General features: G+C 68.6%; 50 protein-coding genes and 1 tRNA gene (2 of these 51 running past the window's edge). 24 read left to right on the top strand and 27 right to left on the bottom strand.

Going from position 1 to position 56,245, the window contains the following annotated elements:
- Nucleotides 1-57, top strand: partial view of a hypothetical protein gene (locus tag MKD38_RS08915; protein ID WP_165835099.1) — the 3' end only. The gene continues 99 nt to the left of window position 1, outside the view; only the last 57 of its 156 coding nucleotides appear in the window; its start codon lies off the left edge, out of view; it ends in the stop codon at nt 55-57.
- A gap of 109 nt (nt 58-166) precedes the next feature.
- Nucleotides 167-1,369: a DUF2863 family protein gene (locus tag MKD38_RS08910; RefSeq protein ID WP_252675944.1), complete on the top strand. Its 1,203-nt coding sequence runs from the start codon at nt 167-169 to the stop codon at nt 1,367-1,369.
- A gap of 62 nt (nt 1,370-1,431) precedes the next feature.
- Here the strand turns inward: MKD38_RS08910 and trmB are convergent, their stop codons facing one another.
- The gene (gene trmB / locus MKD38_RS08905; protein ID WP_252675988.1) at nt 1,432-2,118 is read right to left on the bottom strand and encodes a tRNA (guanine(46)-N(7))-methyltransferase TrmB; all 687 of its coding nucleotides are present in this window, start codon (nt 2,116-2,118) and stop codon (nt 1,432-1,434) included.
- Nucleotides 2,119-2,236: 118 nt separating this feature from the next.
- Here trmB and MKD38_RS08900 point away from each other — a divergent pair, with 118 nt between their 5' ends.
- A complete protein-coding gene (locus tag MKD38_RS08900; RefSeq protein WP_252675942.1) occupies nt 2,237-3,877 on the top strand; it encodes an ABC transporter substrate-binding protein in 1,641 nt (546 codons plus the stop codon).
- A 55-nt stretch (nt 3,878-3,932) separates the two neighbouring features.
- Here the strand turns inward: MKD38_RS08900 and MKD38_RS08895 are convergent, their stop codons facing one another.
- From MKD38_RS08895 to MKD38_RS08870, 6 genes are all read right to left on the bottom strand, one after another.
- Nucleotides 3,933-4,805: a class I SAM-dependent methyltransferase gene (locus MKD38_RS08895; RefSeq protein WP_252675940.1), complete on the bottom strand. Its 873-nt coding sequence runs from the start codon at nt 4,803-4,805 to the stop codon at nt 3,933-3,935.
- Nucleotides 4,806-4,872: 67 nt separating this feature from the next.
- Complete coding sequence (locus MKD38_RS08890) at nt 4,873-5,625, bottom strand: hypothetical protein (protein ID WP_252675938.1); 753 nt, start codon at nt 5,623-5,625, stop codon at nt 4,873-4,875.
- Nucleotides 5,626-5,847: 222 nt separating this feature from the next.
- On the bottom strand, nt 5,848-6,285 hold the full coding sequence (locus MKD38_RS08885; protein WP_111521449.1) for a universal stress protein: 438 nt from the start codon (nt 6,283-6,285) through the stop codon (nt 5,848-5,850).
- Nucleotides 6,286-6,516: 231 nt separating this feature from the next.
- Nucleotides 6,517-7,020: a DNA-deoxyinosine glycosylase gene (locus tag MKD38_RS08880; RefSeq protein ID WP_252675937.1), complete on the bottom strand. Its 504-nt coding sequence runs from the start codon at nt 7,018-7,020 to the stop codon at nt 6,517-6,519.
- A gap of 88 nt (nt 7,021-7,108) precedes the next feature.
- The gene (htpG, locus tag MKD38_RS08875) at nt 7,109-9,010 is read right to left on the bottom strand and encodes a molecular chaperone HtpG (RefSeq protein WP_252675935.1); all 1,902 of its coding nucleotides are present in this window, start codon (nt 9,008-9,010) and stop codon (nt 7,109-7,111) included.
- A 118-nt stretch (nt 9,011-9,128) separates the two neighbouring features.
- The gene (locus tag MKD38_RS08870) at nt 9,129-10,703 is read right to left on the bottom strand and encodes an aminotransferase-like domain-containing protein (protein WP_252675933.1); all 1,575 of its coding nucleotides are present in this window, start codon (nt 10,701-10,703) and stop codon (nt 9,129-9,131) included.
- A gap of 84 nt (nt 10,704-10,787) precedes the next feature.
- Between MKD38_RS08870 and MKD38_RS08865 the strand changes: the two genes are divergently transcribed.
- The 7 genes from MKD38_RS08865 (at nt 10,788) to MKD38_RS08835 (ending at nt 16,340) form a co-directional block, all read left to right on the top strand.
- Complete coding sequence (locus MKD38_RS08865; protein ID WP_252675931.1) at nt 10,788-11,465, top strand: VOC family protein; 678 nt, start codon at nt 10,788-10,790, stop codon at nt 11,463-11,465.
- A 32-nt stretch (nt 11,466-11,497) separates the two neighbouring features.
- A complete protein-coding gene (locus MKD38_RS08860) occupies nt 11,498-12,211 on the top strand; it encodes an alanyl-tRNA editing protein (protein ID WP_252675930.1) in 714 nt (237 codons plus the stop codon).
- Nucleotides 12,208-12,870: a LysE family translocator gene (locus tag MKD38_RS08855; protein WP_252675927.1), complete on the top strand. Its 663-nt coding sequence runs from the start codon at nt 12,208-12,210 to the stop codon at nt 12,868-12,870. Before MKD38_RS08860 ends, MKD38_RS08855 begins: the two co-directional genes overlap by 4 nt.
- Before the next feature lie 120 nt (nt 12,871-12,990).
- Nucleotides 12,991-13,908: a DMT family transporter gene (locus tag MKD38_RS08850; RefSeq protein WP_252675986.1), complete on the top strand. Its 918-nt coding sequence runs from the start codon at nt 12,991-12,993 to the stop codon at nt 13,906-13,908.
- A gap of 11 nt (nt 13,909-13,919) precedes the next feature.
- On the top strand, nt 13,920-14,387 hold the full coding sequence (locus tag MKD38_RS08845) for a RidA family protein (RefSeq protein ID WP_252675925.1): 468 nt from the start codon (nt 13,920-13,922) through the stop codon (nt 14,385-14,387).
- A 75-nt stretch (nt 14,388-14,462) separates the two neighbouring features.
- On the top strand, nt 14,463-15,647 hold the full coding sequence (locus tag MKD38_RS08840) for an aminotransferase-like domain-containing protein (protein WP_252675923.1): 1,185 nt from the start codon (nt 14,463-14,465) through the stop codon (nt 15,645-15,647).
- 48 nt (nt 15,648-15,695) lie between these two features.
- Nucleotides 15,696-16,340: a glutathione S-transferase family protein gene (locus MKD38_RS08835; RefSeq protein WP_252675920.1), complete on the top strand. Its 645-nt coding sequence runs from the start codon at nt 15,696-15,698 to the stop codon at nt 16,338-16,340.
- A 27-nt stretch (nt 16,341-16,367) separates the two neighbouring features.
- On the opposite strand, the gene MKD38_RS08830 is transcribed toward MKD38_RS08835, so the two are convergent.
- The gene (locus MKD38_RS08830) at nt 16,368-17,021 is read right to left on the bottom strand and encodes a LysE family translocator (protein ID WP_252675918.1); all 654 of its coding nucleotides are present in this window, start codon (nt 17,019-17,021) and stop codon (nt 16,368-16,370) included.
- A 413-nt stretch (nt 17,022-17,434) separates the two neighbouring features.
- On the opposite strand from MKD38_RS08830, the gene MKD38_RS08825 reads away from it, so the two are divergent.
- Nucleotides 17,435-19,117, top strand: a complete 1,683-nt coding sequence (locus MKD38_RS08825) for an L-lactate permease (protein ID WP_252675916.1) — start codon at nt 17,435-17,437, stop codon at nt 19,115-19,117.
- A 182-nt stretch (nt 19,118-19,299) separates the two neighbouring features.
- Entirely contained in the window at nt 19,300-21,129 is a 1,830-nt protein-coding gene (locus tag MKD38_RS08820) for an ABC transporter ATP-binding protein (RefSeq protein ID WP_252675914.1), read from the top strand.
- A gap of 165 nt (nt 21,130-21,294) precedes the next feature.
- On the opposite strand, the gene parC is transcribed toward MKD38_RS08820, so the two are convergent.
- The 3 genes from parC to MKD38_RS08805 all read right to left on the bottom strand — a co-directional run bounded on the left by parC (nt 21,295) and on the right by MKD38_RS08805 (nt 26,614).
- Nucleotides 21,295-23,637, bottom strand: a complete 2,343-nt coding sequence (gene parC / locus MKD38_RS08815) for a DNA topoisomerase IV subunit A (protein ID WP_252675912.1) — start codon at nt 23,635-23,637, stop codon at nt 21,295-21,297.
- 79 nt (nt 23,638-23,716) lie between these two features.
- The gene (locus tag MKD38_RS08810; RefSeq protein ID WP_252675910.1) at nt 23,717-24,526 is read right to left on the bottom strand and encodes a lytic transglycosylase domain-containing protein; all 810 of its coding nucleotides are present in this window, start codon (nt 24,524-24,526) and stop codon (nt 23,717-23,719) included.
- A 96-nt stretch (nt 24,527-24,622) separates the two neighbouring features.
- Nucleotides 24,623-26,614, bottom strand: coding sequence for a DNA topoisomerase IV subunit B (locus tag MKD38_RS08805; protein WP_115680705.1), 1,992 nt, complete (start codon nt 26,612-26,614; stop codon nt 24,623-24,625).
- 347 nt (nt 26,615-26,961) lie between these two features.
- Between MKD38_RS08805 and MKD38_RS08800 the strand changes: the two genes are divergently transcribed.
- Both MKD38_RS08800 and MKD38_RS08795 read left to right on the top strand, forming a co-directional pair.
- Nucleotides 26,962-28,173 (top strand): MFS transporter, encoded by a 1,212-nt coding sequence (locus MKD38_RS08800; protein ID WP_252675908.1) that lies wholly within the window; start codon nt 26,962-26,964, stop codon nt 28,171-28,173.
- Nucleotides 28,173-28,313, top strand: a complete 141-nt coding sequence (locus MKD38_RS08795; protein WP_252675901.1) for a hypothetical protein — start codon at nt 28,173-28,175, stop codon at nt 28,311-28,313. Before MKD38_RS08800 ends, MKD38_RS08795 begins: the two co-directional genes overlap by 1 nt.
- Nucleotides 28,314-28,341: 28 nt before the next feature.
- On the opposite strand, the gene MKD38_RS08790 is transcribed toward MKD38_RS08795, so the two are convergent.
- The gene (locus tag MKD38_RS08790) at nt 28,342-30,276 is read right to left on the bottom strand and encodes an ATP-binding cassette domain-containing protein (RefSeq protein WP_252675899.1); all 1,935 of its coding nucleotides are present in this window, start codon (nt 30,274-30,276) and stop codon (nt 28,342-28,344) included.
- A gap of 353 nt (nt 30,277-30,629) precedes the next feature.
- Here MKD38_RS08790 and MKD38_RS08785 point away from each other — a divergent pair, with 353 nt between their 5' ends.
- Nucleotides 30,630-31,808 carry a benzoate/H(+) symporter BenE family transporter gene (locus tag MKD38_RS08785; RefSeq protein ID WP_252675897.1) on the top strand — a complete coding sequence of 393 codons (1,179 nt, stop codon included), beginning with the start codon at nt 30,630-30,632 and terminating at the stop codon, nt 31,806-31,808.
- Between the two features lie 20 nt (nt 31,809-31,828).
- On the opposite strand, the gene MKD38_RS08780 is transcribed toward MKD38_RS08785, so the two are convergent.
- On the bottom strand, nt 31,829-32,347 hold the full coding sequence (locus tag MKD38_RS08780; RefSeq protein WP_252675895.1) for a hypothetical protein: 519 nt from the start codon (nt 32,345-32,347) through the stop codon (nt 31,829-31,831).
- 258 nt (nt 32,348-32,605) lie between these two features.
- On the opposite strand from MKD38_RS08780, the gene MKD38_RS08775 reads away from it, so the two are divergent.
- Nucleotides 32,606-32,938, top strand: coding sequence for a DMT family transporter (locus tag MKD38_RS08775; RefSeq protein ID WP_115680710.1), 333 nt, complete (start codon nt 32,606-32,608; stop codon nt 32,936-32,938).
- Nucleotides 32,939-33,034: 96 nt separating this feature from the next.
- Here MKD38_RS08775 and MKD38_RS08770 read toward each other — a convergent pair whose 3' ends face one another.
- From MKD38_RS08770 to MKD38_RS08760, 3 genes are all read right to left on the bottom strand, one after another.
- A complete protein-coding gene (locus MKD38_RS08770; RefSeq protein WP_111521460.1) occupies nt 33,035-33,313 on the bottom strand; it encodes a hypothetical protein in 279 nt (92 codons plus the stop codon).
- 124 nt (nt 33,314-33,437) lie between these two features.
- Nucleotides 33,438-33,659, bottom strand: coding sequence for a DUF2188 domain-containing protein (locus tag MKD38_RS08765; protein WP_252675894.1), 222 nt, complete (start codon nt 33,657-33,659; stop codon nt 33,438-33,440).
- 179 nt (nt 33,660-33,838) lie between these two features.
- A tRNA-Arg gene (locus tag MKD38_RS08760) sits at nt 33,839-33,913 on the bottom strand.
- Nucleotides 33,914-34,227: 314 nt separating this feature from the next.
- On the opposite strand from MKD38_RS08760, the gene MKD38_RS08755 reads away from it, so the two are divergent.
- Together MKD38_RS08755 and MKD38_RS08750 are read left to right on the top strand one after the other, a co-directional pair.
- Nucleotides 34,228-34,521: a hypothetical protein gene (locus tag MKD38_RS08755; protein ID WP_252675892.1), complete on the top strand. Its 294-nt coding sequence runs from the start codon at nt 34,228-34,230 to the stop codon at nt 34,519-34,521.
- Between the two features lie 75 nt (nt 34,522-34,596).
- The gene (locus MKD38_RS08750) at nt 34,597-35,373 is read left to right on the top strand and encodes a PP2C family protein-serine/threonine phosphatase (RefSeq protein ID WP_252675890.1); all 777 of its coding nucleotides are present in this window, start codon (nt 34,597-34,599) and stop codon (nt 35,371-35,373) included.
- A gap of 19 nt (nt 35,374-35,392) precedes the next feature.
- Here the strand turns inward: MKD38_RS08750 and MKD38_RS08745 are convergent, their stop codons facing one another.
- From MKD38_RS08745 to MKD38_RS08705, 9 genes are all read right to left on the bottom strand, one after another.
- Nucleotides 35,393-36,736: a sigma-54 interaction domain-containing protein gene (locus MKD38_RS08745; RefSeq protein WP_252675889.1), complete on the bottom strand. Its 1,344-nt coding sequence runs from the start codon at nt 36,734-36,736 to the stop codon at nt 35,393-35,395.
- Nucleotides 36,733-39,846: a peptidase domain-containing ABC transporter gene (locus MKD38_RS08740; protein ID WP_252675887.1), complete on the bottom strand. Its 3,114-nt coding sequence runs from the start codon at nt 39,844-39,846 to the stop codon at nt 36,733-36,735. Before MKD38_RS08740 ends, MKD38_RS08745 begins: the two co-directional genes overlap by 4 nt.
- The gene (locus MKD38_RS08735; protein ID WP_252675885.1) at nt 39,827-40,579 is read right to left on the bottom strand and encodes a peptidylprolyl isomerase; all 753 of its coding nucleotides are present in this window, start codon (nt 40,577-40,579) and stop codon (nt 39,827-39,829) included. Before MKD38_RS08735 ends, MKD38_RS08740 begins: the two co-directional genes overlap by 20 nt.
- Nucleotides 40,580-40,656: 77 nt before the next feature.
- A complete protein-coding gene (locus MKD38_RS08730; protein WP_240072397.1) occupies nt 40,657-42,039 on the bottom strand; it encodes a beta-barrel domain-containing protein in 1,383 nt (460 codons plus the stop codon).
- A complete protein-coding gene (locus tag MKD38_RS08725) occupies nt 42,036-44,708 on the bottom strand; it encodes an FHA domain-containing protein (RefSeq protein ID WP_252675883.1) in 2,673 nt (890 codons plus the stop codon). Before MKD38_RS08725 ends, MKD38_RS08730 begins: the two co-directional genes overlap by 4 nt.
- Before the next feature lie 227 nt (nt 44,709-44,935).
- The gene (locus MKD38_RS08720) at nt 44,936-46,369 is read right to left on the bottom strand and encodes an efflux transporter outer membrane subunit (RefSeq protein WP_252675968.1); all 1,434 of its coding nucleotides are present in this window, start codon (nt 46,367-46,369) and stop codon (nt 44,936-44,938) included.
- 208 nt (nt 46,370-46,577) lie between these two features.
- Complete coding sequence (locus MKD38_RS08715; protein ID WP_252675882.1) at nt 46,578-46,844, bottom strand: hypothetical protein; 267 nt, start codon at nt 46,842-46,844, stop codon at nt 46,578-46,580.
- A 302-nt stretch (nt 46,845-47,146) separates the two neighbouring features.
- Nucleotides 47,147-47,575 (bottom strand): DUF4399 domain-containing protein, encoded by a 429-nt coding sequence (locus MKD38_RS08710; RefSeq protein WP_092307142.1) that lies wholly within the window; start codon nt 47,573-47,575, stop codon nt 47,147-47,149.
- A gap of 58 nt (nt 47,576-47,633) precedes the next feature.
- Nucleotides 47,634-48,059: a DUF4399 domain-containing protein gene (locus tag MKD38_RS08705; RefSeq protein ID WP_252675880.1), complete on the bottom strand. Its 426-nt coding sequence runs from the start codon at nt 48,057-48,059 to the stop codon at nt 47,634-47,636.
- A 257-nt stretch (nt 48,060-48,316) separates the two neighbouring features.
- Between MKD38_RS08705 and MKD38_RS08700 the strand changes: the two genes are divergently transcribed.
- On the top strand, nt 48,317-49,570 hold the full coding sequence (locus tag MKD38_RS08700) for a formylglycine-generating enzyme family protein (protein ID WP_371925658.1): 1,254 nt from the start codon (nt 48,317-48,319) through the stop codon (nt 49,568-49,570).
- A gap of 49 nt (nt 49,571-49,619) precedes the next feature.
- On the opposite strand, the gene MKD38_RS08695 is transcribed toward MKD38_RS08700, so the two are convergent.
- Nucleotides 49,620-51,716 carry a serine/threonine protein kinase gene (locus MKD38_RS08695; RefSeq protein WP_252675876.1) on the bottom strand — a complete coding sequence of 699 codons (2,097 nt, stop codon included), beginning with the start codon at nt 51,714-51,716 and terminating at the stop codon, nt 49,620-49,622.
- Nucleotides 51,717-52,124: 408 nt separating this feature from the next.
- Here MKD38_RS08695 and MKD38_RS08690 point away from each other — a divergent pair, with 408 nt between their 5' ends.
- The 5 genes from MKD38_RS08690 to MKD38_RS08670 all read left to right on the top strand — a co-directional run bounded on the left by MKD38_RS08690 (nt 52,125) and on the right by MKD38_RS08670 (nt 56,128).
- Nucleotides 52,125-52,394, top strand: coding sequence for a hypothetical protein (locus tag MKD38_RS08690; RefSeq protein ID WP_252675874.1), 270 nt, complete (start codon nt 52,125-52,127; stop codon nt 52,392-52,394).
- Nucleotides 52,395-52,447: 53 nt separating this feature from the next.
- Nucleotides 52,448-52,717 carry a hypothetical protein gene (locus tag MKD38_RS08685; protein ID WP_240072402.1) on the top strand — a complete coding sequence of 90 codons (270 nt, stop codon included), beginning with the start codon at nt 52,448-52,450 and terminating at the stop codon, nt 52,715-52,717.
- Nucleotides 52,718-52,803: 86 nt separating this feature from the next.
- On the top strand, nt 52,804-53,076 hold the full coding sequence (locus MKD38_RS08680; RefSeq protein WP_252675872.1) for a hypothetical protein: 273 nt from the start codon (nt 52,804-52,806) through the stop codon (nt 53,074-53,076).
- 103 nt (nt 53,077-53,179) lie between these two features.
- Entirely contained in the window at nt 53,180-53,422 is a 243-nt protein-coding gene (locus MKD38_RS08675; RefSeq protein ID WP_252675870.1) for a hypothetical protein, read from the top strand.
- A gap of 807 nt (nt 53,423-54,229) precedes the next feature.
- Nucleotides 54,230-56,128: a DEAD/DEAH box helicase gene (locus MKD38_RS08670; RefSeq protein ID WP_252675868.1), complete on the top strand. Its 1,899-nt coding sequence runs from the start codon at nt 54,230-54,232 to the stop codon at nt 56,126-56,128.
- Between the two features lie 84 nt (nt 56,129-56,212).
- Here MKD38_RS08670 and MKD38_RS08665 read toward each other — a convergent pair whose 3' ends face one another.
- On the bottom strand, nt 56,213-56,245 hold the final stretch of the coding sequence (locus MKD38_RS08665) for an SUMF1/EgtB/PvdO family nonheme iron enzyme (RefSeq protein ID WP_252675866.1). 1,224 nt of this gene lie beyond the right edge of the window; the window shows 33 of its 1,257 coding nt (coding positions 1,225-1,257); its start codon lies beyond the right edge, outside the window; it ends in the stop codon at nt 56,213-56,215.

Genomic DNA, 56,245 nt, shown 5'->3' with positions numbered 1-56,245 from the left:
AGCGTCGAGAGCCACGCACCCGCAGCCCCCGCGGCGTCCGCCCCGGCCGAAAAATAATCGGCTCGCAGGCAGCAGCGTCGACACCGGCCGCACGCATATAGCGGTCTCCCTGTCAACGCAACGAAGTAGAATACCGTTTTACGCAAAAAACGGACGGTTTCTTTCTATGGCAGGTTTTCGCCCCAAGGCTTCCCCGCGACTCTCTCCCGACGCCGAGCGTCTGGTGGCCGATGCGCTCGCCCTCGACGCATCGGGCAGCCGCATGGAGGACGGATACTGGGAGCGGCGGCTTTCGCAGCGCCTTGGCCGCCTGCTGAAGAACGGTAGCCAGACCGCGCTCGACGCGGCGCTGGAGCACCTGTTCAAGCACAATGCCGACGCCTCCGACGTGCTCGCCGAGCAGGCCGAGACCCTGGCCGAATCCGCTTCGATCGAGGTCGACGGCCAGCACTATGACGCGCTGCTGATCGCCGCGCCGATCCTGGCGCACACCCGCTATGCGATCCCGTCCGGCGCGCTCAAGCCGGAACTGGCGCAGACGCTGGCGGTGCACCTGCAGGCACACGTGCTCGCCAACGCGACCAAGGTCGCACTGTCGCCCTATCTGTACAGCATCGACCAGCTGCCGCGCACGCACAGCGACACCTTCGCGCTGACGCACAAGCTGGCCGCGGCGGCACTGGCCGGCGTGGTGCCCAAGGTCGACCTGCGCGACCTGCCCGAGACCGCGCCGATCCTGGCCGATCCGCGCTACCTGCTGGCGGTGGTGGTGGCGCCGCGCGAACAGGCGCTGTTCCGCTGGCAGGAAGATGCCAAGGACCACCACGCCGAGCGCTCGACCTGCCTGGAACAATGGCGCACCCAGGTGCAGCCCTCGGTGGCGCTGTTGCTGCCGGGCTGCGAGTTCGAGCTGCTGCTGCCGGATGCGTTCTTCCTGTCCTGCCGCGAATCCGACAAGAGCATCCGCCCGCTCACCGTGCGCGCCGCGGTCAACTACCTGTGCGGCACGCTGGACATCTCCGCTGGGCAGCTGGCCGCGGTGGTGGCCGCCTTCGGCGAGGAAGTGGTCGAGGAATACCGCGTCGGCTTCACCATGCGCGGCGAAAAGGATGTGATCTACGGCATCGTCTGGCCGGTCTACGGCCGCGAGGCCGGCGAGGTCGATGCCGATGAAAAAGGCAATCCGCTCGAGCAGATCTGCGAGGAACTGCGCAATGCCGGCGTCGAGGATATCTTCCGCCACGCCGCGCTGTTCGATCCGGAATACTGCGAAGACTGCGGCACGCCGCTGTACGCCGACCGCAACGGCGAGATCGTGCACGCCGAACTGCCCGAGGACGCGCCCACGCAGCAACCGCTGTTCCACTGAGGCGCGCCGGCCGCGCCAGACAGCGAAACGGCCCGCACTGCGGGCCGTTTTTCATTGGGCGTTCAGCCGGGCTGCCGCTCGCTGACGCAGCGCCACAAGCCATGGCCGGAGGCCGCGTACTTGCGCTCGAACGGCGTCATCGGCTGCGCCGGCGCCCAGGCCTCGATCCGCGCCGGCCGTCCCACCAGTTCCAGCGCCTGCGCGAACTCGTCGATATAGATGCGCCAGTTGCTGCGGCACTCGAGATAATCACCACATGCCGCCAGCGCCGGAAACACCGCGTGCCCCTGCCAGCGTCGCCCCAGGTGGCCGATCTTCGGCCACGGGTTAGGGTACAGCACGTAGTGGCGCGCCACCGGCACCGCATCCGCCTGCAGCAGGCGCCAGACATCGACCAGGTCGGCGCGGGCCCAGCAGAAATTGGCCGGCATCGCCGCTTCGCCCCACCAGTCCTTGCCGGCGGCGAGGCGCTTTTCGGACTGGTCGACGCCGATGACGAAATGGTCGGGGAACTGCGTCGCCAGGCGCAGCGTGCTTTCGCCCACGCCGCAGCCGGCATCGAGGATCAGCGGCGCGCCGCCGGCCTGCTGCCAGCGCTGCAACGCCGCGGCCAGCTCGCGCCGGCTGGGCTCCCCGATGGGCTTGCGGAACGGCTCGGCCAAGTGGCGCGCGACGCGCGCGGCCAGGTGTTCATGGACATCGGACTGCGCCGAGACGATGGTGCGGGAATTGGCGAACATGGACGCCATTTTACCGGGCAGCCCTGCCGGCAAGGCTGCATCCATGCCACTTTAGCGGCACAATGCGGGACAAACCCGTCTGAGAACCCGTCCGCGCCGGTGCGGACCCGTACGAGGAGCCTGCCCGATGACCATGACTCACGCCCTGCCGCCGCAACATCCGCCGCGCCGACGTGCCACCCCTGCGCGCCGCGCGGTACTCCGCGCCGCCGCGGCGCTCGTCTTCGGCGGCGCCGCCTTCAGCCTGCTGCCGGCCGGCGCCGCGCATGCCGAAGACCTGCGCATCGGCCTGGCCGCCGACGTCACGTCGATGGATCCGCACTGGAACAATGCCGGCCCCAACAACGCCATCGCCCTGCATGTGTTCGAGTCGCTGGTGTTCATGGACAAGAACGCCCGCTACATCCCCGGCCTGGCGCTGTCGTGGAAGCCGGTCAACGCCATCACCTGGGAGATCAAGCTGCGTCCCAACGTGAAGTGGCACGACGGCTCGCCCTTTACCAGCGAAGACGTGAAGGCCTCGCTGGAGCGCCCGGAGAAGCTGGTCAACAGCCCGGGCTCGTTCACCAGCTACACCAAGCCGATCGCGCGCATCGACACGCCCGACCCGCTGACGGTGCGCCTGACCATGAGCGTGCCCAACTACGCCAACCTGGCCAACGACCTGAACAGCGTGCCGATCATGCCGAAAAAGGTTGCGGCCACGCTGACGCAGAACGATTTCGATTCAGGCAAGGCCATGATCGGCACCGGTCCGTTCAGGTTCGTGCGCTTTGCGCGCGGCCAGGAAATCGTGATGGCGCGCAACCCCGACTACTGGGGCCCCAAGCCCGAATGGGACCGCGCGGTATTCCGCATCATCACCGACAACGGCGCGCGCAGCGCCGCGCTGCTGGCGGGCGATGTCGACGTGATCGAGAGCGTGCCGTCGGCCGACGTCGCCAAGCTCAAACAGAATCCGAAGTTCAGGGTCGAGCAGCAGGTGTCGTGGCGCACCGTGTTCTGGCAGATGGACCAGTCGCGCGACAACCCGCCCTTCGTCACCGACAAGGCCGGCAAGCCGCTGGGAAAAAACCCGTTCAAGGACGCGCGCGTGCGCGCCGCGGTCAGCAAGGCGCTGAACCGCGACGCCATCGTCAGCCGCATCATGGAAGGGCTGGCGGTGCCGGCGTCGTCGATCGTGTCGCCGCAGATCTTCGGCCATCCCGGCACCAAACCCGAAGCCTACGACCCGGAAGGCGCGAAGAAACTGCTGGCCGCGGCCGGCTACCCCGACGGGTTCGGCCTGACGCTGCACGCCACCAACAACCGCTACCTGAACGACGCCGCGGTGGCGCAGGCCACCGCCAGCATGCTGACCCGCATCGGCATCCAGACCAAGGTGGAAACCATGCCGGTGGCGGCCTACTTCACGCGCGCGCGCCAGGGCGAGTTCGCCTTCCAGATGCTGGGCTGGGGCTCGGCCGCGGCCGACGTGGCGCTGCGCTCGATCACCGGCACGCCCAACCCGAAGACCGGCTACGGCACCTGGAACTGGGGCAAGTACAGCAACCCGCAACTGGACCAGCTGATCGAGAAGTCGCTGACCACGGTCAGCAGCGACAAGGCGCGCGAGGAAAATGCCCGCGCCGCGGCAAAATTCGCGCTGGCCGACCACGCGATCATTCCGTCGCACAGCCAGCTGGCGATGTGGGCGATGAAGAAGGGGCTGAAGTACGAGACGCGCACCGACGAGTGGTCGCTGGCGCAGTTCTTTCACAAGGAGTGAAGACGTCCGCGCGCCGAGGGTTTTCTCCTCTCTCCCGCTTGCGGGAGAGAGGCGCTCAAATCCTCAACCGCTCTTCCTGCCGCGCATTCGCCGCGCGCAGCTTCTTGACCCAGTCCCGCGCCGGCAAGCCGGTGGTGTCCTCGACCACGTCGGCGCGCGCGTCCAGCACCGCCCACGACACATCGATTTCCGGCCCGTTGAAGGCCAGCGCGATGATGTTGCCGTCATGCACTTCCGGAAACACCAGCACGCGGTTGTCGAAGGCATCGCAGATGCGTTCGATGTTCTTCGGGAAGCTGTCGTGGTCGCCGAACAGGTTGATCGTCATCACGCCGGGCGCCTTCAGCGTGCGGCGGCAGGCACGGTAGAACGCGGTGGTGTCCAGCACCGGGCCGCGCGCGGTGGCGTCGTACAGGTCGACCTGCAGCACGTCGATGGCGCCGGCGTGGGCGCCGTCCATCACGTAGTCCCAGGCGTCCTGCTCGCGCACGGTCAGGCGCGCGTCGTCCTCGCGCAGGCCGAACATGCTGCGCCCGGCGATGATCACGGCGGGATTCAGCTCCACCGCGGTCACGCGCGCGCGGTTGAACTGGCGATGGCAGAACTTGGTCAGCGCCGCGGCGCCAAGGCCCAGCTGCACCACGTGGAACTCATCGACCGACGGCGACAGGAACAGCAGCCAGGCCATCATCTGCTGCGCGTATTCCAGCTCGATCGCGTCCGGCTTGCGCAGCCGCATCGCGCCCTGCACCCACTCGGTGCCGAAGTGCAGGTAGCGCACGCCTTCCATTTCCGAGAACGTCACCGGCGCGAAGCGCGGCGTCATGCGTTTTTCTTCGCGGGCCGGCGCCTCGCCGCGGGTGCGGGTGCCGCGTGCCGGACGGCGCGAGGCCACGGCTTCAATCGATTTGCGTTTCAGTAGGGTCATGTCGTCGAGAAAGGCGTTCCCCGCCCGCGCCCGGGGGCGATGGGGGCGATTGGGAACGAACGCGGATTTACTTGCCCAGCGCCGCCTGCGCGCGCTGGAGCCAGGCGCGGTTGTGGTCGCGTGCGTGGCGCGGCCAGTGGCGGGCGTCGTGGATGATATCGGCATAGAGCTGCTGCGCGCGCTCGCGGTCGGCCGGGTCGGGCTGGGCCGCCAGCCAGTCGGCGAACAGGCAGCGCGGCGCGGCGTCGCTGGCGCTGGTCAGCGCCTGCTCGAAGGCGGCGCGCGTGCCGGCCGCGCCGGTGGCGGCCAGGGCTTGCGCGTACAGCAGGGCCGGCTCCGGCTGCTGGCGCGCATGCGGCTGGGCCGCGAACAGTTTCTCCAGCGTGGCCAGCGCGCCGGGCGCATCGCTGGTGGCGAACTGCGCCTGCGCCAGGCCCTGCAGCAGCGCGGGATCGGTCGCGAACGGGCCGTTGGCAGCCGCCTGGTAGTGCTGCAGCGCCTCGGCCGGCTCGCCGGCGGCGAGCAGCGCCGCGCCCAGGCGCATGCGGTGCGCCACCGTCGGGGCCCGATCGAAATCCGAACGGGCCTCGCGCACGGCGCGGTTGGGATCGACCAGCTGCGTGATGGCGCGCGTCGCCGCCCGCGCGCCGCGCGACTGGCGCAGCTCGGGCAGGTAGATCGCAAAGAAATAGACCACGCTGCCGAGGCCAGGGAACAGGAACAGGATCAGCAGCCAGTACATGTTCTGGTGCGTGCGCACCGCGTGCACGGCAAAGAACAGTGCAACGATGATATGGATGCTGATGCCGAAGATACGCATAGGGAGATCACCTTTGAAACCATGGCGGGCGCGCCAGCCGCCGGCATTGTGACAGAAAGGCGCGGCGGCGAGCCGGCGCAGGCGCCGGACAGGGCTGCAGACAAGGCCGCGGACAGGCCCTCAGGATGCCAGAAGCGCCTGACGGCGGCAAAAAAGCGGCCCCGGCAGCGCCGGTGTCGCAACCGGTGCCCCGGGGCCTGCTGGTTGCCGCGCGTCGCCGTGCTAGCGATAGACCAGCACCGGGATCTTGCTGTGCGTCAGCACCTTCAGCGTCTCGCTGCCGATCAGCATGCCCTGGATCCCACGCCGCCCGTGCGATGCCATCACGATCAGGTCGCAGCCCTTGTCCTCGGCGGTCTTGATGATGGCTTCATAGGGATGGTCGTTGACGGCGTAGGCGGTGTCGCACGGCACGCCCGCCGCGCTGGCTTCCTCGGCGCGCTCGCGCAGGTACTGCGTGGCGCCCGCCGCGGCTTCCTTGACGTAGGTTTCGCGCGTGTCCTCCAGCATCTCGACCTGGTAGGTCAGCACGTGGTAGTTCGGACAGACCCGCACCGCGGTGGTACGCGCCCCCATGTCCCGCGCCAGCGCGAGCGCCTTGCGGAACGCCGATTCAGACAGGTCGGAGCCATCGACCGCCAGCAGGAGATGCTTGAACATGATTGCCTCCTTGCCTGCATATTTGCCGGCTCAGGCAACTCACTTCCGATGCATTCGCGCCATGCGTCAGAAAGTGCGAGCCCGCAAGGCGCACAAGGAGCGGCCGATACTCCCGGTCTGGAATCATGGGCCGGCCCGATTCCAGTATAGGTGCGCGATGGCCCACGACAATCCGGAACGCGTCACTTCCGGGCAGGCCGATTCCATACGCCCGATGCCGGCGGCAAGCCCTCAGTCCAGCAGGCTGCGCCACAGCGCCAGCTTCTGCTCGAAGCTGCGCGCGGCGTGCGCCGGGCTGGACGATGGCAGCACCACGGTCTCGTAGCCCTGCGCGGCAAACTGCGGCGCAAAGCGGCCGGAGGTGCCGCCATTGAAGCCGATGCGCCGCAGCGCCGGCGCCAGCGCGCGCAGGCGCGTGAAATCGTTGGCCTGCGGGTAGCGGATATTGCTGTCCAGGCTGCCTTCGCGCTGGCACGCGCCCAGCACGTCCCACACGCCGATGCGATGCGCCAGCAGCCGCACCAGCCGTTCGGCATAGGGCAGTTCCGCCAGCGGCTCGCCGGTCAGCACGCCCAGCAGCGGCCAGAACTGGTTGCGCGGATGGGCGTAATACTGGCGCGCGGCCAGTGACGCGGCACCAGGAAAGCTGCCCAGCACCAGCACGCGGGTATGGGTGTCGATGACGGGTGGCAGGCCCTGGTGGCGGTCGGGTTGAGGCGGAGAGGTGTCGGGCATGGCAAGAACGCAGGCCGAGCAAATCTGCGATTGTGGACTCCCCTCTCCCATTTACTTATGGGAGAGGGGCAACCCCCATCGCGTTCGCTCAGGCCAGCAGCTTGTTCACGCGCTGCACGTAGGCTGCGGGATCTTCCAGCATGCCGCCCTCGGCCAGCAGCGCCTGGTCGAACAGCACCTGCAGGCGGTCGCTGAAGGCATCCCCTTCCGGCAAGTCACGCAGCTTCTTCACCAGCGCATGTTCCGGGTTCAGTTCCAGGATCGGCTGGGCGTCCGGCGCCTTCTGGCCGGCCTGCTTGAGCAGGCGCTGCAGGTAGCCGCTCATGTCGCCCTCGTCCGAGACCAGGCACGATGCCGACTCGGTCAGGCGCAGCGTCACGCGCACGTCCTTGGCCTTGCCGGCGAGCACGGCCTTGGCGCGCTCGACCACGTCCTTCCAGTCGGCTTCGGCCTTCTCCTGCTCGGCCTTTTCGGCCTCGTCGGCGAGCTTGCCCAGGTCGAGGTCGCCGCGCGCCACCGACACCAGTTCCTTGCCGTCGAACTCGCGCAGGAACGACAGCATCCACTCGTCGACACGGTCGGTCAGCAGCAGCACCTCGATGCCCTTCTTGCGGAACACTTCCAGATGCGGGCTGTTCTTCGCGGCGGACCAGGTGTCGGCCGTCACGTAGTAGATCTTGTCCTGCGCTTCCTTCATGCGGCCGACATAGGCCGCCAGCGACACGTTCTGCTCGGCGGTGTCGTTATGGGTCGAGGCGAAGCGCAGCAGCTTTGCCACGCGTTCCTGGTTGGCCTGGTCCTCGCCGGCGCCTTCCTTCAGCGCCTGGCCGAACTGCTGCCAGAAGGTGTCGTACTTGGCGCGCTCGGCTTCGTCCTCGCTGTCGGCCAGCGCTTCCAGCATCGACAGCACGCGCTTGGTGCAGCCCTCGCGGATCGCCTTGACGTCGCGGCTCTCCTGCAGCAGCTCGCGCGACACGTTCAGCGGCAGGTCGGCGGAATCGACCACGCCCTTGACCCAGCGCAGGTAACCCGGCAGCAGTTGGTCGGCGTCGTCCATGATGAAGACGCGCTTGACGTACAGCTTGAGCCCGGCCTTGTGGTTGCGGTCCCACAGGTCGAACGGCGCGCGCGCGGGGATGTACAGCAGCTGGGTGTATTCGCTGCGGCCCTCGACGCGGTTGTGGGTCCACGCCAGCGGGGCCTCGTTGTCGTGCGCGATGTGCTGGTAGAAGGCGGTGTACTGCTCGTCGGTGATGTCGGACTTGGCGCGGGTCCACAGCGCGCTGGCCTGGTTGACGCTCTCCCACTCGTCGGTGCGCTTGTAGCTGCTGGCTTCCGCATCCCACACTTCCTTGGGCATGCGGATCGGCAGCGAGATATGGTCCGAGTACTTCTGGATGATGCTCTTCAAGCGCCACGCCGACAGGAAGTCGTCCTCGCCCTCGCGCAGGTGCAGCGTGATGGTGGTGCCGCGCTCGGCGCGCGCGATCGCGTCGACGGTGAACTCGCCGTCGCCGGTGCTTTCCCAGCGCACCGCCTCTTCGGCGCCCAGGCCGGCGCGGCGCGTTTCCACGGTGACCTTGTCGGCGACGATGAAGGCCGAATAGAAGCCCACGCCGAACTGGCCGATCAGCGCGGCGTCCTTCTGCTGATCGCCGGACAGCTGCTGGAAGAACTCCCTGGTGCCCGAGCGGGCGATGGTGCCGAGGTTGCGGATGGCCTCGTCGCGGCTCATGCCGATGCCGTTGTCGGTGATCTTCAGCGTGCGCGCCTGCGCATCGGCCTCGATGCGGATGGCCAGGTCGGCGTCGTTCTCGAGCAGGGACGGATTCGCGATCGCCTCGAAGCGCAGCTTGTCAGTGGCGTCCGAAGCATTCGAGACCAGCTCGCGCAGGAAAATTTCCTTGTTGCTGTACAGCGAGTGGATCATCAGGTGCAGCAGCTGCTTCACTTCCGCCTGGAAGCTCATCGTCTCGTGCGGTGCGGTCATGGTTCTCCTCTTGAAAACAGGCGAATCGGGATGGGTTGGGTGGCCACGAGGGCCGTGCCGGCAAAAATAGGGACGCCCGGGCCATTTTCAAGACCCGGGGGCGCGCCGGGCACTCCGGCTACAGCCGCTCGAGCTGCCGCGCCAGGAAGCGCAGCATGTCGGGGTCGCCGCTGCTGGCGACGTTGAAGCGCATCCAGCCGGACGGCATCTGCGACGGCGAAAACAGGCTGCCGGGGGCGAACAGGTAGCCCTCTTCATGGCCGGCGGTGGTGATCGCATTGGAATCGCGGCCGGTGTCGGCCCACAGGTACATGCCGGCATGCTGGCCGGGGAACAGGCGCAGGCCCAGCCGCTCCAGCTCGCGCCGGGTATCGTCGCGGGCGCGGTCCAGCCGGGTGCGCACGCGCTCGACGTGCTTGCGGTAATGCCCTTCGGTCAGAACCTTGTACAGCACCCGCTCGTTGATTTCGGGCGTGGCCAGCCCGGCCAGCAGCTTGCTGTCGGTCAGCGCCGCGGCCGTCTCCGGATGCGCGGCGACAAAGCCGACGCGCAGGTTGGCCGCCAGCGTCTTGGAAAAGCTGCCCAGGTAGATCACCCGGCGCAGCTGGTCCAGGCTGGCCAGCCGGGTGGCGGCGTGGCCGGGCGGGCACAGGTCGCAGTAGATATCGTCCTCGACGATCAGGAAGTCGTACTGCTCGGCCATGCGCAGCAATTGAAAGGCCTTGGCGGCCGACAGCGAGGTGCCGGTCGGGTTGTGCAGCACCGAGTTGATCACGAACAGCCTGGGGCGGCGCGCCTGCACGATGCGCTCCAGCGCCTCCAGGTCCGGCCCTTCGCCGGTGTAGGGCACGCCGATCACCTGCGCGCCCTGCGCGGCAAAGCGGCCGAACATCACGAACCACGCCGGGTCGCCCACCAGCACGGTGTCGCCGGGCTGCAGGTAGAGCCGGGCGATCAGGTCGAGCGCCTGGGTGATGCCCGAGGTCAGCACGATCTGCTCGGCGCCGGCACGGATCTCCAGCTCTTCCAGCCGGGTGCGCAGCTGCTGGCGCAGCGGCAGGAAGCCCTGCGGCGTGCCGCTGGCGAGGAAGTGGTTGCCGGGCTGGCGGCCGAGCCCGCGCAGCGCGCTGGCGATCAGCTCGCCGTCGAGCCAGTCATTGGGCAGGAAGCCCAGCCCCGGCGCCTTGTGCGCCTCGGCGGTATGGAACATGCTGCGCAGCAGCCAGGTCACGTCGATCTTGCGCGCCGCCGCCGCGTCGCGCGAGACCGGCGCCGCCGGCGCGGCCGGAGCCCGCTCGCGCACGTAGAAGCCCGAGCCCCGGCGCGATTCCAGGTAGCCCAGCGCCACCAGCCGCTCGTAGGCCTCGACCACGGTAAAGCGCGAGATGCCCTTCTCCTGCGCCAGCTGCCGGATCGACGGCATGCGCATGCCGGCGCGGAACACGCGCTCGTCGATGCGCATGCGCGCCCATTCGGTCAGTTGCTCGACCAGCGTCATCTGCGCCGACGGCACCGGGTCCGGCAAGCGCGCGGTGGACGGCAGCACCAGCTGCAGCGCGCGCGCGGGTGCCGGGCTGGCAGGGGCGCCGGCAGTGGCACCACCAGCGGCCGGCGCGCCGCCTCGGCTATCCTTCTGGCGGGCCACGGCGGCGCTGTCGCCGCCGGCGTCGCCCTTGCTGGTGTGGGCATCCATGTGCTGCTCCTGCAACTGTACTGAAGACGATCCGTGCAACTGTACCGGTACTGTACCGAGTACCTTGTCTACCATCAAGCCAAGATGAAGCTAGCCCTCGATCACCTCGTTGTTGCCGCGCCAGACCTCGACGCCGGCACGGACTACGTTGCCGGCGTGCTGGGCGTTGCGCCCCAGGGCGGCGGCGCGCATGCGGCCATGGGCACGCACAACCGCGTGCTGGGCCTGTTCGGCGGCATCTACCTGGAAGTGATCGCGATCGATCCGGCCGCCGCCGCGCCGGCACGGCCGCGCTGGTTCGGCCTGGACACCGAAGCGGTCCAGCAGCGCCTGCGCGATGGCCCGTTCCTGCTGCACTGGGCCGCGCGCGTGGACCGGCCCGCCGACCTGAGCCGCTGGCAGGCGCAGTATCCCGAACGCATCGCCCCCGTCATCCCCATGCGCCGCGGCAGCCTGCACTGGCGCATCACCGTCCCCGCCGACGGCAGCCTGCCGGCCTGGCCCGGCGAAGCCGGCAGCGCCGGCGACGGCGCGCTGCCCAGCCTGATCCAGTGGGACGTGACCCCCGCCCCCGGCGCCAGCCTGCCGCGGCAGGACCTGGCACTGCGCCGGCTGTGCGCGCGCCACCCGCGCGCCGAACTGCTGCGCCAGGGGCTGGCCTGGCTGGGCGCGGACCACCTGCTCGTGGTGGAGCAGGACGACGGCCCGCCCGGACTGTTTGCCGAGATCGAAACCGCGCAGGGCATCCGCACCCTGCGCTAGCCGTCCCCACACCAAGCCCCAAGGAGCCCCCGATGTCCGCTACCCGCAAGCGTTTCGACGACGACCCGTACCTCGACCACTGCGCCGCCACCGTGGTGGCTGCCAGCGCCGAGGGCATCGAGCTCGACGAGACCGTGTGCTATGCGCGCAGCGGCGGCCAGGCCGGCGACACCGCCACGCTGACGCTGGCCGACGGGCGCACCGTGGCCATCGTCGATACGGTCTACGCCGACGACCGCCGCCGCATCCTGCATGTGCCGGCCGCCGAGGCGCCGCTGCCGCGTGTGGGCGAGCGCGTCACCGTGGCGATCGACTGGGACCGCCGCCACCGGCTGATGCGGCTGCACACCTGCCTGCACCTGCTGGGCTCGCTGATCCCGGTGCCGGTGACCGGCTGCGGCATCTCGCCGGACACCGCACGCATCGACTTCGACCTGCCCGAATCCACGCTCGACAAGGCCGACCTGAGCGAGCGCCTGAACGCGCTGATCCGCGCCAACACCGCGGTGCGCACCACCCTGATCACGCCGCAGGAACTGGCCGCCCAGCCCGACCTGGTGCGCACCATCGGCGCCGCGCCGCCGGCGGGCACGGCCAGCATCCGCATCATCGAGATCCCCGGCGTCGACCGCCAGCCGTGCGGCGGCACGCACGTGGCCAACACCGGCGAGATCGGCGCGGTGGTGGTGACGAAGATCGAAAAGAAAAGCCGCACCAACCGGCGCGTGGCGGTGGCGTTCGCATGACCGCTTCCGCACTGCTCACGGAGCTGCTCACCGGGCTGAGCGCGGCGCAGTTCGCGGCGCTGCTGACGCTGCTGACGGTGGGCCTGTTCACGCCGGGACCCAACACCACCATCGCCGCGGTGACCGGCGCCAACTTCGGCCTGCGCGCCACGCTGCCGCACTGCGTCGGCGTCGCCTTCGGCTTTGCCAGCATCCTGGCACTGTGCGCGCTGGGCGTGGGCGCGCTGGTGCTGGGCCAGCCCGCGCTGGCCGCCGCGGTGCACGCGGCCGGCGTCGCCTACCTGCTGTGGCTGGCGTGGAAGATCGCGCGCAGCACCGCGCTGGCCGAAAAACAGGTGCTGCGCCCGCTCAGCGTGTGGCAGTCGGCGGCGCTGCAGTACGCCAATATCAAGGCGTGGATGCTGGCGCTGGCGGTGGCGGCGTCGTACATGGCGGGCGCGGCGTCGCCGGTGCAGCGCGTGCTGCTGGTGTGCGGCGTGTTCGGCGTGCTGGGTTTCGTCAGCAACGGCGTCTATGGCGCGGTGGGCGCGTCGCTGCGGCAGTGGCTGCAGCACGGCCAGCGCGTGCGCTGGTTCAACCGCGCCATGGGCGCGGCGCTGGCGCTGACGGCGCTGTGGATTGCGGTCGGGGCCCGCCCCGGCATTCCCGCGACAACCTGACCCCACGATCGACATCCCCTGACAACACAGAGGCCAACCATGCCCGCCAGCCGCCCCGCTCCGCCACCGCCCTTGTCATCGACGACACCTCCGGCTCCTGCCGTGCCGGCCTCCGGCGGCATGCTGCTGGGCCTGATCGGCGTGGCGATCTTCAGCCAGACCCTGCCGTTCACGCGCATGGCGGTGGCCGAACTGAACCCGATCTTCGTCGCGCTGGCGCGGGCCGTGCTGGCCGCGCTGCTGGCGCTGGCGCTGCTGGCCTGGCGCGGCGCGCTGCGCGCGGGCCGGCGCCCGCGCGGCGGGCAATGGGCGCGGCTGGCCGTGACCGCGCTGGGCGTGGTGGCGGGCTTTCCGCTGTTTTCTTCGCTGGCCATGCGCGAGGTGCCGGCCAGCCACGGCGCCATCGTGATCGGGCTGCTGCCGCTCGCGACCGCGGTGTTCGCCGCGTGGTTCGGGCGCGAGCGGCCGTCGGCGGCATTCTGGCTGTCGGCGCTGGCCGGCAGCGCGCTGGTGGTCGGCTTTGCCGTATGGCAGGGGGCCGGCGGCCTGCAGCATGCCGACTGGTTCCTGTTCGGCGCGGTGCTGCTGGGCGCGCTGGGCTATGCCGAAGGCGGCAAGCTGTCGCGCGAGCTGGGCGGACTCGAAACCATCAGCTGGGCGCTGGTGGTATCGCTGCCGGTGCTGGTGCCGGCGGTGGCCTGGCTGACGCTGCGCGACCTGCCGGCGATCGCCGCGGCGTCGCCGCGGGCCTGGGGCGGCATGGCCTATGTTTCGGTGTTCTCGATGTTCGTCGGCTTTCTTTTCTGGTACGCCGGTCTGGCAAAAGGCGGCGTGGCCCGCGTCGGCCAGATACAATTGCTGCAGCCGTTCCTGACGCTGGCGGGCGGCGCGCTGATCCTGTCCGAGCCGCTCGACGCTGCCACCATCGCCTTCGCGGTGGCGGTGATTGCCGTCGTGGCCCTTGGCCGCCGCGCCGCCGTGCAGCAATCCGCACCTCCCCAGGAACCCTCACCGATCCTTCCCGGACGCATTCACTGACTGGAGCCTACATGTCCCAAACCTCGGTCTACGATACCCTTGCCCGCCTCGGCATCGAACTGCCGGCCGTCAGCGCCCCCGCCGCCGCCTACGTGATGGCCGCGCAGACCGGCAACACCGTGTTCCTGTCCGGCCATATCGCGCGCAAGGACGGCAAGGTATGGACCGGCAAGCTGGGCCAGGACATCGACACCGAAACCGGCAAGGCCGCCGCCCGCGCCGTCGCCGTCGATCTGCTGGCGACGCTGCACGCGCATGTCGGCGACCTGAACCGCGTCACCCGCATCGTCAAGGTGATGAGCCTGGTCAATTCGACCACCGACTTCACCGAGCAGCACCTGGTCACCAACGGCGCTTCCGAACTGCTGGCCGAAGTCTTCGGCGACAAGGGCAAGCACGCGCGCAGCGCGTTCGGCGTGGCGCAGGTGCCGCTGGGCGCATGCGTCGAGATCGAACTGATCGCCGAAGTGCAGGGCTGAAGCTTTATCGTTGACTGAGCGGCAGGCCGTTGCCGTGCCGCTCTCCCAAGAATCACCGCAGACTAGAGACACATCATGAAATGGGCCATTTCCCGCCGGGCGCAGCAACTCACCAGCTCGGCCATCCGCGAAATCCTTAAGGTCACCGAGCGTCCGGAAGTCATTTCGTTCGCCGGCGGCCTGCCGTCGCCGGCCTCGTTCCCGGTAGCGGCGATGGAAGCCGCGACGGCCCGCGTGTTCGCCGACAACCCGCAGGCGGCGCTGCAATACGCCGCCACCGAAGGCTACCTGCCGCTGCGCGAGTTCGTCGCGCGGCGCCATGACGTGTCGGTCGAGCGCGTACTGATCACTACCGGCTCGCAGCAGGCGCTGGACCTGATCGCCAAGGTGATGATCGACCCGGGCAGCAAGGTGATGGTGGAAACCCCCAGTTACCTCGGCGCGCTGCAGGCGTTCTCGCTGTTCGAGCCGGAATTCGTCTCGATCCCCAGCGACGACAAGGGCCTGCTGCCCGAGGCGCTGACGCCCGAGCTGACCGCCGGCGCGCGCTTCCTGTACGCCCTGCCCAACTTCCAGAACCCGACCGGGCGCCGCCTGCCGCTGGAACGCCGCCAGGCGCTGGTGGCGCGCGCGCAGGAACAGGGCGTGCTGGTGGTCGAGGACGATCCGTACGGCGCGCTCAGCTACACCGGCGACCAGCTGCCGAGCCTGCTGTCGATGAACCCCGACGGCGTGATCTACATGGGCTCTTTCTCGAAGATCCTGGCCCCCGGCATGCGCCTGGGCTACGTGATCGCCCCGCCCGAGCTGCATTTCAAGCTGTGCCAGGCCAAGCAGGCCTCGGACCTGCACACGCCCACCTTCACCCAGCGCGTGGCCTACGAGACCGTGCGCGACGGCCTGCTCGACACCCACATCCCGACCATCCGCGAGCTCTACGGCAAGCAGTGCCAGACCATGCTGGATGCGCTCGCGCGCCACATGCCCGAAGGCGTCAGCTGGAATGCGCCCGAAGGCGGCATGTTCATCTGGATGGAGTTGCCCGAAGGCCTGGACAGCATGGTGATCCTGGAAGAAGCGGTGAAGCGCAACGTCGCCTACGTGCCGGGCGCGCCGTTCTACGCCAACAACCCGAAGCGCAACGCGCTGCGCCTGGCCTTCGTCACGGTGCCGGCGGAGCGCATCGAGCAGGGCGTGGCGATCCTCGGCGAGCTGTTCCGCGAAGCCATCGCCGCGGCGCGCCAGCCGCGTGCGGCCTGAAGCCACGGGTAAACGGGCGAAACGGGCGCACCTGACTTGGGAGACGACATGTTGCGTATCTGGGGCCGGCTTTCCTCCATCAACGTGCAGAAGGTGGTCTGGTGCGCGCGCGAGCTGCACCTGGACCATGAGCGCGTCGATATCGGCGTGACCAAGGGCGACCTCGACACCGAGGCCTACGTGCGCCTGAACCCGAACCGCCAGATCCCCGTGATCGAGGATTTCCGCGGCACCGACGTGGGCGGCGAGCCCTTCGTGCTGTGGGAGTCCAATGCGATCGTGCGCTATCTGTGCGCACGCTACGGCGAAGGCACGCTGTGGCCCGAGGACGTGAAGGCGCGCGCCTCGGCCGACCGCTGGATGGACTGGCAGACCACCGCCTTCAGCCCGGCGATGGTGACGGCGTTCCTGAACCTGGTGCGCAAGCCCGAAGCCGAGCGCGATCCGGCCGCCATCGAGGCCTCGTGCGAGCGCACCGAGCCGCTGGCCGCGCTGCTGGACCGGGCGCTGGCCGGGCGCGAATTCATCGGCGGCGACCGCTTCACCATGGCCGACATCTCGCTGGCCTGCGCCGCGCACCGATGGATGGGGCTGCCGCGCCAGCACCAGCCGCGCCCCGAGCTGGAGCGCTGGCTCAACGCCATGCGCGGCCGCCCCGCCGCGGGCGGCATCCTGGAACTGCCGCTGCGCTGAGCCGCGGCAGTTTTTTCACCCGCCCTGCTACTTCGGCGCGCGCGAGCCCGACGCCGCCGTGAATACTCCCAACCCGATAAAGGCCATGCCGGTCAGGTAGCGGCCCAGCGCGCGCGCCCGGCCGGCACGGCGCAGCGCCGGCATCACTGCGGCGGCGGCCATCACGTAGCAGGCATCCGTGGTCGCGGCGATCAGCACGAAGGCCACGCCCAGCGCCAGGCTCTGCGCCAGCGCCGAGCCCGCGGGGTTCATGAACTGCGGCAGGAAGGCCGCGAAGAAGATCGCGGTCTTGGGGTTGAGCAGCGCCACCACGAAGCCATCGCGCACCACCTGGCGCAGGCTGCGCGGCGACACTTCCGGGGCGCCGTCAGCGCCGCTGGTGCCGCCACCGCGCAGCGCGCGAATACCAAGCCAGATCAGGTAGGCCGCCCCCGCGTACTTGACCACCGTGAACGCCAGCGCCGACACCGAGAACAGCACCGCCAGTCCCAACGAGGCACCGATGGCATTGCCCAGGTTGCCCAGCGCCACCGCGCCGATCGAGGCCAGCCCGGCCTGCCGCCCCTGCGCCAGCGTGCGCGTGACGATATAGACCACGGCCGGGCCCGGCGTGATCGCCAGCGCCAGGCTGGCCACCACGAAGGCCATCAGCAACGGCCACGGCGGAAGGAATTCAGTCATGGGAACCTCGCCTCGAAGTGGGATGGCGCCGGCGGGTATGCTGGCGCGCTGCCCGCCAGTATGGCGCCATGGCCGCGCCCGCGCCAGCCGGCCGGAATCGTCGCCAGCGCCAGTCATGCGGGCGCGCGGCTGGCTTGCATACTTTTGCAACGGGCGCCGTTTAGAGTACTCTGGCCGGGTGTGCCGCAAGGGCCCCATGTGCGCCGCCATGCTCCCCGGGCAAACCCTGATCCCTGAATGTGGCTCATCGCGATCATGACGCGATGTACGGCAGGCGCCGTCGAGCACTTTTTTAAAATCCTTGTTCTTTGCCGGCGCGGCGGATACCGCACGCAAGTGCAAAGCGCATGCGGGAGTTCCAGGGCACGCAGATCGCCCGGGCGCCCGAGCCAAACCAGAGGAGGATTTCGAACGTGTGGAGTCAAGTCTATGACCCGCTAGGCAATATGGCGCTGTCGACCATTGCCGCGGGCATTCCCGTCGCCGTGCTGCTGGCAGCGCTGGCGTTCTTTCATATGCAGGCGCACCTGGCGGCCGGCCTGGCGCTGCTGATCGGCATCGTGGTGGCCTCGACCGTGTTCGGCATGCCGGCGGCCATGGCCGGCAAGGCGGCGGGGCTGGGCATCGTCTCTGGGCTGTTCCCGATCGGCTGGATCGTGCTGAACATCATCTTCCTGCACCGGCTCACCACGCTGAACGGATCCTTCAAGGTCTTGCAGAACTCGATCTCCGGCATCACCGAAGACCGCCGCCTGCAGCTGCTGCTGGTGGCGTTCAGCTTCGGCGCCTTCTTCGAGGGCGCGGCCGGCTTCGGCACGCCGGTGGCCGTGACCGGCGCGATCCTGATCGGTTTGGGCTTCTCGCCGCTGGCGGCCTCGGGCCTGGCGCTGATCGCCAACACCGCGCCGGTGGCCTACGGCGCGCTGGGCGCGCCCATCATCGGGCTGGCGTCGGTGACCGGGCTGGACCTGCTCGACCTGTCGGCGATGATCGGGCGCCAGTTGCCGTTCTTCTCGGTGCTCGTGCCGTTCTGGCTGATCTGGGCCTTTGCCGGCTTCCGCGGCATGCTGGCGATCTGGCCGGCGATCCTGGTGGCGGGCGTGAGCTTCGCCGTGCCGCAATATCTGGTGTCGAACTTCCACGGCCCGTGGCTGGTGGACGTGATCGCCGCGCTGGTGTCGATGGGCGCGCTGACGCTGTTCCTGAAGGTCTGGCATCCGAAGGAAATCTGGACCTCGACCAAGATCCTCGGCCGCCACGACGACTCCAAGGTCGACCACCCCGAGGCGCTGGAAGCCGACGCCCGCGCCAGCGCCGCCTCGGCCGGGATCTCGGTGGCCCGGGCCTGGATGCCGTGGGTGATCCTGACGGTGTTCGTCTTTGTCTGGGGCATCCCCGAGTTCAAGAAGCTGATGGATAGCCTGTGGGCCTGGAAATTCCCGGTGCCGGGGCTCGACAAGGCCATCGTCAAGGTGCCGCCGGTGGTGCCGAAGGAAGTCATCGAAGGCGCGGTGTTCAACTTCAACGTGCTGTCGATGGCCGGCACCGGCATCTTCGTCTCGGCCATCGCCGGTGGCCTGCTGATGGGCTACACGGTGCCGCGCCTGTTGCGCGAGTACTGGGAGACCATCAAGCTGGTGCGCTACTCGCTGCTGACCATCTGCGCCATGTTCGGCGTCGGCTACCTGACCCGCTACTCGGGCCTCGATGCCACGCTGGGCCTGGCCTTCGCGCACACCGGCGTGTTCTACCCGCTGTTCGGCACCATGCTGGGCTGGCTGGGGGTGGCGCTGACCGGCTCGGACACCGCCTCGAACGTGCTGTTCGGCGGCCTGCAGAAGACCACCGCCGAACAGCTGGGCCTGTCGCCGGTGCTGATGGCTTCGGCCAACAGCTCGGGCGGCGTGATGGGCAAGATGATCGACGCGCAGTCGATCGTGGTCGCGTCGACAGCGACCAAGTGGTACGGCCACGAGGGCGACATCCTGCGCTACGTGTTCTTCCACTCGATCGTGCTGGCGATCCTGGTGGGCCTGTTCGTGACGCTGCAGGCCTACGTGCCGCCGTTCACGCATATGGTGATCCACCACCCCTGAGGCGCGCTTCCACGCCCCTGCCGCTGCAGCGGTTTCGGCATGGCGTTTCAGACCAGGCCCCGCCCCCGGCGGGGCTTTTCCATTGGGCAAGGCGCGTATCATGTTGCGTCGGATCCGCCGCAAGCGCCCGGCATCCCACCAGGACGAGCGGGCGTGCCGTGGCACACAACGGGAACCCTGCCATGTTGCGTCGCCTGGAAAGACTGATCGACCCCTTCCGCCATATGCCGGACCGCGAGCCGCCGGGCCAGGTGCTGCGCTTCTACACGTGGTACCTGCGCGAGGTCTGGGGCGTGTTCGTGCTGCTGTTGCTGGTGGGCCTGGTCGGCGCGCTGATCGAGGTGGCACTGTTCAGCTTCCTCGGCCGGCTGGTCGACATGGCACAGACCACGCCCGGCGCCGAGTTCTTCAGCCGGCACCGCAACGAGCTGGTGTGGATGGCGGTGGTCGCGGTGCTGCTACGGCCCATCTTCTTCGGGCTTCACGACGTGCTGGTGCACCAGGTGATCAGCCCCAGCCTGTCCAACCTGATCCGCTGGCAGAACCACCGCTACGTGCTCAAGCAGAGCCTGTCGTTCTTCCAGAACGACTTTGCCGGGCGCATCGCCCAGCGCATCATGCAGACCGGCTTCTCGCTGCGCGATTCCGCGGTGCAGGCGGTCGACGCGCTGTGGCACGTGGCGATCTACGCGGTCAGTTCGCTGGTGCTGTTCGCGCAGGCCGACTGGCGCCTGATGATCCCGCTGCTGCTGTGGATGGTCTGCTACGTGGCCGCGCTGCTGTACTTCGTGCCGCGCGTGAAGCAGCGCTCGGTGGTCGCCACCGAATCGCGCTCGCGGCTGATGGGGCGCATCGTCGACGGCTACACCAATATCACCACGCTCAAGCTGTTCGCGCATACCCGGCAGGAAGAAGACTACGCGCGCGATGCCATGGCCGAGCAGACCGAGAAGACGCGGCAGGCCGGGCGCATGGTCAGCGGCATGGACGTCACCATCACCGCGATGAACGGCGCGCTGATCGCCGGCACCACCGGGCTGGCGGTGTGGCTGTGGAGCACCGGCCATGTCACCACCGGCGCGATCGCGCTGACCACCGGGCTGGTGATCCGCATCAACAATATGTCGGGCTGGATCATGTGGGTGGTCAACGGCATCTTCGAGAACGTCGGGCAGGTGCAGGACGGCATGCAGACCATCGCGGTGCCGCGCCAGGTCACCGACCGCGCCAACGCGCAGCCGCTGCGCGTCACGCACGGCGAAGTCCGCTTCGAGGGGGTCGGGTTCCACTACGGCAAGGGCTCGGGCGTGATCGAGGGCGTCAACCTGACGGTGCGGCCGGGCGAGAAGATCGGGCTGGTCGGACCTTCGGGCGCGGGCAAGTCGACGCTGGTCAACCTGCTGCTGCGGCTCTACGACGTGGAGCGCGGCCGCATCCTGATCGATGGCCAGGACATCGCCACGGTGACGCAGGAAAGCCTGCGCGCGCAGATCGGCATGGTCACGCAGGACACTTCGCTGCTGCACCGCTCGATCCGCGAAAACCTGCTCTACGGCAAGCCCTCCAGCACGGACGCCGAACTGGCCGCCGCGCTGCACCGCGCCCGCGCCGACGAGTTCATTCCCCATCTGGTCGATGCCCACGGCAACACCGGGCTGGAGGCGCAGGTCGGCGAGCGCGGCGTGAAGCTGTCAGGCGGCCAGCGCCAGCGCATCGCGATCGCCCGGGTGCTGCTCAAGAACGCGCCGATCCTGATCCTGGACGAAGCCACGTCCGCGCTGGACTCCGAAGTGGAAGCCGCGATCCAGGAAAGCCTCGAAACGCTGATGCAGGGCAAGACCGTGATCGCGATCGCGCACCGGCTGTCGACCATCGCACGGATGGACCGGCTGGTGGTGCTGGACAACGGGCATATCGTGGAGAGCGGCACGCACGCGGAATTGCTGGCGCATGGGGGACTGTATGCGCGGCTGTGGGCGCATCAGACGGGGGGGTTCGTGGGGGTGGATTGACCCGCTTGTTTGCTCCCCTCTCCCGCTTGCGGGAGAGGGGCCGGGGGAGAGGGCAGGACTTCGGCAAGCATGAAAGCGCGTCGCTTCGTGGACACGCCGGCCCTCTCCCCCGCCCCTCTCCCATAAATGGGAGAGGGGAGACAACAGTCGCTTCGGCAAACTCGGTCAGTTACCGCCGCCCGGCACCTCCACCCGCACCGGCTCGATCCTCGGTTCCTTCAGCTTCGCTTCGAGCGGCTTGCCCTTGCGCGCGCGCTTGCCCACGTACGGCAGCAGCGACTGCCCCGCCAGCTTTTGCGACGACGGCTTGCCGCCGCGGCCCGCGCCGGACAGCACCAGCCCGGGCGCGCCCACGGCGACCGCCTGCAGCAGCTTCTCCCTCGGTTCCAGCTCCATCAGGATCACGCCGCGGCCACCGGCGGACAACACCTTCACTTCATCCAGCGCCACCAGCAGCAGGCGGCCATTGCCGGACAGGCAGGCCGCATGCGTGGCCTCGTCGCCGATCGGCGCCGGCGGCAGCGGGGCATCGCCGTCGTCCAGCGTCAGGAACGACTTGCCGCCCTTCTGCCGGCCGGTCATGTCGCCCACCGTGGTCTGGAAGCCGTTGCCGCCCGCGGTAGCGATCAGCACGCGCTGGGCGGGGCTGCCGGCAAAGGTGTGCGCCACCTGGCTGCCGGACTGCAGTTCGATCAGCGTGGTGATAGGCACCCCGTCGCCGCGCCCGCCCGGCAGGCTGGACACCGGCACGGAATAGACCCGGCCATTGGTGCCGAACACCAGCAGCACGTCAACCGTGCGGCAGTCAAAGGTGTTGTAGAGCGCGTCGCCGGCCTTGAAGGTGAACTGCTGCGGGTCGTGGCCATGGCCCTGGCGCGTGCGCACCCAGCCCTTCTGCGACATGATCACCGTCACCGGCTCGTCGATCACGCGCACCTCGGCCGCGGCGCGGCGCTCTTCCTGGATCAGCGTGCGGCGCGGGTCCTTGTCTTCCGGGCTGAACTGCCTGGCGTCGGTCTCGATCTCCTTGATGATGCGACGGCGCATCATGGTCTCGGACTTGAGCAGCACGTCCAGGTCGGCCTGCTCCTCGCGCAGCTCCTTCAGTTCCTTCTCGATCCGGATCGCTTCCAGGCGCGCCAGCTGGCGCAGGCGGATTTCCAGGATGTCCTCGGCCTGGCGGTCGCTCAGGCCGAAGGCCTCGATCAGCGCGGGCTTGGGCTCGTCGCTCTCGCGGATGATGCGGATCACCTCGTCGATATTGAGCAGCACCAGCATCCGGCCTTCGAGGATGTGGATGCGGTCCTCGACCTTGCCCAGGCGATGGCGCGTGCGGCGCGTGACGGTATCGAAGCGGAACGCGATCCACTCGCCCAGGATCTCGCGCAGGCCCTTCTGGCGCGGACGGCCATCGGTGCCGATCATCACCAGGTTGATCGGCGCGCCGGATTCCAGGCTGGTATGCGCCAGCAGCGTCTGGATGAACTCCTGCTGGCCGATGTTCTTGCTCTTGGGCTCGAACACCAGCCGCACCGGCGCGTCCTTGCCGGATTCATCGCGCACCGCATCGAGCACCGCCAGCACGGTGGCCTTGAGCTGCTGCTGGTCCGGCGTCAGCGCCTTCTTGCCGGTCTTGATCTTGGGATTGGTGATTTCCTCGATCTCTTCCAGCACCTTCTGCGCCGAGGTATTCGGCGGCAGCTCGGTCACCACCAGCTGCCACTGGCCGCGCGCCATTTCCTCGATGGTCCAGCGCGCGCGCACCTTCAGGCTGCCGCGGCCGTTCTCGTAGATCTGGGCAATGTCCGCCGCCGGCGAGATGATCTGGCCGCCGCCGGGATAGTCCGGCCCCGGCATCAGCGCCAGCAGCTCGGCCAGCGCGATGTTGGGGTTGCGGATCATCGCCACGGTGGCGGCGGCAACCTCGCGCAGGTTGTGCGGCGGGATCTCGGTGGCCATGCCCACCGCGATGCCCGAGGCGCCGTTGAGCAGCACGAACGGCAGCCGCGCCGGCAGCAGCTTCGGCTCCTGCATCGAGCCGTCGTAGTTGGGAATGAAATCGACCGTGCCTTCGTCGATCTCGTCGAGCAGCAGCCGCGAAATCGGCGTCAGGCGGGCTTCGGTGTAGCGCATCGCCGCCGCGCCGTCGCCGTCGCGCGAGCCAAAGTTGCCCTGGCCGTCGATCAGCGGGTAGCGCAGCGAAAAGTCCTGCGCCAGCCGCACCAGCGCGTCATAGGCGGACTGGTCGCCGTGCGGGTGGAACTTGCCCAGCACGTCGCCGACCACGCGCGCGGACTTGACCGGCTTGGCGTCGGCGCGCAGCCCCATCTCGTGCATCGCGAACAGGATGCGCCGCTGCACCGGCTTCTGGCCGTCGGCCACCTCGGGCAGCGCGCGGCCCTTGACCACGCTGACGGCGTAGTCCAGGTAGGCGCGCTCGGCGTAGCGGGCCAGCGTCAGCGAATCGGCCGGCTCTTCAGGTTGAAACGTGATGTCTTGTTGTTCCATGGATAGGCAAGGATTCGGCGCGCCACGTGTCGGACCTCGACGGCCGGCGCACCGGTTGCTTGTGATTCGTGGATGCCGCTCAGGGCATGGGCCGGCGCGCGCCGAGCACCATCTTCACGCGCGGGCCGTCGCCATCGCCCGGGCCGGCGCCGGCGCTGGCGCGCGTGAGCACCACGCCCTGCTGCGGCTGGTACAGCCGGTAGAACTGCAGCACGGTGCTGACATACTGCCGCGTCTCCGGATAAGGCGGAATGCGGTTGTTGTAGCGCTGCACCGCGCCCTCGCCGGCGTTGTATGCCGCCAGCACCAGCTCGAGGTTGTCGGGGAACTGCTGCATCAGCCAGCTCAGATAGCGCACGCCGGCGGTGATATTGGTGCGCGGATCGGCCAGCTTCTGCTCGATGGTGCGGCGCGCATCGGCGCTGACGCCAAAGCGCGCGCCGGTGTCGGGAATCACCTGCATCAGGCCGATCGCGCCCTTGGGCGACACCGCCGCCGGGTTGAAGCCGGACTCCACCGCCATCACCGCCTTGACCAGCGCGGGATCGACATCCTGCTTGCCGGCGATCTGGTGGATCAGCGGCTCGACGGTCTTGATATTGGGATGGTTGAGGACGTAGCGGTACAGCTTGTGCTGCTCGAGGTCGATGTCGCCGCGCGCCGCCTGCGCCTGCCGCGCGGCCAGGCGCCCGGTGTCGAGCCTGCCGCCGTCCTTCATGAACAGCTTGTAGCGCGCGTCCAGCTTCTGGTCGGCGAAGTGCGCCACGCCGTCGGCATCGATAAAGCCCCACAGCTCGGCATGCGCCGCCGGCACGCAGGCGAGCCCGGCCAGCGCCAGCAGGGCTGCGGTTGCCTTGCGCCAGGGATTGCCGTGGGTTCTCGTCTTCATCGTGCGTTCCAGAGTAGGCGGACCGGAGCGGGCATTATGCGCCAATCGGGCCGGGCTGGCACCGATGCGGCCGCGCCCGCGGCGCGGCGCCCCGGCTCAGATATCGGCCTCGACCTCGTTGCCCTTCTCTTCCAGCCAGCTGCGGCGCTGGGCGGCCTCGCCCTTGCCCATCAGCATGTTCATCATCTCGACGGTCTGCGGCAGGTCGTATTCGCCCAGCATCACGGGCAGCAGGCGCCGCGTGTCGGGGTTCATGGTGGTTTCCCACAGCTGCTCGGCGCTCATCTCGCCCAGGCCCTTGAAGCGCGAGATCTGCCACGAGTTTTCCTTGACGCCATCCTTGAGCAGCTTGTCCTGGATCGCTTCGAGCTCGCCTTCGTCCAGCGCGTACAGCTTCTGCGCCGGCTTCTTGCCGCGCGCCGGGGCATCGACGCGGAACAGCGGCGGACGCGCCACATAGACGTTGCCGGTCTCGATCAGCTTGGGGAAATGCCGGAAGAACAGCGTCAGCAGCAGAACCTGGATGTGCGCGCCGTCGACGTCGGCGTCGGACAGGATGCAGATCTTGCCGTAGCGCAGGTTGGACAGGTCGGGCTCGTCGTTGGCACCGTGCGGGTCCACGCCGATCGCCACGGCGATGTCGTGCACCTCGTTGTTGGCGAAAAGGCGGTCGCGCTCGGTCTCCCAGGTGTTCAGCACCTTGCCGCGCAGCGGCAGGATGGCCTGGAATTCCTTGTCGCGGCCCATCTTGGCCGAGCCGCCGGCGGAATCGCCCTCGACCAGGAACAGCTCGTTGCGGGTCACGTCGGTGGACTCGCAGTCGGTCAGCTTGCCGGGCAGCACGGCGACGCCGGAGCCCTTCTTCTTCTCGACCTTCTGCGCCGCGCGCGTGCGCGCCTGGGCCTGGCGGATCACCAGCTCGGCCAGCTTCTTGCCGTACTCGACATGGTGGTTCAGCCACAGCTCCAGCGCCGGGCGGCTGAAGGTGGACACCAGCCGCACCGCGTCGCGGCTGTTCAGGCGCTCCTTGATCTGGCCCTGGAACTGCGGGTCCAGCACCTTGGCCGACAGCACGAACGAAGCGCGCGCGAACACGTCCTCGCTCATCAGCTTGACGCCCTTGGGCTGCAGCGCGTGCATCTCGATAAAGCTCTTGACCGCCTGGAACAGCCCTTCGCGCAGGCCGGACTCGTGCGTGCCGCCGGCCGGCGTGGGAATCAGGTTGACGTAGGACTCGCGCACCGGCGCGCCGTCCTCGGTCCAGGCCACCACCCACGACGCGCCCTCGCCGTCGGCAAAGCCTTCCTCGCCGGGGTTGGCGTCGGGATCGGCAAAGTGCTCGCCCTCGAACATCGGAATCACCAGCTCAGCGCCGCTGCCCTGCGCCAGCGCCTCGACCAGGTAGCCCTTCAGGCCCTGGTCGTACTGCCAGGTCTGGCGCTCGCCGGTCTTCTCGGTCACCAGCGTAACCTTGACGCCCGGCAGCAGCACGGCCTTGCTGCGCAGCAGGCGCTGCAGCTCGGCCAGCGGGATCGCGGCCGAATCGAAATACTTCGCGTCCGGCCACACCTGCACGCGCGTGCCGTTCTTTTTCTCGCCGCGCTCGAGCTTGCGCGAGGCCAGCGGCACGGTCACGTCGCCGCCCGAGAAGGTCAGCGTCGAGCACATGCCGTCGCGCCACACGGTCACGTCCAGCTGCGTCGACAGGGCATTGGTTACCGACACGCCGACGCCATGCAGGCCGCCGGAAAAGGCATAGGCGCCGCCCTTGCCCTTGTCGAACTTGCCGCCGGCATGCAGGCGGGTAAAGACAATCTCGACCACGGGCACGCCCTCTTCCGGGTGGATGCCCACCGGGATGCCGCGGCCGTCGTCTTCCACGCTGAGGCTGCCGTCGCGATGCAGGGTCACCAGGATCTCGGAGCCGTGGCCACCGAGGGCCTCATCCGAGGCATTGTCGATCACCTCCTGCACGATATGCAGGGGGTTGTCGGTCCGGGTGTACATGCCGGGGCGCTGCTTGACCGGCTCCAGGCCCTTCAGGACCCGGATGGAAGATTCGCTGTACTGACTGGTTTTGCTCGCCATGGAGTCGCTACGAAAGTGATGGTCCCGGCTGCCGCGAGGCGTACAACTGTGCACGCGCCGGGGCACCGGGCACTGCATTGTAATGGAAGCGCGCGACGCCAATCCCGCAGAAAAAACGCACGTGCCCCGCGGCCCGCGCCGGTCCGGCTTGCCGGGCCGCCGGCACTTTTTGCCGGGGCGCCGCGGCTGCGGGCGACGCCGTACGCGTTTTCCCGAGGCAGAGTAAACTGCCCACCACCCGGCCCCGGCAAACCTGATTGCCGTTCCGGCGCGGTAAAACAACAAGCAAAGACAATCCCTGTCGGCGCCGCTTCACCCGGCGCGGCCGCCGCACACCGAGCCAAGACATGCAGAACCGACAACTCTCCCTGACCACCGTGCTTGTGTGCGGTGGCCTGCTGGTCACGCTTTCGATGGGCATCCGGCACGGCTTCGGCCTGTTCAACCTGCCGATCACCCAGGCCCACGGCTGGAACCGCGAGACCTTCGCCTTTGCGCTGGCGCTGCAGAACCTGATGTGGGGCGCCAGCCAGCCCTTCGCCGGGGCGCTGGCCGACAAGTTCGGCGCGCTGCGCATCATGATGGTGGGCGTGGCACTGTACGTCGCCGGGCTGGTGGTGATGGCGCTGGCGACCAGCGGCACCGCCTTCGCCACCGGCGCCGGGGTGATGATCGGCATCGCCCAGTCCGGCACCACCTACAGCATCGTCTACGGCGTGATCGGCCGCGTGGCCAGCCCGGACAAGCGGGTCTGGGCGATGGGCATCGCCGCCGCGGCAGGCTCGTTCGGCCAGTTCCTCATGATCCCGGTGGAACAGGGGCTGATCTCCGGCCTGGGCTGGCAGAACGCGTTGTACGTGATGGCGCTGATGGCGTGCGTGATGCTGCCGCTGGCGCTGACCCTGCGCGAGCCGCGCGAGGCCGCCCATACCGGCGGCCACCACCAGACCATCGGCCAGGCCATCCACGAAGCCTTCGGCAACCGCAACTTCCAGCTGCTGACGCTGGGCTACTTCGTGTGCGGCTTCCAGGTGGTCTTTATCGGCGTGCACCTGGCACCGTACCTGAAGGACCAGGGCCTGACCGATCCCAAGGTCGCCGTGGTGGCACTGGCGCTGATCGGGCTGTTCAATGTGTTCGGCACCTACACTGCCGGCGCGCTGGGCCAGCGGCTGCCCAAGCGCTATCTGCTGTCGGCGATCTACCTGGCGCGCTCGGTGGTGATCGCCGCCTACCTGCTGCTGCCGCTGACAGTCGCCAGCACCTGGGTGTTCGCGGCAGTGATGGGTTTCCTGTGGCTGTCGACGGTGCCGCTGACCAACGGCATCATCGCGCAGGTGTTCGGGGTGAAATACCTGTCGATGCTGTCGGGGGTGGTGTTCTTCTCGCACCAGATCGGCAGTTTCCTCGGCGCGTGGCTGGGGGGCTATCTGTATGACCGCACCGGGGGCTACAACACGGTGTGGCTGATCGCGATCGCGCTTGGGGGGCTGGCGGCGCTGGTGAATCTGCCGATTCGCGAGCAGGCGCTGGTGCGGACCCAGCCAGCGGCGGCGTGATGAACACGACCCAGGCGCGCATGGCGAAGGCAGCCGGGCTGGCGTTGCTGGCCGGGGTGCTGGCGCTTGGGTTCGTCGGTTACCTGCGGCCCGGCTTCATGGTCGACCTGACCAATATGGTGCTGGCGTGGTGCGGGTGAGGTCCGGCGCTTGCCGGACCCTCAGGCCTCAGGCGCCTTCGCCCTTCGACTTCGCCTCCAGCACTTCCCAGCGCTCCAGCGCTTCCAGCAGTTCCATCTCGATCTCGTCGTGGCGCGTGCCCAGCTGCGCCGCCTTGCCGGCATCGCTGACGTACAGCGACCCATCCTCCAGCTGCGCCGAGATCGTCTTCTGCTCGGACTCCAGCGCGGCAATGCGCTCGGGCAGTCCATCCAGCTCGCGCTGCTCCTTGTACGACAGCTTGACCGTCCGGTTGGCCCCGCGCGCTTCACGCGACTCCTTGCCCCTGGCCGGCTCCACCGACTTCTGCTCCGCCGGCTTGCGCGCCGCCTGCAGCGCCGCGCTGCGCGCTGATTGCTCGACCCAGTCGGAATAACCGCCCACCGATTCGCGCCAGACCCCATCCCCTTCCGCGGCCAGCGTCGAGGTCACCACGTTATCGAGGAAGGCGCGGTCGTGCGACACCAGGAACACGGTGCCGCCGTAGTCCTGCAGCAGTTCCTCCAGCAGTTCCAGCGTGTCGATGTCGAGATCGTTGGTCGGCTCGTCGAGCACCAGCACGTTGGCCGGCCGCGCGAACAGCCGCGCCAGCAGCAGCCGGTTGCGCTCCCCGCCCGACAGCGACTTGACCGGCGAGCGCGCGCGCTCCGGCGCGAACAGGAAGTCGCCCAGGTAGCTCATCACGTGCTTGCGCTGGCCGTTGACTTCGACCCAGTCGCTGCCCGGGCTGATGGTGTCGGCCAGCGACTTCTCCAGGTCCAGCGCGGTGCGCATCTGGTCGAAATACGCCACCTGCAGGTTGCTGCCGTTGCGCACGGTGCCGCTGTCCGGCGCCAGTTCGCCCAGGATCAGCCGCAGCAGCGTGGTCTTGCCGGCGCCGTTGGGGCCGATCAGGCCAACCTTGTCGCCGCGCATGATGGTGGCGGTAAAGTCGCGCACCACCACCTTGTCGCCATACGCCTTGCTCACGTCGGTCAGCTCGGCCACGATCTTGCCGGAGCGGTCGGCCTGCGACACCTCCAGCTTGACATTACCCTGCACCTCGCGGCGTGCGGCGCGCTCGTTGCGCATCGCGACCAGGCGCTGGATGCGCGACACGCTGCGCGTGCGGCGCGCTTCCACGCCCTTGCGGATCCACACCTCTTCCTGCGCCAGCAGCTTGTCGAACTTGGCCTGCTCGACCTGCTCGGCCGCCAGCATTTCTTCCTTGCGCGCCTGGTAGGCGGCGAAGTTGCCGGGGAAGGACACCAGTCGGCCGCGGTCCAGCTCGACGATGCGCGTGGCGACGCGGTCGAGGAAGGCGCGGTCGTGGGTAATCAGCAGCACGCTGCCGCGGAACTGCAGCAGCAGGTCTTCCAGCCAGCGGATCGCCTCCACGTCGAGATGGTTGGTGGGTTCGTCCAGCAGCAGGATGTCGGGCTCGGCCACCAGTGCCTGCGCCAGCGCCACGCGCTTCTGCAGGCCGCCCGAGAGTGCGTCGACGCGCGTGTGCGAATCCAGCCCCAGCCGCGCCAGTGTGGTTTCCACGCGGGTGCGCAGCTGCCAGGCGCCGGCGGCATCCAGCTCGGACTGCAGCCGGTGCAGTTCGGCCAGCGCCGCTTCGTCGTCGTGGTGCTCGGCCACGCGATCGGCGGCGGCCTCGTAGCGCACCAGCAGGTCGTGCGCGTCGCCCATGCCTTGCGACACCGCGTCGAACACGGTAATGCCGGGCGCGAACTGCGGCTCCTGCGGCACGTAGGCGCTGGTCACGCCGCTCTGGCGGGCAATCAGTCCGTCATCCGGCGCCGACAGCCCCGCCACGATCTTCAGCAGCGAGGACTTGCCCGAGCCGTTGCGCCCGATCAGTCCCACGCGCTCGCCGGCCTCCAGCGAAAAGTCGGCGTGATCAAGCAGGGCCACGTGCCCGAAGGCAAGCTGAGCGTCGGTGATGGAAAACAGGGCCATGGGAAGGAAGGCGAGACAGCGAGGAAAGAAGGGACGGGCCGGCGGCACGGGCGCGTCCGGCGGCAGCCCGCATTGTAGACGACCGGCAGCGCAAGCCGGCCGGGGCAAAAAAGAAGGGCCCGCGCACTGCGGGCCCAAGAGTCTCTCCTCGGTGCCCTGCTCGCAAGGCACGGAACCAGCATAACAACCGGCCACGGCCCACTCCAGTCGGACAAGTCCGTAAGGGAAAGCCCCGTCAACGGCAGTCGCCGCGCCGCGGCCGTGCCGAATCGGACCAGATTGGGCCAGATTGGTACGGCCAAGGCACTCATGCGAAGATGGCGGCCGTATCCAAGTGCCTGCTGCCTGTCCCGATGACCACCGCTTCCCTAAAATTTTCCGACCTGTCCGTGTCGGCGCTCGTCGCCGGGCTGGTCGCCACGCTGACCGGGTACACCAGTTCGCTGGTGCTGATGATCCAGGCGGGACATGCGGCCCACCTGACCGATGCGCAGATCTCGTCGTGGATCTGGGCGCTGTCGATCGGCATGGGGATCACCACCATCGGCCTGTCGCTGGCGTTGCGCGTGCCCATCGTGGTGGCGTGGTCCACCCCCGGCGCGGCGCTGCTGATCGCCAGCCTGCCCGGCGTGCCCTATGCCGAGGCGATCGGCGCCTTCCTGCTGGCCGCGTTGCTGATGACCGCGGCCGGCATGACCGGCTGGTTCGACAAGCTGATGCGCGCCCTGCCCGCCAGCATTGCCTCGGCGCTGCTGGCCGGCATCCTGTTCCGCATCAGCGTGGACGTGTTCGTGCAGGCGCAGCACCAGACCGTGCTGCTGCTGGCGATGTTCGCCGCCTTCCTGCTGGGGCGGCGGCTGTGGCCGGCCTACGCGGTGCCGGGGGTGCTGCTGGCCGGCGTGGTGGTGGCAGGGGTGCTCGGGCAGCTCGATTTCTCGGGCGTGCGGCTGGAACTGGCCGTGCCGGTGTGGACCTCGCCGGCGTTCTCGATGCCGGCCTTCATCAGCCTGGCCATCCCCCTGTTCATCGTCGCGCTGGCGTCGCAGAACATCCCCGGGCTGGCCGTGCTGCAGGCCGATGGCTACCACGTGCCGGCCTCGCGCCTGATCACCATCACCGGTCTGGCCTCGGCCGCGCTGGCGCCGTTCGGCTCGCATGGCATCAACCTGGCGGCCATCACCGCCGCGATCTGCACCGGCCCGCAGGCCGATCCCGACCGGCACCGCCGCTATACCGCGGCGGTGGTCTGCGGGGTGGGCTACCTGGTCGCGGGCACGCTGGCCGCCAGCATCGCCGCGCTGTTCGCCGCCTTCCCGCAGGCACTGGTGGTGGGCGTGACCGCGTTCGCGCTACTGGGCTCGATCGCCAACGGCCTGACCGTCGCCATGCAAACCCCGGCCGAGCGCGAAGCCGCCCTGCTGACCTTCATGATCACGGCCTCAGGCATGACCCTGGCGGGCATCGGCTCGGCATTCTGGGGCGTGGTGGGCGGCATGCTCGCCTACCACGTGCTGCGCCGGCCGGCAGCCTGACGGCAGGCCCGGCGCGGGGGCTACAGCAGCAGGAAAGCCAGGTCGGACAGGCCGATTTCCTCGGGTGGCACGCCCTTGCGGCGCTGGAACAGGATGTGCTGCAGCACGCGGTCGCGGTCGCCGGCAAAGGTCGCCGGATCCAGCCGCAGCGCCACCCGCGCGTAGTGCTCGGCCAGCAGCCGGTAGACCCGGTGCCGCACCCGCAGCATCTCGCTGTCGGCATGCAGCCGGCTCATCGCGCTGGTGTGCTCATCCTCGAGCTGGCGCATGCTCACCACCACCCGGGCATGCATGCCGCGGTAGCGGTCGATCTCCGCATGGGCCTTGCGCAACTCTTCACGCAGCGCGCGCACGTCCTGCAACAGCTTCAGGTTGTGCTGCACGCCGCGCTGGATGCGCGCGGCCTCTTCCAGCGCATGGTCCGCCGCCGCAATGGTGTCCTGCCATGGATTCGCGTCCGGCGCGATGGCCGGGGCCTCGGACCCCGATGTTGCCGACGATGCCGGGACGGCCGCGCCGTCGATGCCAGTGTGCTGCATACCGCTCCCCTATTCCCGTGCCCGCCGCCGGCATCGCCATCTCGTGCCGGCTTGGTCAGGCAAACTACCGCGACTGCCTGGACTACTGTTGCCGCGGGCGAGCGTGCACCCGCTTGTTATGGTTCTGCTCGTCACATTCAACCCGCCCTTGCCGCCGCGCACAACCACCGCGACGGAGGGACGCGGCTTTGGCGCAACATGCGCGGGACGCTAAGATGCCGGCTCAGGCCCATTGCCGGCCAGCCTCTTCTGCATGCCATGAACGGATACGTGCTTCTCGCCCTCGCCATCGTCGCCGAGGTCATCGCCACCAGCAGCCTGAAAGCCTCGCAGGGCTTTACCCGGCTGCTGCCCAGCGTGCTGGTGGTCACCGGCTACGTCGCGGCCTTTTATCTGCTGATGCTGGTGATGCGGACCGTGCCGGTCGGCATCGCCTATGCGATCTGGAGCGGCGCGGGCATCGTGCTGGTATCGCTGATCGCGGTGGTGTTGTACCGGCAGGTGCCGGACCTGGCGGCCTGTGTCGGCATCGGGCTGATCATTGCCGGGGTGGCGGTGATCCAGCTGTTTTCGAAGACCAGCGCGCATTGACAGCGCGGGAAAATCCAACCCCGGTCAGTTCTGGGGCGCCCGGTTCCCCGCATTGCAGCGCACTTGCCGATCGCCGCCTGGCCGACTCCAGGTCGGCTAGTTTTGAAACCGGGCCACGCGGGTACGCCCGGCACTGCGCCGGGCCATGGCATGCACCACCAGCGCGCGATGCATGACGAGCTGCTTGAGGCTCGCGCGCATGTTTGCCAGCATCGACTCCGCCGTGTCGGCATTGATGCGCTCGCGCTTCAGCTGCGCGACGCGCAGCTGCTGGGCATCGATTCGGTTGGACAGGCGCTCGATCGCCTGATCGGTTTCGTCCAGATCCTGGAGATCCTCCTCGATGCTGCGCAGGGGCTCGACTCCCGGTTGCATGGCCATCTCCCATCTGAGCGATATGGTTTGGTGATAGGCCAGATGCAAAGTCCTGTGTATCAGGCTCCGTCCTACAAATCGGTAATTCACCGGGCAACGCGAATCATTCGCGCTGACAAGGGCATTATGGGTGGATCCGGCCCTTGTCCTTGCCAAAGGAGATGCGCCGGCCGACGCGGCCATCGCGCGTGTGGACGATCAGGTCGACGCGGTCTTCCTCGGCCTTCGCCGTGCCGGCCGCGATGGCCGCCTCCCGGTTGGGGAAAAGCAGACGGCCCTCGCTGCCGCACGCGCGTTCCACCACCCACTGAAGTCCCTCGATCCGCAATACGTGAACGTCCGACATGGCTGCTCCAAAGCTGACGCAGTGAGTATCTGCAGTCGGCCCCCGGGTCGGTATCGGATTTTGTCCGACGAGGCGGATTTGCAACGGCGGAGCACGAGATGCGGCAGCCGATAACGCCGTTGAAAATCCTGGAATGACGCGGGAGGAAGGATTCTGGCAGACGCTTGCCAAATGATCGGTGGTCCCGCCGACAGGAATCGAACCTGTATCTAGCGCTTAGGAGGCGCTCGTTCTATCCATTGAACTACGGCGAGGGACAGGACTGCCAGGACCGGAAGCCGCGGGCGCGGTGATCCTGGCGACGGGCGGGAGTATATCAAAATCCGCACGCCCGCGGCCCGGCGCCGCGGCGGTGGTGGGTGTTGACCGACACCGGCATGCCGGGGTGTCGGCGCGCATCCAACGCGGCGGCGCCGGCTGCAAGTGGCGGCTGGTTCCCGCCCCGCCTGAAAGCCGCGTCCGGCCCGGGATTCCGGCCTGCGCCGGTCCTCTGCCCGTTGGTGGCACGCCGCTTGCTCAACCGTCCGTACCGCCCCGGCGCATCGGCGCCTTCCACCGGAGACCGCATATGGCCACCCTCTCGATCCATGACCTTTCCGGCTGCCGCGAACTGGCTCCCGCCGCCATGACGCGCGTACGCGGTGCGGGTGGGCAGTGGGTGTTCGGCTGGATCCGCCCGTTCGTGCCGTCGTCGCCGGCGCCGCTCGGCACGGTGATCAACTTTTACGAGATCAATTACAGCTTCTATGCTGATCAGATAAACAACCAGTTCCAGAACATCGACATCCGCAACAACGCGCCAAACGCCAACATCAATGTCCGGGGCGACCAGGGTGCCAGGAACGACGGCAGGCTGGTCTGATCCGGCCTTATCCGGGCACCAGCGGGCGCCCTCCGGCACTGGCGTGGATCGTGGCGGATCGCAGCGGAGACCAGCTTGGGTTTCGACTCGCATTTCCGGTGGACCTCGGCGGCGTGCACGGACGTCGGGCGCGTGCGCGAGCGCAATGAGGACGCTTGCCTGGACCTGCCGGGACAGGAATTGTGGGCCGTGGCCGACGGCATGGGCGGCCATGCCGTGGGGGATTTCGCCAGCCAGGCAGTGGTGCGGGCGCTCGCGGCGCTGCCGCCGCAGGCGCGCCTGGAAGACCGCATCGACGCCACGCGCGCGGCCTTGCAGGGCGTGAACCTGGCGCTGGTCGATGAAGCCGCGCGCCTGGGCGTGCGCTGCATCGGCAGCACGGTGGTGGTCATGCTGGCCGGCGACAGCCGCTGTGCCTGCCTGTGGGCCGGGGACAGCCGCCTGTACCGGCTGCGCGGCGGCCAGCTGGCGCGGCTCACGCGCGACCACAACCAGGTCGAGCGCCTGCTTGCGCGCGGCCTGATCACGCCGGAGCAGGCGCGCCATCATCCCGCGCAGAACACCATCACGCGCGCCGTCGGCGCGGCGCCGACGCTGGCGCCGGAACAGCTGCTGACCGACGTGGCCGACGGCGACGTCTACCTGTTGTGCAGCGACGGCCTGAGCAACGAAGTCGACGATGATGCGATCGCCGCGGTGCTGGCGCAGCAGGACGTGGCGCAGGCCGCGCTGACGCTGGTGCAGAAGGCGCTCGATGCAGGCGGGCGCGACAACATATCGGTGGTAGTGCTGCGCGCGGCCGACCCTTGCGGCTCGGACCGCACCCTGGTCAACCCCGAGCTCGACGCCTGACGCCTGGCACCGGCGCGGCCTAGCCCTTGCCGGCTTCGGCCTGCCGGCTGGCGCGGAAGTCCTTCGAGTGGATGCCGTGCTTCTTCAGCAGCATCTGCAGGTGCGAGCGGTTCATGTCGAAGCGCCGTGCCAGCTCGGCGACCGTGCCGCCCACCTCCTGCAGGCCGCGCTCGAGGAAGGCGCGCTCGGCCTCGTCGCTGGCCGCGCGCTTGGCTTCGCTGAGCGAGGTCGCCATGGCGATGTCCGCGCCGGACGCGCCGCTGGCCACCACCGCCAGCGCGGCGGGCTTCGGGCGGATGTCCTGCGGCAGGTGCGGCAGGTCGGCGGTATCGCCGGCCAGGCAGCTCAGCCGGTACAGCAGGTTGCGCAGCTCGCGGATATTGCCGGGGTAGTCGTAGTGCAGCAGGAAGTCGCGCAGCCGCGGCGTCAGCCTGACCGGCGCGCGCCGGAGCATGCCGGCGGCCTCGTCGCTGAAGTACGACACCAGCAGCGGGATCTCGTCGCGCCGCTCGCGCAGCGCCGGGAGGCTGACGTGGATCACGCTCAGGCGATAGAACAGGTCCTCGCGGAAGGTGCCGGCCTGGCTCATGCTGCGCAGGTCCTTGTTGGTCGCCGCGACGATGCGCGCATCGACCGAGATGATCTCGTCCGAGCCGACCCGCTGGATCTCGTGCGCCTCGAGCACGCGCAGCAGCTTGACCTGCCCGGTCAGCGGCAGTTCGCCGATCTCGTCCAGGAAGATGGTGCCGGTATGCGCGCTCTCGAACTTGCCGCGCCGGTCGTTGCTGGCGCCGGTGAAGGCGCCCTTCTTGTGCCCGAACAGCTCGGATTCGAGCAGGCTGTCGGGAATGGCACCGCAGTTGACCGAGATGAATGGCTTGTCGGTGCGCGCACCGTTGGCGTGGATCACCTTGGCCATCAGTTCCTTGCCGGTGCCGCTTTCGCCGTCGATCAGCACCGGCAGGTCGGTCGGCGCAGCCTTCTCGGCGATCTCCAGCGCTTCGAGCAGCCGGGGGTTGTCGCCGAAGGTGCCTTCGAAGATAAAGCTGCGCTCCATCAGCGCCTGGCGGCGCTCGCGCGGCAGGCGTTCCACCTCCGGCTGCGGCGGCGCGGCTTCGGCCGCGCTTTCAGACGCGGCTTCGGCCGACGAAGCCGCCTGCACGAAGCGCTCCTTGTGCGACAGGCCCATCACCTCGTCGCGCAGCGTGGTGGCCTGCTTGAGCAGCTTCTCGATCTCGGGCCGGTCCAGCTTCGACGCCCAGCGCAGCGTCGAGCGCAGGATCTCGATCTTTTCGATCAGGCCGGCGAACGACACCGGCGAAGTCACCGAGACGGGGGTGGCACCCTGGTTGTATAGCTTCATGCGGCACTCAGTTGCTTCTGCACCAGTTGGAAATACATGCCCTTGCGCTCCAGCAGCTCCTCATGCCGGCCCTGCTCGACGATGGCGCCTTCGTACAGCACCAGGATCTTGTCGGCCTGCATGATGGTGCTGAGCCGGTGCGCGATGATCACCGCGGTGCGCCCGCGCAGGATTTCCTGCATATTGGCCAGGATGTTGCTCTCGGACTGCGTGTCCAGCGCCGAGGTGGCTTCGTCGAACACCAGCAGGCGCGGGTCGTGGTACAGCGCGCGCGCAATGCACAGCCGCTGGATCTGCCCGCCCGACAGGCCGATGCCGCGTTCGCCGACGACCTGCTCGTAGCCCAGCGGCAGCTTGCTGATGAAGGCATGGGCGTCGGCCATGCGCGCGACTTCCTCGATGCGGCGCCGGTCCGGGCTGTCGTCGCCGCAGGCGATGTTCTCGGCGATGGTGCCGGAGAACAGCAGGTTGGACTGCATCACGTAGCCGACCTGGGCGCGGTAGAACGCCGCGTCGATCACGTTCAGGTCATAGCCGTCGACCGTCATCGAACCCTCGGTAGGCTTGTAAAAGCCCACCAGCAGCTTGGCCAGCGTGGTCTTGCCCGAGCCGCTGCGGCCGACGATGGCCACCATCTCGCCGGGCCGGATGGCGAAGCTGATGTTCTCCAGCACATAAGGCGTGTCTTCGCCGCCGTAGCGGAAGTACAGGTCCTTCATCACGATCTCGCCCTGCAGGTCGGGCAGCATCACGCGCGACAGCACGTCCTGCGGCTTCTGCTCCGGCTCGAGATCGAGCACGTCGCCAAGCCGCTCCATCGCCACGGCGGCGTCGTTGAGCTGGCTCCACAACGCCACCAGCCCCATCAGCGGCGCCAGCACGCTGCCCATGAAGGCGTTGAAGGCGATCAGCTGGCCGATGGTCAGCTCGCGCTCCAGCACCAGCGTCGCGCCCACCCACAGCACCGCGATGGTCGTGGCGGCGTTGAGCAGCTGGCTTACCAGCCCCACCAGGATATGGAAGGCCTGCGCCCGGTATTGCGCGTCGAGCGCCTTGGCGTACTTGCGCTCCCAGCGCAACCGCACCGGGCGTTCGATGCCCATGCCCTTGACGGTCTCGGCGCCGCCCAGCGTCTCCATCAGGTAGGCCTTTGCGTCGGTGGAATCCGTGAACACCTCGCGCGCGTAGGTCTTGACCCTGGGCGTCACCACCACCGTCAGCGCCGCGATCGGGATCACGAAAGCGATCAGCAGCAGCGTCAGCTTGACGTTGTAGAGAAACATGATGGTGAAGTAGATAAACACCATCAGCAGGTTCAGCGCCGTGGTCACCGTCGATTCGGTCAGGAAGGCGCGGATGGTCTGGTTCTCCTGGAAGCGCGCGAAGATGTCGCCGGTCTTGCGCTTGGCGAAGAACGACAGCGGCAGCGACAGCGTGTGCCTGAAGAAGTGCGACATCATGGCGAAATCCATGTTGCGCACCATGAAGTTGGCCAGGTACGCGCGGATCGTCGACATCAGCTGCGTGAACACGCTCGAGATGATCAGCCCCGCGATCAGCAGGTGCAGCAGCCCGACGTTCTGGTGCACCACCACGCCGTCGAGGATGTTCTGGATGATCAGCGGCGGCACCACCCCCAGCATCTGGATCACGAAGGTCGCCAGGAACAGATGCGCCAAAATTTTCTTGTACGGCGCGAGATAGCCGATAAAGCGCAGCCACGGCGAGCGCTGCACCGACAGCTGCGTCATGCTCTCGCCGGGCGTGAACAGCAGGCAGGTGCCGCTCCAGCCGCGCTCGAACTCCTCCGCGCTCATCTTGCGGAAGCCGATGGCGGGATCCGCCACCCACACCCAGCGCGACGAGATCCCGTACACCACCACGTAGTGGTAGCCCTCCCAATGGACGATGAACGGCAGCTCGAAGCCCATCAGCGAATCGCGCGTGCATTGCACCCCGCGCGTGGTGAAGCCCAGCGACTCGCCGGCGCGCGCCAGGCTGTCGAGCGTGGCCCCTTGCGTGGTGACGTTGGCCAGCTCGCGCAGCTTGCCCAGCGTCATGGGGATGCCGTAGTGCCGGCAGATCATCGCCAGGCAGGCCGCGCCGCAATCCATTTCCTCGGCCTGCTCCACCAGCGCGAAGCGGCGGATCAGCTTCTCGCCCAGCTCGGGCCGGGAGGCCAGGTCGAGCAGTACCGGACGCTTGCGCCGCTCGGCCAGCTTCTTTTGCCGATGCAGCTCGCGGTCCAGTACCCGGATGCGCTCCTCCAGCACCTCGCGCAGCCGCGGATTGCGCTCCAGGATCAGCTGCACGGTTTTCTCGGGAATCACCAGCAGGCGCACGTCGGTCTCGGCAATGGCCGCGGCCAGTTGCTCCTGCCGCATCACGCAGGCGCGCTCGCCGAAGATATCGCCCTGGCCCAGCGTCGCCAGCGGAAACTCGCTGCCCTCTTCGCTGCGCACGATGCGCACCGTGCCCTGGCGCACCACGTACAGGCGCCGGTCCTCGCGTCCGTCCTGCTTCAGGATTTCCCGGCCGGCCGCGACGCGCTTCACGCCGACGCTGCGCACCGCGTCTTCCAGCTCCTGCTTGTCGAGCTTGCCGCGCAGGTCGAACAGCCGCGCGACAAAGCCGCCGGCCGAACTGATCGCGACATAGCTGGTGATGAAGGCCAGCGCCGCGGGGTTGCCCGCCACCACCGGCTCGCTGACGCTGCGCGGGATCATCAGCAACTCGGTCTTGCCCGAGGCGCGCACCGACGATTCGTGCCGGTATTCGCGCAGCAGCGCGATATCGGCAAAGACCTCGCCGGTCTTGCGCACCCCCATGCTGATTTCCTTGCCGTGCTCGTCGTTGAACACGCGCACCGAGCCGGACTTGACGATAAACAGGCCCGGCGCGGTTTCGCCGGCATTGCAGACGGTATCGCCGAAGCCGAAGCTCAGCAGTTGCGCAGCGTCGGCCAGGCGCGCCAGCTCTTCCGGCGTCAGCACCGACAGGATCTCGACCGACGCCAGGAACGCGGCCAGCGCCGACCCCGCCTCCGGCGGCTGCGGCGCGGCGGTGGCGGCGTCGGCCGGTCCGGCCTCGCTAGCGGGCTTCGATGACATGTTCCTGCGCCCTGGCCATCAGCCAGTCCTCACGCAGCAGGCGGCGCACTTCGACCGCCACCTCGCTGTCGAGCGTGGCCGGGTGCTTGGCGCGCACCAGGAAGACCTCGAAGAACGAGCGGTCGGCGGCCGGGAACGGACCCAGCAGGTCACCCGGCTCGGCGTTGAAGACCTTGGCCTCGATCTCGGTCTTGAGCGAGCCGCGCAGCACCTTGCCGATCTCGCCGCCGCGCTCGCGCGTGTCGGCAATCGAGTGTTCGCGCGCCATCTCGGCAAAGGCGTCGGGATCGTCCTGCAGGTACGAGATCAGCTCCCTGGCCTTCCCTTCGCTGTCGACCACGATATGGCTGACCTCGATGCTGTCGAAGCGCGGCGAGTTCAGCGCAAAGAACTCCTGCACCGCCGCGTCGCTGCATACCTGCGCCATCATCCGCTCCTGGTACAGGTTGTCGGTGATGAAGGCCTCGAACTCGTCCAGGCTGACGTTGAGCGCGTCTAGGTAGTGGTTCATGTCGGCGGCGCGGTGCAGTCCCTGCACGCGGCGGAACTGGTCGGCGCGCTCCTGAATCTCTTGCGGCGTGACCGCCAGCCCCTGCCGCCTGGCGGCGTGCACGGTCAGCTTGTCGCGCACGATCTGCTCGACCAGCCCTTCGAACTGCCCGGTCAGCTTGAGCAGGCGCACGAATTCCTCGACCCCGAGCACCTCGTCGTCGATACGTACGATGCCAGTCATTTTCCCGACTCCTTTGGCGGCCTGGCGCGGCGGCGCGCCCGTCTGCCCAGATGCTGTTGCTGTGTGCCACCGCGGCGCTAGCCGGCCACCTCGCGGAACGGGTCGAGCCCGAGGTCGATCAGGCGCCGTTCGCGCACCACGATCTCCGCCGTGGCGGTCATGCCGTAGCGCAGCGGATACTTGTTGTCGGCCACGGTGTAATAGTCGCGCGCCAGGCGCACGCGGCCCTCGTAGACCGGCTGCTTGTCCGGCCCGCCCGGCTTGGTCGCCGGCGAGATGAACTCCAGCGTGCCATCGATGATCCCGTAGCGCTGGTACGGAAACGCATTGAACTTGAGCTTGACCGGCAGTCCCTCGCGCAGGAAGGCGCGGTCGCGCTCGGCAATCACGATCTTCACCACCGGGCGTGCATCCTTGGGCGCAATGCCGCCCAGCGGCGTATTGGCCTGCACCTTGTCGCCGCGCTGGGTCGAGGTGACGTCGGTGATCACGCCGGACACCGGCGCCAGGATCAGCAGGAAGTTGTCCTTGTCGATGTTCTCGAAGCGGATGCGCGCGGCGGCGTCCGCGACCAGCCGGGCGGTCTGCACCTGCAGGCGCAGCTTGTCCTCGGTATTGGCGATCTCGCGCAGCGCCGCGTCATATTGCACGCGCAGGCCGGCGAGGTCCTGGCCGCTGCTTTCCAGCTCGGAGCTGGCCTGGGTCAGCTCGCGGCCCAGGCGCGCCTCCAGTTCGCCCAGCCGCGACTGCGCCACGCGCAGGTTGTTCTCCGCATCCTGCGCCGCGGCACGCTTGGCATCGACCTGCGATTGCGAAACCCCGCCGCCACCGGGCAGCGCCAGCAGGCGCGCATAGCGGTCCTGCTCCTGGCGCGCGAATTCGCGTGCGCGCCGCGCGTTGTCGAGGTTGCTGCGCGCTTCCTGCAGCTGCGCGCGCTGCTGCTCGGCCAGCCGCGTGGTGCCTTCGGCGATGCGGGTCTCGTGCTGGCGCGTGGCCACGTCAATCTGCTGCTTGAGCGCCGCCGCGCGACGCTCCATCAGCGCCTTCTTGTCGGGGAACTGCTTCCACTCGCGCTCGGAGTCTTCCAGCTTGAGCTGCGCCTCCAGCGCGTTGGCGGCGGCCTCGATTGCGCCACGCGCATTCAGGCGCGCCAGCACATCGTCCTTGGACACGGGCTGCCCTTCCGCCACGTAAAGGTCGGCCAGCTCGCCGTCCACCGGGGCATAGAAGCGCCGCACCTCGGACTCCGGCGCCAGCGTACCCTGCGCGGTGACGATGACATCGGCATGGCCGACGAACGACCAGACCAGCCCGCACAGCACCAGTGCGAAGGTGGTGACGATGGTCAGCAGGCCCAGGCGCGACGGCTCGGCGCTGAGCAGGCCGATGCCTTCGGCGCCGTGGTCTTCGAGCGCCTCGGACAGTGGCTTGAGGCCGGCGTGGCGGGCATCGTCCTTCATGGCTTCCCCACTGCCGCAGGTGGCGGGACCGCGGCCGCGGCCGCAGACGCAGGCGCGACGGAATCGGGCGCCTTGCCGGTGTCTTCACCGCCGATCAGCGCGAGCTTGGCCTTGAGCACGGCGGGATCTAGCACCGTGCCCAGTTCGCGCAGCGCGTGCCGCTGCTGCTCGGCCTCGGCACGGATCTCCTGCTCGACCTTGGCCAGCTGCGCCAGGTCGGCGCTTTCGCCCGCACGCAGTTGCGTGAAGATGCGCATGCCGCGGCGCGCGTCGTCCTGCGCCTGCGACAGCAGCCGCGCCTGCGCGCGGAACTTCGGCGAGATGCCGGGCTCGAGCCGCTGCTCGCCGCCGATCACGCCGTTGGCGCGATACTGCTTCCACGCCGCGAGCGCGCTCGCCATCAGCTCGCGCGCGCGACGCAGCGCACTGTCGCGCACGCCGTTGACATCGGCCTCGACCGCCTTGGCGAAATAGCCGTCTTCCTCCGCCTCGAGCATCGCGTAGAAATCCAGCAGGCGGTCTTCGTAGCCACGGCTGCCGCGCGCGGACTGCAACGCGGCGTACTGCGCCGCGACCTGCTGCTTGTGCGCCACGTCGCGCGCCAGGTCGTCGGCCCACGGCCCGCCGCGAATCTGCCCGAGCGCGGCCAGCGCGGCGGTGCTGTCGCCGCGTTGCCACGCCCCGGCTGCGTTCGCATACGCGCGCGCCATGTCCGGCGGCGGCAGGCGCGCGCCCAGGCTGGAAAGTTGCGCCTGGAACGGCGGCGTGGCGAAACGGCTGTCGCCCAGCCGCGCCACCAGCTGCCCCGGCCGGCGTGCGCGCAATGCCTGCATCAGGCCGGTGTAGCGATCCAGGTCCGACTGCAGCCGGTCCAGGCCGGCCAGGCGCGGATACTTCTCGCGGTATTCGGCCAGCACTGGCTGCAAGGCCTCCGGGCGGTCGCGGCCCAGTTCGGCAGCGATGGTGGCATTGAGCCGGTCGATCGCCGCCAGATAGACCGAGGCGTCGTTCTGCAGCCGTCGCACATCGCTGAGCGCATCGGCATACAGGTCGCGGAACGCCGGCACGTCGGCGGCGATGCGCCCGAGCGCGCGCTGGTGCGCGGCGGTGTCCTGGTTCCAGTACGCCAGCAGCTGGCGCATCGGCGTTTCGTCGGTGTAGAGCCGGATCGGCGCATCGGCGCCGCGCGGCGCGGTAAAGCGCTCGAGCCTGCCGATCCAGTCGAGCTCGGCCACCAGCGGCCGCGCTTCCGCGTTGTGCGTGCCGAGCTGGCGCAGGCGGGCCAGCACGGCATCGGCGCCGGCCATGTCGCCGGCCTTGAGCCTGGCGGCAAAGTCGGGCACGTACGCACGCAACAGGGCCTCGGTACCGATGGCCTGGACCTCGATATCTTCGGGATGCCGCGCCAGGTAGCTGTCGGCCGCCTGCGCCGCGCCCGCGTGGTCACCGGCGGCAAAGCGCGACTGCACCGCGCGCTCCGGCGCGCCACGCCAGTAGAACGCAGCGCCCGCCACCAGCACGAGCAGCAGCAAGGCCCCGCCCCAGCGCGCCGCGTGCCGCGTGCGCGCCGGCTGGTCCAGTCCGAACAGCCGCGCCCCTTCCGCCAGCAGCAGCGCGGCACGGCCGCGCGCACGGCCCCCCCCGCGCGCGCCGTCGGCGGCGGCGGTGGCTGCCGCGGCCTGGGCCTCGGCTTCGGTGTTGACCTCGTCCTCCTGGTGGGCCGCGTAGTCGACGCAGAAGATATCGAGGAAGGAATCGGGCGCGCCGACAAAGGTGGTGCGGTCGCCGTCGTCGCGGGCGGGCGGCGTAGCGATCGTGGCAGCCACGGCGGCAGGCGATGCGGGCGTGCCGGGCGCGCCAGGCGCGTCAGGCGTGTCTGGAAGCTGCAGCAGCGAACGCGTCGCCGTGGCATCGCCGGCGCCGTCAGACCGCACCTGCGCCTGGTAGACAAAGTGGTTGCCGCCGAATGCGATCAGGTCGCCATCGTCGAGCGGCACACCGTGGTCGGCCAGGCGCTTGCCGTTGACGAAGGTGCCATTGGTGCTGCCAAGATCCTCGACGAAGGGGGTGCCGCCCTTCAGGTAGATATGCGCATGGCGCCGCGACAGGTAGTTGACCTGGTGCGGATAGCTGTCGCGAAAACGCGCGAAGGCATCGTCGCCCTTGCTGATCAGGTACGGGAACTGCTCCACGTGCAGCGGCTGCAGCCCGACGTCATGGCGTTCCGGCACCAGCGTCAGCGCCACGCGCGGCGGCTCGGGCTGCGGCGCGCGCGGCGACAGCCGCACCCGGAACGACAGCATCGGCCCGAACGCGACTTCATCGCCATCGCTGAGCCGCGCCGGCTGGCGCGCCACCGCCACGCCGTTTACGCGCGTGCCGTTCTTGCTGCCGAGGTCCGCCACGTAGACCGCGCCATGCTCGGCAAAAATGCGTGCATGGCGCCGCGACAGCGGCGCTGCCAGGGCTTCCGGATAGGCGGCGAACGGCAGCTCGCTGCGTCCGACTGCAAAGAGCGCTTCATCGATGCGGATTTCGCCAAGCTCGGGGCGCGCCACCGGCGTCAGGAATACATCGAATTCCTGCGCCGCGTCCTGCGCGAGGTCCCGTGCGGATCCCTGGGCCATTTTCACCGGCATTTCCATGATCAGTGCTTCGTCAGGAGCCATGTTTCCAGCGAGCCAACAGCGCGGCTGCCGCGGCGGCAGGCCAGGGGGATGAAGCGACTAAGAACATAGTAGGCGACGGCCTAGGCTAGTCAATCGGCCACGCCAGGCGTGGTTGGGGTGGCAGCGGCATCGGCGCGAAGCCAGCGGCCGGCGCGCGTGCTGGCGTTGCGCAACGCGTTGCTTGCGCCGGCATCACCTGCCCCGGCGCGCGGCATGGCCAGCATCACTTACTGGGGCGGATTCAGGGCGGTGTTGCGCACATCCGCTTCGGGCCAGCCACCGCCGAGCGCCTTGTAGAGCGTGATGGTGTCGCCGAGGATTTGTTGGTGGACCGCCAACAACTGCAATTGCGCGGCCAGCAGCGAGCGCTCGGTTTCGAACACTTCGAGCTGCGAGACCACGCCTTCCTTCAGTTGCGCCTCGATCTGCGCGGACACGACGCGCAGCTGTTCCACCTGCTGCTGCAGTTCGATGCGCTGCTTCTTGTGCGCGTCGACGTTGACCAGCGCGGTCTCGACTTCCTCGAACGCCGTCATCACGGTGCGGCCATATTCGTTTTCCGCCACGCCCACCTGCGCTTCGGTGGTCTTCACCCGCGCCCGCACGCTCGGGTCCAGCATCGGCAGGTTGATGCTCGGCATGAAGCCGAAGGTGAAGGACTTGAGCAGGTCGCTCAGGGCGAAGCTGGCGGTGCCGCCGCGCGCGGTCAGGCTGATGCTGGGCAGCTGCGCCAGGCGCGCCTGGCCGACGATGTTGTAGGCGGCCAGCACGCGATACTCGGCCGCCACTACATCCGGGCGCCGCGCCAGCAGCTGCGACGGCAGTCCCGCCGGCACCGCGGGCGGCTGCACGCGGTCCTGCAGCCGCCCTGCCGGCACCTTGAGATTGCCGGCGGGCACCCCTACCAGCGTCGCCAGCGCGTTCTCCGCCACATCGCGCGAACGGCGCAGCTCGAGCAGGTCCTTGTTCAGGCGATTGATTTCCGCCTGCTGCTGCATCACGCGGATCTTCGGCACCAGCCCGTTCTGGTACATGGCCTGGTAGGTGGACAGGATCTGCCCGTTCCTGGCCACGGTGCGCGACTGTTGCTCGATCTGCTCGTCGAACTGCAGGATCTGGAAGTAAGTGGTCGAGACACCGGCCACCAGCGTCAGGTAGCCGGCGCGCCAGTCCGCCTCGGTGGCGCGGAACTCGGCGGTCTGCGCCTGCACGCCCTTCTCGACCTTGCCCCAGACATCGATGTCCCAGTTCAGCTGGGCGCCGGCGTTAAAGGTCCAGGTGGACTTCTGCCCGGTGCTCTTTTCGAAGCTTGCGCCGGCGCCGACGTCGATCACCGGCAGGCCGCCGGCGCGGGCCTCGCCGATCTGCGCGTTGGCCACGCGAATGCGCGCTGCCAGCACCTTGATATCGTAGTTGCCGCCCAGCGCGCGTTCGATCAGCTGGTTCAGGTACGGGTCCTTGAAGCCCAGCCACCAGTTGGGCTGCACCGCTTCGGACGGCGATACCGTGATCGAGTCCTGGCGCGACCATTCGGCCTTGGCGGGCGTTTCGGGGCGCTGGTACACCGGCGGGCGGAAATCGGCGCACCCCGCCAGCAGCGCCAGGCCCGCCAGCGCGGCAAGCCAGGCAGCACGGCGCGGCGCGCGGATCACCGCAAGCATGGACGGAACAAGGGGGAATGCGGGCACGATGTCTTCCTGCGTGCGACGGCGGCGGTCCGCAGGGCTGTACCGGTTCCGGTACAACGGGGCCACCACGTCTGTCTGTATTGTGGTGCGCGCGGGCGCGCGCTCCAACCCCGATCGGCACGGGGTCGGCAAAAGCGCCGCGGGGACGCCCCCGCGGCGCTGCGCCATCTCAACCATCCTCTCAACGATAGATGTTGTTGCTGGCGTTCTGGTTGGTATCCACATGCGAACGGACATGGTCGAGGAAGGCCGAGCCGTTGCCGTTCAGGTTGGTGACGGACTGCATCTGCGCGATCTCCTGCACGGCGGTGATGCTCTTGTCGAACGACAGGTTCAGCGGCTGGAACACGGCCACGAACGGCAGCGCGCGGCCGCCGCGCACATCGTGCATGGCCTTGCGGTCCAGGGTTTCGGCGGTGGTCAGGTCGGTGAGGGTCAGCTTGGTCATGATGGTCTCCAGTAGAGGAAGGTATTGCCTTGGGCTTGGGGTTCGAGCATCGGGTTGGTGTCGCGCTCGGGAGGGACAAACGCAGGGACTGTGCCAGCGCGCCCGCGAGGCCCGACCGGATCGCGGAAATGCCTGTAAACACGGGTTTTTTTCGTTCCCGGCGCGTGGCCGGGGACGACTGCTTCGCGATGGATGAGCGGCGCGGTGGCGGGAAGCCACCAACAGATGGGAGGACGCGTGTTGGGAGCGGGCCAACAACCCGGCCCGATTCAGGCCGGGTCACCAGACTGCGTGCGGCAGGCCTACTTCACATAGATCGTGATCCGCTTCGAATACACCGGCGGGTTGGTCGGTATGTGCTTGTCATCGCCCATCAGCAGTTGCAGCGTGTGCTTGCCCGGCGCCAGCTCGATCATGGTCTCGGTCTCGCCCGCGCCGAAATGCAGATGGTTGCGGTCGTTGGGAATCTCCTTGTCCATCGGCGGCAACTCCACGTCGATCAGCAAGTGATGGTGCCCCGTATTGGGAAACTTCACGTCCTTGGGCGCCACCCCCATGTTGCGCAGCCCGAACCACACCTTGAACGGCTTGCCGGCGGGCAAGGTCTGGCCGTCATTGGGCCAGCCGATGTACAGATAGGCATTGGGCGGCGCAGCCGTGGGACCGCCCTGCACCCACGCGGACAGCAACAGGCTGACGGCGAAGACAGCCGCGGCAAGTAGTCGGGACATGGCGCTCTCCCTGTTTGTTGATCAGCCTGCGCCGGCGAGCGCGGCGCACGCTGCGGCGCTATTTCACCGTGATCGTGATCTTCTTCGAATAGATCGGCGGCTCGAACGGGACATGCTTGGCGTCGCCCATCAGCAATTGCAGCGTGTGCTTGCCTGGCGGCAGTTCGATGCGCGCATCGGTCTCGCCCGCGCCGAAGTGCAGGTGGTTCTTGTCCGAGGGGATTTCCTTGTCGAGTGGCGGCAGCTCGGTATCGATCAGCAGGTGATGGTGTCCGCAGCGCGGCGATTCGACGCCCTTGGGGCATACGCCCATATTGCGCAGGCCCATGCGCACCCAGAACTTGCCGCCGCCGATGACGGCGCCGTCGTACGGCCAGATGATATAGGCCTCGGCATTGGGCGGAGCTGCCGTCGGCAACGACAGCGAAGGCACGGCAGCCAGCGTGGCGGCCGCCAGCAGGCGGAGCAGGAATCGTCTGGACATACGCGTCGCCTCCCCGAGATCTATCCCGAAACCCGATCACGTTGTCCCGAAAGCCCCTTGTTGTTGCTTGTTGGTCAGCGCTCGGCGATTCGTCATTCAGGTTAGAACGCAAGCGCGGAAAAGGCGACCCCGGCGTGCGGCGGCGGCCTCGCAATGCTCCGCCGCATCCACACGCGCTGTGCTATCTTGAAGCAAGCCGGTCGACGTCCTGGCCACACCCCAATGTGCCCAGCGCATGCCGGCGGGTACGGCATGCAATGGAATCGCGGCGGCTCCAGCGAGGTGTGAAGATGTGGCGCAACCTACCAGTCGTACGCGTGGCTGCGATGATCCCGATGGCCGCCACGGCAGCGCTGCTCGCCACCGCAATGCCCGCGGCCGGCGAATCGACGCAAGATTCGGCGGCGCAACCCCCGCCACTGCTGGCCGGCATCATGCCGAAGAACACCGACGAGCAGTATGAGCTGAGCTTCTGGGAATCGATCAAGAACAGCAACTACGCCGCCGACTACGAGGCCTACCTGAAGCAGTACCCCAACGGCCGCTTCGCGGGACTGGCCAGGGCGCGGCTCGAGCGCCTGGCGGGCAGCGCCCCCGCGCCCAAGGCGCAGGCGCCCGCGCCGCAGCCACGCGCCGGCGGACAGGCTTCGCGATCCCCTGCGCCAGCCACGGCTTCGGCACCCCCGGCCAAGGCTGCACCGGCCGCGCCCGCGGCCGCGCGCCCTTCAACACCAGCGCCCGCGGCGCCGCGCGCCGGCCCGGCAGGCGACGGCGTGGTCAGTGCCACGCTGCGCACCGCCGAGATCCGCGATTGCCCGGCCTGCCCGGCGCTGGTCACGGTGCCGGCGGGCAGCTTCACCATGGGCAGCAGCGCCAGCGACCCGGCCGAAAAGCCGCCCCATCAAGTCTCGATCGCCCAGCCCTTTGCCATCGGCCGCTATGAAGTCACGGTCGAACAATGGAACGCCTGCGCCGACGCCGGCGGCTGCCAGCGCATTCCCACCGTCGCCGACAGCGCGAAGAACGCGCCGGTGCGCGACGTCAGCTGGGACGACGCGCAGCAGTACGTGGCGTGGCTCAGCAAGACCACCGGCAAGAGCTACCGGCTGCCCACCGAGGCGGAATGGGAATACGCGGCGCGCGGCGGCAGTGCCAGCACTTACTGGTGGGGCGACCAGATGCGCAAGGGCAATGCCAACTGCAAGGACTGCGGCGACCCATGGAACCAGGATGCGCCGGCGCCGGTGGGCTCGTTCGCGGCCAACCCCTACGGCCTGCACGACGTCAACGGCAGCGTGTGGGAATGGGTCGCCGATTGCTGGCACAGCTCATACAAGGGCGCCCCCGCCGACGGGCGCGCATGGAACGAGAACGCCTGCGGCGCCCGTGTCATCCGCGGCGGCTCGTGGCGCGAAGGCGCCAGCTACATGGTGTCGTCGACGCGCTTCAAGTACAGCCCGAGCGTGCGGCAGTCGCAGAACGGTTTTCGCGTGGTGCGGGAGATGAAGTAGCAGGCCGCTGCGGCGTGAAGCGCAAGCCCCGGGGCCGTGGTCGGCGCCATCAGCGTGCGCGCGTGGAAATCTGCACCAGGTCCGCGCTGATGCGGTCGCGGCCATAGGTGCGCGCCATCTGCGCCAGCGGTTTTTCCAGCGCGCGCAAATAGTCCTGGCGCGACTCCACCTCGGCCCGGCGCGCCGCGAACAGCGGCGCCGGCGTGGTCAGCAGCACCACCAGTTCGTTGCCGAAGGGCGCTGAGACGATCCAGTCGCCGCTGTCGCCGACGGTGGCGTGATACGCCGGCGGCGCCTGGTGGGCCGGTATGCGCTGGCTCGGCACCATGTGCGCCACCTTGCCGTCGGCGGCAAAGTAATCGACATAGACATAGGAATCCTGCGCCGGCGTGCGCAGGTCGAGCACCATCGGCGCGCCCTCGGTCAGTTGCGTGCCCTTGCCGCGCAACTGCAGCGACGACGCCGTCTCGCCCTGCCGATTGCCAGACCAGTACGGCGCGATCATCCTGGCCACCTCGCATTTGTCGGCGGCCAGCGGCTGGGCGTCCACCACCACCTCGCGCAGCGCGTTGGCTCCGGGCAAGCCACTGAGCTGTTCGCGCAGGCGCGCGGCACCCACGCTCTCGGCCAGGTAGCCGCGTACGTGCAGGGTCTGGTCCTGGCGCGCGCCGGCAAGCAGCGAGCACGGCACCGCGGCCAGCAACTTGCCGACCTCGGCCATCGACAGTTCCACCGCGGCGGCCGGCGCGGGCGCGGGCGCGGGGGCTGGCGGCGCAGGCGCGGGCGCAGCGGGCGGCTCCGCCACCGGCGCGGCAGCGCTGAGCGGCGCGGTCGCGCCGGCATCCGCGGCCGGGGCTTCAGCTGGCCGCTGCGACTGCCAGGCGTAGTAGCCGAGTGCCGCCACGCCGGCCAGCACGCTCAGCACGCCGCCCGCCACCAGCGGGCCGGAGCGGCGCGCCGGGCCGCTGACGGCGGCCGGCGACGCGCTCATGCCCTGCAGGAAGCGCGCAACCGTGGGCGTGCGCGTTTCGCGGTCCAGCGAAAGTGCTTCACGCAGGGTCTTCCATTGCGTGCGGCCCAGCGGCGGCAGTGGCGCCGGCTTGAGCCCGGCTTCGCGCGCCTGGTTGGCCGAGAGCCGCTGGTAGGGATGCTTGCCGCTCAGCAGCTCGTAGGTCACGCAGGCCAGCGCGAAGATATCGTCGCGGGGGTCGGGCTCGCGATGCTCGAACATCTCGGGGCTGGCGTAGGCCGGCGTCATGCCGCCCAGCGAACCGGGATCGAATACGGTGCGGTCGGACTCGTCGGCCGGCGGCAGGAAGCCGCGCGCGATGCCGAAGTCGATCACCTTGACCTCGCCGTTGTCGGTCAGGAAGACATTGGCGGGCTTGAAGTCGCAGTGCACGAAGCCGCGCTCGTGCGCATACGCCAGCGCATTGCCCATGCCCCGGATGATGGGCATGGCGCGCGCCATCGGCATGCCGGCAAAGCCCGGGGCCTTGAGCACATGGTTGAGCGACGAGCCCGACAGGTACTCCATGGTGAGGAAGACCACCGGTCCGTCGCGGTCGAAGTCATAGACCGTGACGATATTCCGGTGCGCCAGCGTCTGCGCCTTGCGCGCCTCGCGCTGCAGCGCCATCAGCGACTTGGGATGGCCGCTGAATTGCAGGTTCAGCACCTTGATGGCGATGTACGGCCGGCGGTCCGAGGCTTCCAGCTTGCGCAGGTCGAGCGCCTTGTAGACCGTGCCCATGCCGCCGACGCCCAGGCATTCCTCCAGCACGAAGCGGCCATTGAGCGTATCGCCCACGCCCTTGGTGGCCGGCGTCTGCGGCAGCGTGCCGGGCTCGGGCGAGGCTGCATACATCGAGCCGGTCTCCGTGCCGGCCAGCCGCGTGGCGTCGCTGGCACCGTCGTATTGGGTAGCGCCGCGGCGCTCGATGCGCCGCATGACTTCGGCATAGACCGCGGGCGGAAACGGAAAGCGCGTGTTTTCCTCGATCACCACCCGTGCTGCCTGGCTCGGCGTGGTGGGATCTTGCGCCAGGGCCGTTTCGAATGACGCGACGAACTCGTCGTCGGAGAGACCACCGTTCTGGAACTTGCGGATCAGGTCTTTGAGACTGGCCACGGGATGCCCTGACATGGTTGCTGGCAGGGCTTGTCCCACCCTGCGGATATGCCCTCTCCTCGCTGGATACTAGTGCGCACCCAAGGCATGCGCAAACCATGCGAGGGCCGCATGCGACCGCACCTCGGCGCGCTTTGCATGCGCGCTGGCCGCCCGCGCGCGGCACTGTCGCAGCGGCACCAACACCGCCGCCGCCTGTGTTGGCCGCGGCCCATCACACCGGGTTGTTGGCTGCGCCGCGCGGGCCGTGCCCGCGAGTCGACATCGACTGCGAATTCCCCTTGTTTTCAGGCACTTGCGTGCGCGCAGCGCGCGTGCCCACGGCCCTGGCACAGTCCCTGCGTTTGTCCCTCCCGAGCGCGACACCAACCCGATGCTCGAACCCCAAACCCAAGGCAACACCTTCCTCTACTGGAGACCATCATGACCACGCTGACCATCAAGGACCTGTCCTCCGCCGAAACCCTGGACCGCAAGGGCATGCACGCCGTGCGCGGCGGCATCGCCTACATGCCGTTCGCCGCCGTCTACAGCCCGGTCAAGCTGTCGCTCGACAAGAGCATCACCGCCGTGCAGGAGATCGCGCAGATGCAGTCCGTCACCAACCTGAACGGCAACGGCTCGGCCTTCCTGGACCACGTCAAGTCCAACGTGCATACCAACCAGAACGCCACCAACAACATCTACGGCTGAGCCTTCGTCCGCTGACTGAATCCAGACACTGACTACCGATACCGGAGACCATCATGACCACGCTGACCATCCAGGACCTGTCCGCCGCCGCAACCCTCGACAGCAAGCGCATGCACGCCGTGCGCGGCGGCATGTCGTACCTGCCCTTCGCCGCCGTCTACATGCCGATCAAGGCGTCGGTCGACAAGAGCATCAGCGCCGTGCAAAGCATCGCGCAGATGCAGTCCGTCACCAACCTGAACGGCAATGGCTCGGCCTTCCTGGACCACGTCAAGTCCGACGTGCACACCAACCAGAACGCCACCAACAACATCTTCGGCTGAACGCCGATGCGCAGCGCGCGGAGCGCCTGCCTGACCGCAGCAATCTCCGCGCCTGCCGCCCCCACACCGATTCAAGGAGCACCATCATGTCAACCATCCTCGTCCGCGACCTTGCCCTGAGCAAGGAACTCGACCGTGCCTCGCTGTGCGCCGTACGCGGCGGCAACTCGTGGCTCAGCCGCGGTGTCGGCGATGTCGGCCCGCTCGCCAATGTCACCGTCAACGTCAACCAGAACATCGCGCAGCTGCAGAGCATCAACGTCAACACGCTCAACAACAGCTTCGTCGGCCCCGGCGTCGGTCCGGTGCGCGTCAACGTCAACCCGTCGCAATGGGCCGGCAACTTTGCCGCCGTGTGAGCGCAGCGCGCGGCGGCCCGCAGGCAGGAGCGCGGGACGCCTCGCCTATACTGAAGCGGTCCCGCGGCCGCAAGGCCGTGGTCCCGCTTGACCGGAGACAGCCATGGCAGTGATCGTCATCAAGGATTTGCCCGACAGCATGGATCTCGACCGGCAGGCCATGACCACCATCCTCGGTGGCGGGCGCACCGCCGGCGGCCAGGCATGGCATGGCTTGCGGCGCCAGGGCGCCGTGCGCATCGTCGACTACCCCGGTGGTTTGCCCGGCAAGCGCCAGGTGATGCCGCGCGAGGCACCGCTCGGCCGCCTCCCGCGCAAGTCCGCGGGCAAGGATGCGGAGGACTGAAGCGCCCCGCCGGCCCAAATGAAAAGCCCGCCATCTCTGGCGGGCTTTGGATGCGGACGGGCCCGGACCGCCTGGGTCACGCGGTCAGCAGTTCGGTCATTCTGTATCCATGCAGGCTTCCCATGATTCCGCCCATGACGCGGACGCCCATCCGGACCACCCGGAGAGTCGCAGGAAGACTGGCGCCTGGAGTCAATGACCGCAGTGCTTGCCGCGAACAGCGGCGCCATGCCGCTGGAGGAGGTCAAGCGGGAGCGTTTTCGTCCGCCCCGTGCGGGCATCCTGTGTGCTCGCGCCTCAAGTATAGGCGGGGCATTCCGGCTTTCAACCAGACCGCCGGCGGCGGCGGCGCAGGTGACGCAGCGCTGACATATCCGGTTACGTTTTCGCAGTGCAACAAAATTCTGGCACTCTGCTATAATCCGCGCCGTGAGTTTCGCAACTGTGAGATCCGCCAAGCGCCCGGCCTGCTGCCGCGGCGAATCCGCTGCCCTCCCAAGCTCTGTTTCCTCGCTGCCGGACGCCTAGTCATCACATATGGCCCCAGCCGCCCAGCAGAACGCACCGCTCACCTGACGTCGCCTCGTCTCCGATCCTGTTGAACAGCCTGAACTGAGCTGTTTGCCTGCCAGGGACATGGCCGGGCCGCCCCGCGGTGACCAGCCACCACCCTGCCTGCCGCCGTACTGCCAGCTGTGTCTGTCGTAACGGCCTCACCGATTGGCGCCGAAGCCTTTTTAAGACTTTGCACTGCGCCCACCCCATTCTGCGTTTCGGGGTGCCATGCATTTATTTGACCATTCCGACATGACCCAGCACGACATTCGTGCGGAGCAAGCTATTGCCTCCGCGACCGACGCTTCGATCACTTCCGACGCTGCCCAGAGCCCGCTCGACAAGCTCGACGCCCTGCTCAACCCCAGCCCGGCAGTGGCAGCCCCGGCCGTGGAAAGCGGTTTCGCCGCGCTTGGCCTCGACGCGGCCATCCTGCGCGCGCTCTCCGAGCTGAACTACAACACGCCCACCCCGGTGCAGGCCCAGGCCATTCCGGCCTTCCTGGCCGGCCGCGACCTGCTGGTCTCGAGCCAGACCGGTTCGGGCAAGACCGCGGCGTTCATGCTGCCCGCGATCCAGCGCATCAGCGAAATGCCCGCGCCGCAGCGCGCCACCGAGCCCGCCAAGCGCATGAAGGGCAAGCGCCCCCGTCCGGCCCCGGCCCAGCCGGCGCTGCTGGTGCTGACGCCGACGCGCGAACTGGCGCTGCAGGTGACCGAAGCCGCAGCCAAGTACGGCCGCAACCTGCGCCGCATCGTCTGCGCCAGCATCCTGGGCGGCATGCCCTACCCCAAGCAGCTGGCCGCGCTGGCCAAGATGCCTGACATCCTGGTGGCGACGCCGGGCCGCCTGCTCGACCATATCGATGCCGGTCGCATCGACCTGTCGGCGCTGCAGATGCTGGTGTTCGACGAAGCCGACCGCATGCTCGACATGGGCTTTGCCGACGACATCGACGCCATCGTCAACGCCACCCCGGCTTCGCGCCAGACGCTGATGTTCTCGGCCACGCTGGATGCGCGCATCGCCCAGCTGGCCTCGCGCCAGCTGAAGGATCCGCAGCGCATCGAGATCGCCGCCGCCCGCGCCGACCAGAGCCATATCGAGCAGCGCCTGCACTTCACCGACGACATGTCGCACAAGGAGCGCCTGCTGGACCACCTGCTGCGCGACGCGTCGCTCAAGCAGGCGATCGTCTTCACCGCGACCAAGCGCGATGCCGATTCGCTGGCCGAGCGCCTGTCCGACACCGGCTTCTCGGCCGGCGCGCTGCACGGCGACATGACCCAGGGCGCGCGCAACCGCACCCTGACCGCGCTGCGCCGCGGCAACCTGCGCGTGCTGGTGGCCACCGACGTGGCCGCGCGCGGCATCGACGTGCCCGATATCACCCACGTGGTCAACTTCGACCTGCCCAAGCAGGCCGAGGACTACGTGCACCGCATCGGCCGTACCGGCCGCGCGGGCCGCTCGGGCATCGCCATCAACCTGGTCAACCACAACGACATGTTCCAGTGGCGCCGGATCGAGCGCTTCACCAACCAGCGCGTCGACGCTTCGGTGATCGAAGGCCTGGAGCCGCGCCGCTCGCCCAAGCCGCGCTCGAACTTCGGCGGCAAGCCGGGCGGGCGCGGTGACTTCCGTGGCAACGGCGGCGGCAATGGCGGCGGTTACCGTGGCGGCGAACGCAGCTTCGGCGACCGCAAGTTCGGCGGCGACAACCGCACCGGCTTCGGCGAGCGCAAGTTCGGCGGCGAGAGCCGTGGCTTCGGCAACCGCACGGAAGGCGCGCGCCCGTTCGGCGACGACAACCGTGGCGGCTTTGGCAACCGTGAAGGCGGCTACCGTGGCCAGGGCGGCCAGGGCACCGGCTACCGCGGCGCCAGCGACGGCGCGCGCGGCTTCGGCAACCGTGAAGGCGGCCGCACGTTCGGCGACGATAACCGCAGCGGCTTCGGCAACCGTGACGGCAACCGCGGCTTTGGCGACAGCCGTGGCAACGGCGGCGGCTACCGTGGCAACGGCGAAGGCCGCAGCTTCGGCAACCGCGACGGCAACCGCAGCTTTGGCGGCGCGTATGGTGGCAACGGCGGCGGCAATGGCGGTGGCAACGGCGGCAACCGCAACAGCCGCTCGCGCTACGAGCGTTGAGCGCACGGTGCGCTGAGCGCACCTGCCGCATGACCAAACAGGGCACCCTCGGGTGCCCTGTTTTTTTTCGTTGCTGGCGCTGCGCTACAGCGCGCAGGTACGAAAGCCGATGAAGGA

Origin of the sequence: Cupriavidus sp. WGlv3 (genome assembly GCF_023952475.1) — a bacterium.
Classification (GTDB): domain Bacteria; phylum Pseudomonadota; class Gammaproteobacteria; order Burkholderiales; family Burkholderiaceae; genus Cupriavidus; species Cupriavidus phytorum.
Note: the sequence above shows the minus strand (reverse complement) of the source record. Positions and strands in the feature narration are given on the sequence as shown.

Bases quoted from the DNA above. Each gene is read 5' to 3' on its own strand.
- MKD38_RS08910 (WP_252675944.1), top strand. From the start codon at position 167: ATGGCAGGTTTTCGCCCCAAGGCTTCCCCGCGACTCTCTCCCGACGCC.
- trmB (WP_252675988.1), bottom strand. From the start codon at position 2,118: ATGGCGTCCATGTTCGCCAATTCCCGCACCATCGTCTCGGCGCAGTCC.
- MKD38_RS08900 (WP_252675942.1), top strand. From the start codon at position 2,237: ATGACCATGACTCACGCCCTGCCGCCGCAACATCCGCCGCGCCGACGT.
- MKD38_RS08895 (WP_252675940.1), bottom strand. From the start codon at position 4,805: ATGACCCTACTGAAACGCAAATCGATTGAAGCCGTGGCCTCGCGCCGT.
- MKD38_RS08890 (WP_252675938.1), bottom strand. From the start codon at position 5,625: ATGCGTATCTTCGGCATCAGCATCCATATCATCGTTGCACTGTTCTTT.
- MKD38_RS08885 (WP_111521449.1), bottom strand. From the start codon at position 6,285: ATGTTCAAGCATCTCCTGCTGGCGGTCGATGGCTCCGACCTGTCTGAA.
- MKD38_RS08880 (WP_252675937.1), bottom strand. From the start codon at position 7,020: ATGCCCGACACCTCTCCGCCTCAACCCGACCGCCACCAGGGCCTGCCA.
- htpG (WP_252675935.1), bottom strand. From the start codon at position 9,010: ATGACCGCACCGCACGAGACGATGAGCTTCCAGGCGGAAGTGAAGCAG.
- MKD38_RS08870 (WP_252675933.1), bottom strand. From the start codon at position 10,703: ATGGATGCCCACACCAGCAAGGGCGACGCCGGCGGCGACAGCGCCGCC.
- MKD38_RS08865 (WP_252675931.1), top strand. From the start codon at position 10,788: ATGAAGCTAGCCCTCGATCACCTCGTTGTTGCCGCGCCAGACCTCGAC.
- MKD38_RS08860 (WP_252675930.1), top strand. From the start codon at position 11,498: ATGTCCGCTACCCGCAAGCGTTTCGACGACGACCCGTACCTCGACCAC.
- MKD38_RS08855 (WP_252675927.1), top strand. From the start codon at position 12,208: ATGACCGCTTCCGCACTGCTCACGGAGCTGCTCACCGGGCTGAGCGCG.
- MKD38_RS08850 (WP_252675986.1), top strand. From the start codon at position 12,991: ATGCTGCTGGGCCTGATCGGCGTGGCGATCTTCAGCCAGACCCTGCCG.
- MKD38_RS08845 (WP_252675925.1), top strand. From the start codon at position 13,920: ATGTCCCAAACCTCGGTCTACGATACCCTTGCCCGCCTCGGCATCGAA.
- MKD38_RS08840 (WP_252675923.1), top strand. From the start codon at position 14,463: ATGAAATGGGCCATTTCCCGCCGGGCGCAGCAACTCACCAGCTCGGCC.
- MKD38_RS08835 (WP_252675920.1), top strand. From the start codon at position 15,696: ATGTTGCGTATCTGGGGCCGGCTTTCCTCCATCAACGTGCAGAAGGTG.
- MKD38_RS08830 (WP_252675918.1), bottom strand. From the start codon at position 17,021: ATGACTGAATTCCTTCCGCCGTGGCCGTTGCTGATGGCCTTCGTGGTG.
- MKD38_RS08820 (WP_252675914.1), top strand. From the start codon at position 19,300: ATGTTGCGTCGCCTGGAAAGACTGATCGACCCCTTCCGCCATATGCCG.
- parC (WP_252675912.1), bottom strand. From the start codon at position 23,637: ATGGAACAACAAGACATCACGTTTCAACCTGAAGAGCCGGCCGATTCG.
- MKD38_RS08810 (WP_252675910.1), bottom strand. From the start codon at position 24,526: ATGAAGACGAGAACCCACGGCAATCCCTGGCGCAAGGCAACCGCAGCC.
- MKD38_RS08805 (WP_115680705.1), bottom strand. From the start codon at position 26,614: ATGGCGAGCAAAACCAGTCAGTACAGCGAATCTTCCATCCGGGTCCTG.
- MKD38_RS08800 (WP_252675908.1), top strand. From the start codon at position 26,962: ATGCAGAACCGACAACTCTCCCTGACCACCGTGCTTGTGTGCGGTGGC.
- MKD38_RS08795 (WP_252675901.1), top strand. From the start codon at position 28,173: ATGAACACGACCCAGGCGCGCATGGCGAAGGCAGCCGGGCTGGCGTTG.
- MKD38_RS08790 (WP_252675899.1), bottom strand. From the start codon at position 30,276: ATGGCCCTGTTTTCCATCACCGACGCTCAGCTTGCCTTCGGGCACGTG.
- MKD38_RS08785 (WP_252675897.1), top strand. From the start codon at position 30,630: ATGACCACCGCTTCCCTAAAATTTTCCGACCTGTCCGTGTCGGCGCTC.
- MKD38_RS08780 (WP_252675895.1), bottom strand. From the start codon at position 32,347: ATGCAGCACACTGGCATCGACGGCGCGGCCGTCCCGGCATCGTCGGCA.
- MKD38_RS08775 (WP_115680710.1), top strand. From the start codon at position 32,606: ATGAACGGATACGTGCTTCTCGCCCTCGCCATCGTCGCCGAGGTCATC.
- MKD38_RS08770 (WP_111521460.1), bottom strand. From the start codon at position 33,313: ATGCAACCGGGAGTCGAGCCCCTGCGCAGCATCGAGGAGGATCTCCAG.
- MKD38_RS08765 (WP_252675894.1), bottom strand. From the start codon at position 33,659: ATGTCGGACGTTCACGTATTGCGGATCGAGGGACTTCAGTGGGTGGTG.
- MKD38_RS08755 (WP_252675892.1), top strand. From the start codon at position 34,228: ATGGCCACCCTCTCGATCCATGACCTTTCCGGCTGCCGCGAACTGGCT.
- MKD38_RS08745 (WP_252675889.1), bottom strand. From the start codon at position 36,736: ATGAAGCTATACAACCAGGGTGCCACCCCCGTCTCGGTGACTTCGCCG.
- MKD38_RS08740 (WP_252675887.1), bottom strand. From the start codon at position 39,846: ATGTCATCGAAGCCCGCTAGCGAGGCCGGACCGGCCGACGCCGCCACC.
- MKD38_RS08735 (WP_252675885.1), bottom strand. From the start codon at position 40,579: ATGACTGGCATCGTACGTATCGACGACGAGGTGCTCGGGGTCGAGGAA.
- MKD38_RS08730 (WP_240072397.1), bottom strand. From the start codon at position 42,039: ATGAAGGACGATGCCCGCCACGCCGGCCTCAAGCCACTGTCCGAGGCG.
- MKD38_RS08725 (WP_252675883.1), bottom strand. From the start codon at position 44,708: ATGGCTCCTGACGAAGCACTGATCATGGAAATGCCGGTGAAAATGGCC.
- MKD38_RS08720 (WP_252675968.1), bottom strand. From the start codon at position 46,369: ATGCTTGCGGTGATCCGCGCGCCGCGCCGTGCTGCCTGGCTTGCCGCG.
- MKD38_RS08715 (WP_252675882.1), bottom strand. From the start codon at position 46,844: ATGACCAAGCTGACCCTCACCGACCTGACCACCGCCGAAACCCTGGAC.
- MKD38_RS08710 (WP_092307142.1), bottom strand. From the start codon at position 47,575: ATGTCCCGACTACTTGCCGCGGCTGTCTTCGCCGTCAGCCTGTTGCTG.
- MKD38_RS08705 (WP_252675880.1), bottom strand. From the start codon at position 48,059: ATGTCCAGACGATTCCTGCTCCGCCTGCTGGCGGCCGCCACGCTGGCT.
- MKD38_RS08700 (WP_371925658.1), top strand. From the start codon at position 48,317: ATGGAATCGCGGCGGCTCCAGCGAGGTGTGAAGATGTGGCGCAACCTA.
- MKD38_RS08695 (WP_252675876.1), bottom strand. From the start codon at position 51,716: ATGTCAGGGCATCCCGTGGCCAGTCTCAAAGACCTGATCCGCAAGTTC.
- MKD38_RS08690 (WP_252675874.1), top strand. From the start codon at position 52,125: ATGACCACGCTGACCATCAAGGACCTGTCCTCCGCCGAAACCCTGGAC.
- MKD38_RS08685 (WP_240072402.1), top strand. From the start codon at position 52,448: ATGACCACGCTGACCATCCAGGACCTGTCCGCCGCCGCAACCCTCGAC.
- MKD38_RS08680 (WP_252675872.1), top strand. From the start codon at position 52,804: ATGTCAACCATCCTCGTCCGCGACCTTGCCCTGAGCAAGGAACTCGAC.
- MKD38_RS08675 (WP_252675870.1), top strand. From the start codon at position 53,180: ATGGCAGTGATCGTCATCAAGGATTTGCCCGACAGCATGGATCTCGAC.
- MKD38_RS08670 (WP_252675868.1), top strand. From the start codon at position 54,230: ATGACCCAGCACGACATTCGTGCGGAGCAAGCTATTGCCTCCGCGACC.